At 39.3% G+C, this 42,073-nt stretch carries 34 protein-coding genes; 7 read left to right on the forward strand and 27 right to left on the reverse strand.

The genetic code is table 11. The annotated features are described in order from the left end of the window. The coding region (gene pepT / locus VK179_21105) for a peptidase T (GenBank protein HLO61263.1) at positions 1-711 on the reverse strand (711 nt) is incomplete at its 3' end. Positions 712-776: 65 nt separating this feature from the next. Here pepT and VK179_21110 point away from each other — a divergent pair. Further along, complete coding sequence (locus tag VK179_21110) at positions 777-1,745, forward strand: hypothetical protein (protein HLO61264.1); 969 nt, start codon at positions 777-779, stop codon at positions 1,743-1,745. Between the two features lie 5 nt (positions 1,746-1,750). Here the strand turns inward: VK179_21110 and VK179_21115 are convergent, their stop codons facing one another. Then, the gene (locus tag VK179_21115; GenBank protein HLO61265.1) at positions 1,751-2,359 is read right to left on the reverse strand and encodes a hypothetical protein; all 609 of its coding nucleotides are present in this window, start codon (positions 2,357-2,359) and stop codon (positions 1,751-1,753) included. 236 nt (positions 2,360-2,595) lie between these two features. Between VK179_21115 and VK179_21120 the strand changes: the two genes are divergently transcribed. After that, positions 2,596-3,348: a lysophospholipid acyltransferase family protein gene (locus VK179_21120; GenBank protein ID HLO61266.1), complete on the forward strand. Its 753-nt coding sequence runs from the start codon at positions 2,596-2,598 to the stop codon at positions 3,346-3,348. A gap of 120 nt (positions 3,349-3,468) precedes the next feature. Then, positions 3,469-3,987 (forward strand): nitroreductase family protein, encoded by a 519-nt coding sequence (locus VK179_21125; protein HLO61267.1) that lies wholly within the window; start codon positions 3,469-3,471, stop codon positions 3,985-3,987. A 104-nt stretch (positions 3,988-4,091) separates the two neighbouring features. On the opposite strand, the gene VK179_21130 is transcribed toward VK179_21125, so the two are convergent. From VK179_21130 to VK179_21145, 4 genes are read right to left on the reverse strand one after another with little or no spacing between them, the layout of a single operon-like run. Beyond that, a complete protein-coding gene (locus VK179_21130) occupies positions 4,092-4,952 on the reverse strand; it encodes a TraB/GumN family protein (protein ID HLO61268.1) in 861 nt (286 codons plus the stop codon). A gap of 5 nt (positions 4,953-4,957) precedes the next feature. Then, a complete protein-coding gene (locus VK179_21135; protein HLO61269.1) occupies positions 4,958-5,776 on the reverse strand; it encodes a hypothetical protein in 819 nt (272 codons plus the stop codon). Beyond that, positions 5,746-6,810, reverse strand: a complete 1,065-nt coding sequence (locus tag VK179_21140) for a radical SAM protein (protein HLO61270.1) — start codon at positions 6,808-6,810, stop codon at positions 5,746-5,748. The genes VK179_21135 and VK179_21140 overlap by 31 nt, the downstream gene beginning before the upstream one ends. Continuing rightward, complete coding sequence (locus VK179_21145; GenBank protein ID HLO61271.1) at positions 6,807-7,286, reverse strand: hypothetical protein; 480 nt, start codon at positions 7,284-7,286, stop codon at positions 6,807-6,809. The genes VK179_21140 and VK179_21145 overlap by 4 nt, the downstream gene beginning before the upstream one ends. 74 nt (positions 7,287-7,360) lie before the next feature. On the opposite strand from VK179_21145, the gene VK179_21150 reads away from it, so the two are divergent. Beyond that, positions 7,361-9,106: an endo-1,4-beta-xylanase gene (locus tag VK179_21150; GenBank protein ID HLO61272.1), complete on the forward strand. Its 1,746-nt coding sequence runs from the start codon at positions 7,361-7,363 to the stop codon at positions 9,104-9,106. Here VK179_21150 and VK179_21155 read toward each other — a convergent pair. Together VK179_21155 and VK179_21160 are read right to left on the reverse strand one after the other, a co-directional pair. Continuing rightward, a complete protein-coding gene (locus tag VK179_21155; GenBank protein ID HLO61273.1) occupies positions 9,062-10,177 on the reverse strand; it encodes a DUF4105 domain-containing protein in 1,116 nt (371 codons plus the stop codon). The two genes, VK179_21150 and VK179_21155, sit on opposite strands and share 45 nt — an antisense overlap. Before the next feature lie 108 nt (positions 10,178-10,285). Further along, complete coding sequence (locus tag VK179_21160; GenBank protein ID HLO61274.1) at positions 10,286-11,089, reverse strand: hypothetical protein; 804 nt, start codon at positions 11,087-11,089, stop codon at positions 10,286-10,288. 218 nt (positions 11,090-11,307) lie between these two features. Here VK179_21160 and VK179_21165 point away from each other — a divergent pair, with 218 nt between their 5' ends. Both VK179_21165 and VK179_21170 read left to right on the forward strand, forming a co-directional pair. Next, the gene (locus VK179_21165; GenBank protein ID HLO61275.1) at positions 11,308-13,629 is read left to right on the forward strand and encodes a right-handed parallel beta-helix repeat-containing protein; all 2,322 of its coding nucleotides are present in this window, start codon (positions 11,308-11,310) and stop codon (positions 13,627-13,629) included. 76 nt (positions 13,630-13,705) lie between these two features. Further along, positions 13,706-15,256, forward strand: coding sequence for a carboxylesterase family protein (locus tag VK179_21170; protein HLO61276.1), 1,551 nt, complete (start codon positions 13,706-13,708; stop codon positions 15,254-15,256). Positions 15,257-15,272: 16 nt separating this feature from the next. Here the strand turns inward: VK179_21170 and VK179_21175 are convergent, their stop codons facing one another. Both VK179_21175 and VK179_21180 read right to left on the reverse strand, forming a co-directional pair. Beyond that, complete coding sequence (locus VK179_21175; GenBank protein ID HLO61277.1) at positions 15,273-16,073, reverse strand: hypothetical protein; 801 nt, start codon at positions 16,071-16,073, stop codon at positions 15,273-15,275. A gap of 2 nt (positions 16,074-16,075) precedes the next feature. Then, positions 16,076-16,921, reverse strand: coding sequence for an outer membrane beta-barrel protein (locus VK179_21180; protein ID HLO61278.1), 846 nt, complete (start codon positions 16,919-16,921; stop codon positions 16,076-16,078). Between the two features lie 187 nt (positions 16,922-17,108). Between VK179_21180 and VK179_21185 the strand changes: the two genes are divergently transcribed. Continuing rightward, a complete protein-coding gene (locus VK179_21185; protein HLO61279.1) occupies positions 17,109-20,636 on the forward strand; it encodes a CotH kinase family protein in 3,528 nt (1,175 codons plus the stop codon). A 248-nt stretch (positions 20,637-20,884) separates the two neighbouring features. Here the strand turns inward: VK179_21185 and VK179_21190 are convergent, their stop codons facing one another. The 17 genes from VK179_21190 to VK179_21270 form a co-directional block, all read right to left on the reverse strand. Continuing rightward, positions 20,885-22,246 (reverse strand): hypothetical protein, encoded by a 1,362-nt coding sequence (locus VK179_21190; protein ID HLO61280.1) that lies wholly within the window; start codon positions 22,244-22,246, stop codon positions 20,885-20,887. A 101-nt stretch (positions 22,247-22,347) separates the two neighbouring features. Continuing rightward, positions 22,348-24,759 (reverse strand): ABC transporter permease, encoded by a 2,412-nt coding sequence (locus VK179_21195; protein ID HLO61281.1) that lies wholly within the window; start codon positions 24,757-24,759, stop codon positions 22,348-22,350. A 291-nt stretch (positions 24,760-25,050) separates the two neighbouring features. After that, positions 25,051-25,794 carry an NAD(+)--rifampin ADP-ribosyltransferase gene (arr, locus tag VK179_21200; protein HLO61282.1) on the reverse strand — a complete coding sequence of 248 codons (744 nt, stop codon included), beginning with the start codon at positions 25,792-25,794 and terminating at the stop codon, positions 25,051-25,053. A gap of 94 nt (positions 25,795-25,888) precedes the next feature. After that, positions 25,889-26,362 (reverse strand): hypothetical protein, encoded by a 474-nt coding sequence (locus VK179_21205; GenBank protein HLO61283.1) that lies wholly within the window; start codon positions 26,360-26,362, stop codon positions 25,889-25,891. Positions 26,363-27,192: 830 nt separating this feature from the next. After that, complete coding sequence (locus VK179_21210; GenBank protein HLO61284.1) at positions 27,193-27,939, reverse strand: MBL fold metallo-hydrolase; 747 nt, start codon at positions 27,937-27,939, stop codon at positions 27,193-27,195. 39 nt (positions 27,940-27,978) lie between these two features. Next, positions 27,979-28,527 carry a cupin domain-containing protein gene (locus VK179_21215; GenBank protein ID HLO61285.1) on the reverse strand — a complete coding sequence of 183 codons (549 nt, stop codon included), beginning with the start codon at positions 28,525-28,527 and terminating at the stop codon, positions 27,979-27,981. 124 nt (positions 28,528-28,651) lie between these two features. Next, on the reverse strand, positions 28,652-28,945 hold the full coding sequence (locus tag VK179_21220) for a DUF1330 domain-containing protein (GenBank protein ID HLO61286.1): 294 nt from the start codon (positions 28,943-28,945) through the stop codon (positions 28,652-28,654). Between the two features lie 95 nt (positions 28,946-29,040). Further along, on the reverse strand, positions 29,041-29,367 hold the full coding sequence (locus tag VK179_21225) for a hypothetical protein (protein HLO61287.1): 327 nt from the start codon (positions 29,365-29,367) through the stop codon (positions 29,041-29,043). A gap of 157 nt (positions 29,368-29,524) precedes the next feature. Next, positions 29,525-29,905, reverse strand: a complete 381-nt coding sequence (locus VK179_21230) for a hypothetical protein (GenBank protein HLO61288.1) — start codon at positions 29,903-29,905, stop codon at positions 29,525-29,527. Positions 29,906-30,023: 118 nt separating this feature from the next. Next, positions 30,024-30,677 carry an outer membrane beta-barrel protein gene (locus tag VK179_21235; protein ID HLO61289.1) on the reverse strand — a complete coding sequence of 218 codons (654 nt, stop codon included), beginning with the start codon at positions 30,675-30,677 and terminating at the stop codon, positions 30,024-30,026. A gap of 192 nt (positions 30,678-30,869) precedes the next feature. After that, positions 30,870-32,279, reverse strand: a complete 1,410-nt coding sequence (locus tag VK179_21240; GenBank protein HLO61290.1) for a redoxin family protein — start codon at positions 32,277-32,279, stop codon at positions 30,870-30,872. A 51-nt stretch (positions 32,280-32,330) separates the two neighbouring features. Next, positions 32,331-34,580: an excinuclease ABC subunit UvrA gene (locus VK179_21245; protein ID HLO61291.1), complete on the reverse strand. Its 2,250-nt coding sequence runs from the start codon at positions 34,578-34,580 to the stop codon at positions 32,331-32,333. Between the two features lie 40 nt (positions 34,581-34,620). Beyond that, positions 34,621-34,896, reverse strand: a complete 276-nt coding sequence (locus VK179_21250) for a hypothetical protein (protein HLO61292.1) — start codon at positions 34,894-34,896, stop codon at positions 34,621-34,623. A gap of 79 nt (positions 34,897-34,975) precedes the next feature. Beyond that, a complete protein-coding gene (locus tag VK179_21255; protein ID HLO61293.1) occupies positions 34,976-35,197 on the reverse strand; it encodes an SMEK domain-containing protein in 222 nt (73 codons plus the stop codon). Between the two features lie 123 nt (positions 35,198-35,320). Further along, a complete protein-coding gene (locus VK179_21260) occupies positions 35,321-36,685 on the reverse strand; it encodes a hypothetical protein (protein ID HLO61294.1) in 1,365 nt (454 codons plus the stop codon). 172 nt (positions 36,686-36,857) lie between these two features. Then, entirely contained in the window at positions 36,858-40,214 is a 3,357-nt protein-coding gene (locus VK179_21265; protein ID HLO61295.1) for a hypothetical protein, read from the reverse strand. Between the two features lie 25 nt (positions 40,215-40,239). Then, positions 40,240-41,352 (reverse strand): TlpA disulfide reductase family protein, encoded by a 1,113-nt coding sequence (locus VK179_21270; protein HLO61296.1) that lies wholly within the window; start codon positions 41,350-41,352, stop codon positions 40,240-40,242. Positions 41,353-42,073 lie beyond the last annotated feature (721 nt).

Here is a 42,073-nt window from a genome sequence, read left to right on the forward strand (position 1 = left end):
CAGCATCGCATTCTTCATTTTATTTTTTGCATATCCGGGATGCACGTTTAAACCCTGGATTGAAATTTTAGCCCGTGCCGCGTTGAAATTTTCATATTCAATTTCACCTATTCCGCCTCCATCCATTGTATAAGCAAAAGCAGCGTTGAATTTTATCACATTGAATTTATCAGCGCCGCGACCGATCTCTTCATCGGGTGTAAACCCTACCCGTACTTCTCCGTGTTTAATTTCAGGGTGTTGTATAAGGAATTCTACAGCGGTAAGGATTTCTGCTATTCCTGCCTTATCATCGGCACCCAGCAAGGTAGTGCCGTCGGTAACAATGATTTTCTGGCCGATGTAATTATTTATGATTGGAAATTCAAGGGGTGACAGCTGGATGTTTTCTTTCGGATTCAGCACAATGGCTTTGCCTGAATGCTCAATAATACGGGGTTCCACGTGATCAGATTTGAAATCGGGCGAAGTATCCATATGAGCCAGGAAACCGATAACAGGAATGCTTTTTTCGATATTCGAAGGCAATGTACCCATCACATATCCGTTTTCATCAACCGACACATCTTTCAGGCCAATGCTCTTCATCTCATCCGCCAGTAATCCGGCCAGAACCAGCTGACCCTTTGTAGAGGGGCACGACTTTGAATTTTCATCGGATTGAGTGTCAATCTTTGCATAACGGATGAACCGGTCAATCAATTTATCCATAGCTTCTGTCGTTAATTTGTCGGGTTAATATACAAAAAAAACATTGCGAACACTACCTTTATAGCATGTTTTGTATTTATTCGGATAATACCGATCCTTATTTTAACCTTGCTGCCGAAGAGTATTACCTGAGGAACAGCAGCGACGAATATTTTATTCTGTGGAAAAGCGTACCATCGGTGATTTGCGGAAAACATCAGAATGTACTTTCTGAAATCAATTACCCGTTTTTAAGGCAAAAGGGTATTCGCGTGGCCCGCCGACTTACTGGTGGCGGGACGGTTTATCATGATGAGGGAAATATCAATTTCACTTTTATAAAGAACGGTGAACCCGGAAAGCTCGTTGATTTTACCTCTTTCATTTCACCTGTCATCAGGTTTCTTCAAACCTTGAATTTGCAAGCCGTTCAGGGTCCGAAGCATGAAATCATGGTGAATGGGTTAAAGGTTTCCGGAAATGCAGAACATGTATTCCGTAACCGCGTTCTGCATCACGGCACCCTTCTGTTTGAGTCGGACCTTGATGTTCTGAACAGGGCTATTACCCGTGAGAACGGCACGTATTCCGATAAGGCGGTTCAATCTAACCGCAGTACGGTAACGAACCTTTCAACCTGTTTAAATGGTAGGTTAGATATTGATCTGTTTTGCGGCTTGTTCTTCAATTTCATAAAATCAGAATGCGGAGGTTCAGATTACAATCCGCTAAAAGAAGTCATAACCATCAGCGAACTGGCAGATACAAAATACAGGAGTGCTGACTGGATTTTCGGTTGGTCGCCGGATTATGTTTTCCGGAATACGGTACCCGAATTCGGATTGACTATTGAATTAACAGTTCACAGGGGATTTATAGCAAGCTGTGCAGTCATTTCGCCGGTGTTGCCAGGTGTTTTTGTTAAAATGGTGAATGAAAATCTCAACGGAGTTCAGCATACTGAACTGCCTGTCAGAAGGGTTCTTGAATTGGCAGGATTAAATGAATTTTTACCCGACGGTCAAAAAGAAGAATTTGTATTGTTCTTCTTTTAACGGGCTTACATGCCGGCATCTTTAACCGATGCGGATTTCTGATTTCCGTTTGCCGGAGTGAGTCCTTGTTCGGGAGGTTCGGGTCCATATGCGATTCCTTTTATATAGTAACCCGGGTATTCGCCGTAACCGCCAGTTGCCTGTTTTTTGGTAACAAGCACAACAGTGCTTTTCATATTGGCGGCTTTCTTTTTCAGCTTGATAATGGCTCCCTTTTTGGCAGAGGCTGCACTGCGTGAACTCGACGGTGATTTGGCGTCTATTTCTCCCAGCATATAAAGATTACCTACATCGTTCTTTTCTTCGGTTATCCATACGGCTTCCCAGCTGCTTTCATCGAGCATAACAAATGCAGCTTTGTTTAAAATGTCGATTTTACCGTTCTTGTAAACAATTTTATGAACTTCTTTTCTTTCAATGGTAAATTCATCCGGTTTTCCGGGAAGTACGAAACTTATATAAGTGGGCGTCACCGTTGTAACATCAACAGGGAGTTGCTGTCCGTTGATTTTAAAAATGGTATCATGAGGGGTTTCGGCCGGGGGAGCAGTCTGGCAATAAGCCAATATGCCCATAAGAGCAAACAAACCGGATATGAGAAGTTTTTTTATCATTTCTGATCATTTAATCATGTAATGGCAGGGAACAAACTTTATGCCATTGACAGCGGGAAAATCAACCGGTAATTTCAGGACTTTGATTATCAAAACTTTAAATATAAAACAGGCTGATTTATTCCATTCAAATATACGAAAAAATACTTTTTTGATAGCGGGAATAGAGTTTGCTTAAAATTGATGTTATTTTTGTTTAGTGCTTTTTGCGGGCAGCCAATTTCACTTTCACTTTCATGCGAACCGATTTCAAAACTTTCCTGATTTCTCTGTATATCTGGACGTTCATTTTAGCTACGCTGACTCCGCTTTTCGCACTATATGTGATCATTTGGCTGGTTGTTTATCCGTTTGACCGTAAACACGCGGTTACACAGTTTTACACAATGCTATGGACAAGGCTTTACCTTACCTGTAATCCGGGCTGGCATTTGAAAGTTGAAGGCCGGAAGAATATAGGTCATGGAAGGAATTACATCTTTGTAGCCAATCACCAGAGCGTAATTGATATAGCGCTGCTGAATCAACTGAATGTTAACTTCAGGTGGGTATCGAAGATCGAATTGTCGCGTGTTCCTTTCGTAGGATGGGTTATCCGTATGAACGGGCATATCCTGGTGAAAAGGGGAGATAAACTTAGTGTCGTAATGATGGCCGAATCATGCATTGATGTTCTGAAAAAGGGTATCTCTGTTTTTATGTTTCCGGAGGGCACCCGGTCGAGCGATGGCAACATTCAACCATTTAAGGAAGGTGCATTCATCCTGGCAAAATCGGTTGATGTGCCCATTATTCCGGTTGTTATTGACGGGGCAGGAGAGGCTTTGCCCCGGCACGGCTTCTGGTTTCAGCCCAGGCAAACTTTCACCGTCAGAATTCTTGAAGAAATACCCGTTGAAACCGTTCAATGTCTTGAATTAAATGAACTTATAAATCTCACATCTGATAGGATGATCCGGGAACTCAAGAAGATAAGAATGAAAGAATGAACCAATGTGCTAATGTGATAATGTGCCAATATGCTAATTAAAGATTCTCCATAGTTACATCATTTTAGCACATTAGCACATTATCACATTATCACATTATCACATTAACTAATTAAATCTATGGAATTCTCCGAACTAATCCGTGTGCGTGAAAGTGTGCGCGACTACGATCCGCAAAAGCCTGTTTCCCGTGAGGTAATCATGAAAATACTTGGAAATGCCGGACTGGCGCCATCTGCCTGCAATTATCAGCCATGGGAGATCCTGGTTGTACAGTCGCCTCCCATGCTTGAGAAAGTAAGGGCCTGCTATCACCGGCCCTGGTTCAAGGAAGCGCCGGTTTTGCTTGTTCCGGTGGGCTACAGGGATAAGTCCTGGGTAAGGTCTTTCGATAAATACAATTCTCTTGAAACCGACATGGCCATATTAATGACACATATCCTGCTGTCAGCTGAAAATGAAGGACTGGGAGGGTGTTACATAGAAGCTTATGATCCGGCTATTCTACGGAAAGCGCTGGGTTTAAGTGAAAACCAGGAAGTGTTTGGGATTACTCCCCTCGGATACCCTCATGACGGCGTGCAGAAGAGGGGGAATAAAACAAGAAAAAAACCTGAAGAGATTGTAAGGTATATTTAATGTGCTAATATGATAATATGCCAATATGCCAATGTGCTAATTGAAGATTCTCCATAGTTACATCATTAGAAATTAACACATTAGCACATTAGCACATTAGCACATTACCTCATTGGCACATTAGCGGGTTCCACACGGTATCCCTGCTTCCTCAGAAGCGCCAGCACTCCTTCTTCTCCGGGTAAATGACCGCATCCTATGGCTATGAATGTTGCCTGTTCCCTGATGATCGGCACAATGCGTTCTGCCATCCTGTAATTTCGGAGCCGGATGAGTTCATCATTCAGCAGGGAGCCGGATTCTTCATCCTCAATAAGGATGAGCAGGCTGTCAAGATCCGCTCTCCTGTAACACCTTACGAGTTTGTCATATTCCCGGTCCTGCTCGTCAAGGTGCTGAAAATATTCAAGCACATAATGGTCAGGTATTTTATCAAAAAGTGAAATCTGCTCTTCTACCGTCTCAATGCCATACGTGGGCATACCTGCTGATTTGGCCCGTGCATACAGCAATTCATCCACTGTGGATTCAAGTCCCCCGTTCTGGTTTCCAATAAAGCAAAGAGAGATTAAGGCGGGGGGCTTTATTTTATCAAAATCTGAGAGATCTCTTCCTGAACAGGATTTCACCGCTTCTTTTATGAAATCATATTCTTCCTGGCTGAAATGATTATGCAGAGTTTCACCTTCGGGTAACTTCATCATACCGACAATCCTGATCATATTCTCCATGCTCAGGTCGAGTTCCGAAGCAAAGGCGTCACAGGTAAGAAGCTTTTCAAAAACGGTGTCTTTCCATTCAAAAACCCTTGAGTCGGTTATATGAATAGTGCCATACAGGTATGAGGTGTCGGCAAGGTTATTTCCTGTGATCGTCCAGAGAAGCGACTGTCCGCTGGTTCGGGGAACCCCGATGAGCAGAACCAACAGCAGGAAATACAGCCGGAATTTGAAATGACTTTTCATACAGGTTATTCAAGTTCAAGTGCAATCACTTCCGAGCGGGTAACAAAGCCGGGATTGTATTCCGCGAGCGGATCAAAATCCCATTGCCAGGTAGCAGATCTTTTCCCTACAGGTAAAGAACATTTAATTAACTGTTTGGTTTTGCAGGGTTTGTCGTCCCTGTCATACCATACTTCCCTTACATCGGTGATCAGGCATGAAGGTTGCTGCATCATCAGTTTCAGATGCGATTCCTGCAAGGTTGCAGCCAAATCGTCGGCTTCCGGTTCGCTTAAGGAAACATGATGTGAAAGGTAACCGGTGACAAGGTCGCCGATCTGGCTTAACAGGTTGAGCGAAATGGCAAAATCAGGAGGGACTGTCACTCCAAAAGGAGTCGAAGGGTATTCGGGACGAAATATGTTTCGACTCCGCTCAGCATGACTCCGGTGGCTCCTCACAAATTCATACACATCCTTCAATACCCCTGATACGTCGGCGGTAACAGATGTCACATTTTTAAACTTCTTTATCTTATGCAGAATTTGCCTGGGATGCACAAGGTCATACAACCATACATGGTTGCATAACCTGGATAGTTGCTCAAGCGGAAGATCGAGATGCCATCCGCTGCCATAAACCGCTACGTCTTTGTAATTGCGATCCCTTACACAATCAAGAATAAAATTCCTGCTGTTTTCCAAATGCGGGTCCCAGGCGCCATCCACTTTTATATACCGGTTGATGATCCCCCGGCTGTCGTCGGTGAATCCCATTTTTTTCAATATCACGCCCAGATCTTTATCCACGGCTATCAGTTTAAACCGGTTTCGGTAAAATGACATTTACGGCAGAATTCAGGTGTTTTCCCGGCATACCATAATTCCCTGAATTTTCTGTACGCCTTGCTATTCAGTACTTCCATTATGCCTGATTCAAATGAGTTCCCGAAATTCAGTTCTTTAGGAAACGGTTTGGCACAACAAGGAACCATGAATCCATTCCAGCAAACATAAAAATGAGTCCATGGGAAGGGGCACTTCCGGAAGCTTTTTTCAGTACGGAAGTATCTTGTAACCTCAACAGTCTTGTTTTCTTCAATCCTTTTATCCAGTTCGGCACAGGCAGCAAGAAATTCAGGCGACTCATAGAACCTATAATACGATGGATCAAAATTCGTGACTGCTGCCAGGTTAAACAGTGTGAAATCAACGTAGCGGATGTTTCTTTGCGCTGCAAAATCAACAATTAAAGACATCTGCCTGTAGTTTTCACGGGTTACCACCATGTTCAGCATAATATCGGTTTTTGTATTCCTGCAGAGCATAGAAAGTTGCTTCAGGTTTTCATCCAGTGTGCTGAAATCCGCTTTCTTCCTTATCAATTCATACACATCGCCCAACCCGTCAACCGACACCTGGATGGTATCGATTTTTCCGGCCAGATTTTCAATTTTCTCAATGAATCCGGGCAACTGTGCATTGGTTGAAACCGAGATTACGATACCCTTATTTTTACTTTTTATATAACCGGCAACTTCTTCGATTTCCCTGTACATAAAGGTTTCGCCCATCCCGGTTAGTCCGATGGAATCAAGGTAAGGCCATAACTCATCAATTATGCTGAAGGCCGCTGATTTATCCATGGAACCTTTGTCCATTGCCTTTCCGGAATCATATTCCCTTGGACAGGTTGTGCAGGCCAGATTGCAATGATTGGTAAGCTCAAGCATGATGGTTGAAGGCCTGGCAACCCGGGTTGAGTGCGAATACTTAAAATAAAAATGCTTCGCCTTGTTCAGCAAATACAGGACCAGGTAATGATTGATAGGAAGTGCCCTGATCCTTGAGATAGCTTTCCTAAGCCTTCGTTTGTTCATGGATTCATAATCAGTTCTTCAATCTCATCAAGGTGAAGCCTTAAGTGCCGGGGATAATCAAGAATCATGGTTTCAAGTGTTATTTCCTGCTTTAAGGCGGATATCCATACTGCTGTCAGTTTCTCTTCATTCACATGTTCAATAACATGAATCAGATGAAAATTCAGGTACTTCCAAAGTTGAATGATGTTTTCCCAGTTTTCATCCTGGTAACTCTGGATGGCAATCCAACGGTCATTATTGCCCAGGTTGGCATAATCGGGAAAGACGACCGGACTTTCGTTATATTGCAAATGAATAATCCGATGCAGATTATTCGAAGCTGAATCGCACAAGTGTCCAAGTACCATCCGGATGGTGCGGTTCTGACTGTTTCTTCTTTCACCAATCACTGCTTCAGGAAGTAATTGCAACCGGGGTTCCCAGTCACGTAAAAGTGCTGCAATCTCAATGTTATTGTCAGTAAAGGATTTCATGCTTTATAAGTTTAGAAGGAATCAATTAAAGGTATTCTTACTACATTTGAAAGCAAAGATAATGGTGTTGTGATATGATGCAAGTAAAGAAAATTACAGCGTTCGTTTTTGGGTTGATGACTTGTTTTGGTTTATCAGCACAGCCTCTGGCCGACGGGCAGTCGAAATTCCTTGGATGTGCTTACAGCAGCAATCAAAGTACAAACTTTTCAAAATACTGGAACCAGGTTACTCCCGAAAACGGGGGTAAGTGGGGCTCCGCCGAACCCCGACGCGATGCAATGAACTGGTCCGAAATGGATGTTGCTTATAACCTGGCTGAAAGTAAAGGTTTTGCTTTCAAGGAACATACCCTTATATGGGGAAATCAGCAGCCGGGGTGGATGGAATCGCTTGACTCCGCTTCACAGCGTGAGGAAATTGAGGAATGGTTTTCACTTGTGGCGGCACGGTATCCGGGCATCGATTATATCGATGTGGTAAATGAGCCGCTGCATGCACCGCCAACAGGTGCCAATCATGGTAATTATATAAAAGCACTCGGAGGCAACGGATCCACGGGGTGGGATTGGGTGTTAACATCATTCAGGCTTGCCCGCCAATATTTTCCATGGGCCAAACTCCTCATTAACGAATACAGTGTCACAAATAATCTGTCCAGTGCACAGCAATACAAACAGCTCATCAGTCTTCTCCAGGCCGACAGCCTGATTGATGGCATCGGTATCCAGGGCCACGCATTCAGCACGTATGGAGTTTCTCCCGATCTGACGCGGTCCTGCCTTGATTTACTTGCTTCAACCGGTTTGCCGATATATATTTCAGAACTGGATATTGACGGAACCTCTGATCTGGTTCAGCTAAGGGAATACATGCGTGTTTTCCCCGTATTCTGGCAACATCCTGCAGTCCAGGGTATCACAATGTGGGGTTTCCGTTATGGCCTGTGGAGAACAAATGAAGGCGCATACCTTGTAAACCAGGCGGGTACTGAGCGGGCTGCATTCACCTGGCTAAAAGCATACATAAACGATACACTGACACTTTCATCCTCAATAACTCTTTCTGCAAAGGATGACACAGATACCCTTTACCTTGATGAAACTCTTCAGTACACGGCAACTGTATTGCCGTTAAATACCACTATTAAAACGGTTTCTTTTACTGTGAGCCCGACCAGCGCAGCATCCATCAGTGCCACGGGGTTGTTGACTCCTGTTACGACCGGCATTGTAACTGTCAGGGCCACTACATGGGATAAAGGCAGAACTACATACAAGAATCTGGTAATCCTTAAAAGGCCTGTGGACAGCATTTCGATATCCATTCCCAATGGGAAGGACACCATTACCCTGGCCGAAACCCTACAACTGCATGCCGGGGTATGGCCAGCAAACGCGGCAGACACACTCATTACATGGAAAGTTATTCAGCCTGAACTTGCCACAATTAGTGCTGAAGGCTTGCTGACACCTGTTACAACAGGCACGGTTACTGTGGTTGCCAGGGCACATGATGGTTCGGGTGCCACCGATACGGTGTATATTACATTGGTTGATCCTACAGTTGCAGAAAAGATACAGGCGGAAGCAATATCCGTATATCCAAACCCGGTTAATAACGGACGTTTTATCTTAACCGGAATTGCCGGCGCAAAGGAAATATTAATTTCCGATTTAAACGGAAGGAATATCGCTCATATCGAAAGCAATGGAGATGATAACAGGGTAATAGAAACAAGGTCCGACTGGCATGGACTTTATGTAATCACTGTTTCAGGAAACCATTTTTCGGTTCACCGCAAAATAGTGATTCCATAATTCGAAAGGTTCCTTTGCCAGAACCAGCATGATGCCCAGTATCCAGGGGAGCAATGTGGTTGAAAATTCCTGGGGTAAATGATTGATGAAAATCAGGAACATCATCAAAAGAACCAGGTAGCCCAGGCGCAGGTATTTTCCAACCCGGTGTCTTTCTGTGACTAGTACAGGCAGAGCGGGCAGCAGCCATAGTAAATTCCAGTTAGCTTTCAGCGCCTGATTTACAGTAAGTATGTTTACCGTGAGCAGAATTAACCCTGTAATGGAAACACCGCCAAACAGGATATAAAAAAGGATTCGCCGGCTTAAGCGGGTTAACATCATAGCCAGGATAATACCGGTGATTATCCAGGGCCAGAGAGATGCCATTTTCCGGTTTTCATTATGGGGTATTACGGTCAGCATGACTTTCTCATCCCTTACACTTCTTGATTGTTGGAGGCTTTTATAAATGTAATCGGGCAAAAACATGTAATCTGCCGGAGAAGCCTGTTTATCGGCATTTTTACCAAGGGCCAGGTTAATCCCCAGGTTTAGCCAGTACTTTTCTTTTATGTAGGGGATCAGTAAATCTCTTAACGAGGAACAGCAGAAACCGGTTGAATCGGAAACCAGGCTGAATTTTTCAAGATAATCCCTTACCCGGGTTGCACAGTTGTCATAAAAGAAATCATAGCGGTAATATCGCTCATCCGACTGGTAGCAATGTTCAAGTTGCTGTTTTAAAAGGGTGGCCTCCTGATCGGAAAGGTTAAGCACCTGCTCCCGGGCTGTGCGTTGTTCAGTTTCGACCGAGTAAATAAAATCGTTATAGGGCACTACAGAAAGAAAATAATTGAGGTTACCCCTGATAAACTTCAGATAGAAAAAAGGATCATCAAAGTCAAATGTTCCGAAATTATAAACCCTGTCGGTTGCGGTAAAATTGTTTATTATCCGTATGGCGGTGTGACCGAAAACAGAATAGACATCCTTTCCCGGATCAACGGTTATAACTGAAACGGTAAGATTGCCGGCACGTACAGGAATCAGGAATACCAGGAACAACAGTCCCGGCAGTAATTTTTTCATTAATTCGTTAATTACGGAAATGCCAGGCGAAGTTTTCAACTTCGTCTGTACGGAACTTCACAGACTTCGCCTGGCATTTTCGATGAGTTTAATTCTACTGTTGTAAAATTAACTCTTCTTTGCCGGAATATAAAAGTCGTCAGCCGTTAGTCCGCATTTTTTTGCAACCGTTTTACTGTAGGCCAGTCTTCCGGCATTTGGACTCCGTGAATCGGATCCGAAAGTAAATTTCAATCCTTTCGCCCTGGCTTTGAGTATGAAATCCTCATGCGGGGTATGAGCCATATCATTGATCTCAATAGCAATATTCCTGGCTTTGGCAGCGTCAATGATACTGTTCATGCGCTCTTCGGTCCACAGGGTATAATAATCCCTCGCAATGCAAACCGGGAGGAATAGCGGCCAACCGAAAATATGGATGGGTTCGTTGTGAAGGATATTGAGGCAATGTTCCATATACCGTTTCATGAAATCCTCAGTATCCTCAACATAGGTATCAAACTCCCATATCCTCATGTAATCCCCGTTTGGCATCGGAATGGTTTGCGGGTCCATCAGCACATAATCAAGTTTTGCCAGTACTTCAGGCGAAAATCGTTTCTGCCATCCCGTAATCATAGGCTGTAAGCCTTTATAAACGGGGTATTTTTCCAGTTTTTCGATATATGCCACCATGTCGGCATCATTTTTAAGCGCCCAGTCAGCAGGATGATCCACGATTCCAAATTTTACATTCCTTTCCTTAGCGATTTTCATAATCGCGTCTAATGTAAACTCGTTGGTAGTATGCACGTGCAGGTCAACAAGCGGGAAAGGATATTCCTCAGTTGTAGTACATTTTGTAAGCAAGGGAGCAGCAGCAATCAAACCGGCGGCAACACCGGCCTCTTTAATAAAGGTTCTTCTTTTCATGGAAAATGGGTTTAAATAAGTTCTGATTAACCTCTAAATTATAAAAAATTAAGGCTTGTTAACGCTGAATCATGAGGAGTTATTTGATAATCGATAGATTCATTTATGTCATTGATGGGATTGTGTTTGTCAATAATAATTTGACATTCACCGTAATCCTTCATAAATTATAAGAGATATAATCTGACAGAAATTTCTGAACCCATTAACCCTAAATCATGACACCCATTTATAAAAAATGCAGGATACTTTTCCAATTCCTCGCTATTTGCCTGATCAGTTCAGGCATTTGGAATTCATGCCTGGCGCAGGGGACTATTTATGTGAGCGGTACCTATACCGGCAAAACCATATGGAATGCCGATACTGTAAAAGTAACAGGTTGGGTTTTAGCTGACACCCTGATTATTGAATCGGGAACGGTTGTTGAATTCCAGACAGAATATGGGTTATATGCACAAAAATATCTTTTTGCCAATGGGGCTGTTGGTGATACAATTTTTTTTACTAAAAAGGATACAACAGGTTTTTCAGATCCGAATTTGTCTACAGGAGGTTGGGGCGGAATAGGTGGGAGAACTGCTAAACTAAATTATTGCAGGATACAATATGTGAAAAAATTTAATATAAATGGATCAGCGGTTAATGCTTCTTACTTACTTGATATGCAGAATAGTTGTATAACAAATAATTTCACAAATGGTATCTATCTGGAAAATAGCAAAATAAATATTAGTAACAGTTTAATAGCTAATAATCGCGGTTTGGGAATATATGGTTATCTCGGCCGTATATATTTATTTGGATGTAAAATCAGAAATAATACGGATGGAGGCGTTTTATCCCGAGAATCAGGTTGGTTATATGTTGATAATTCAACCATTGAATTAAATGGTCACTACGGGATCAGGTCTTCTGAAAATTACAGGCTCCGCATTAATAATTGCAGAATTCAAAACAATAATGGCAATGGAATAGAAGTCAATGATTTAGAAGCCATTTGGCGGGGTATGGTTTCTAATAACATAATTCAATTCAATAATGGGTGTGGATTTACGGGAAGTATATGCGGTATTCACTTTGTCAATAATTTAATTTTGGGTAATAGCAAAGTCGGTATAAACCAAGGGAGTGGATTTGGAGCGGGAACGGTTTATATTAACAATACTATAATTAAAAATTCGATTGGAATTCAGCTGAATCAGAATCATTTGAATATGTACAATTGCATTTGCCGGGATAATGGTCCGCAAAACATTCGTAGGGTCTTGCCGGAATACGGCGCTCTGTCTGGCAATATTTTTAATAGCAATATTGAAGGAATTAACTCTGATGAGTTTAGCGGAGATTTCATAAATAATATTAATACCGATCCCCTGTTTGGGGATACATCAATCTATAATTTTCATTTGAAAGATAATTCACCTTGCATCAATGCTGGCAGGCTTGATACAACCGGCTTGTATATTTCAAGCACCGACCTGGACGGCAATCCGAGAATATTTGACGGAAAAATTGATATTGGGGCTTATGAGTACCAACAGGACAATTTCCATATATTGAAACAACCGGTCGGCGAATCGATATGCCAGAAAGCATCAGCTCTCTTTGAAACAATAGCCATTGGCGGCATACTGGGTTATCAGTGGCAGAAAAACGGGTCAGATATTCCTTCAGCCAACCAGGATACTTTTGCCATTGATACGGTAACTCTGACTGACTCCGGTTATTATAACTGTATTATCATTGCCGATGACAAAACGGTAAGTACCGATACAGTCATTCTTTCCGTTCCGAATCCTGAACCACCCTCTTCAAACGATACAGCAATCTGTGAAGGGCAGGAAGTACCTGAATTGACAGCTCCAGGCGATGAGGTTACCTGGTACAGCGACGCTGAATTAACAAACGCTGTACATTCCGGAAATACATTTAACACCGGGCAATCACATCCGGGTCTTTATGTTTATTATGCCACTCAGGCGATTTCAGGATGTGAAAGTGCTGCGGGTATCATTACATTAAAAATACGCGAACTGCCGTTGATCAGCCTGGGAGAAGACTCGATTATAACCACTGATCAAAGTTTCGTTCTTGGTCCCTACCCGGATAATTATTCCTACTTGTGGAATGATGGTTCTCAAAATTCAGGTTTTGAAATTTCAGGAAACGGTCTCGGAACCGGAAGTCATACCATAACGGTTGTTGTAACTGATACGAACACCTGCAGGAATTCGGATACATTGATGGTTCATGTTGTTCCGATAACCGGCTTAGATGCATATCAGGATAACCGGTTGGATGTATTTCCGAATCCTACTCACGGGCTATTATATATTCAATTTATAGATATGGATGAAGAAGATTTAATAGTAAAGCTATATAATCAACAGGGCATTGAAGTTTTAAGCAATAAAGTACGAGTAGATCAAGGAGATAAAAAAGCGGAATTAAATCTGACATTATTTCCGCGGGGTATCTATTATTTGCAGATCATCACAAATCATAGTAAATACCTTGGTAAGGCTGTGGTGCAATAGACAAAGAAAAAAGATACTCCCGGAGAAAAGGGTACTATGAAGTTTATATCTTTGAAAAAAACACAACCCTATTCTCATGAAAGCACATATTTACATCACTGCTTTTTTTTTGGCCGCCTTTTTTTGTTTTACCGGATGTGACTCTGGTAAAGCAAAAGATCAAAAGCCGGTTGTAAAAACAACTTTTGGCGAAATTTCAGGAATTATTGACGATAGTGTCTATACTTTCAAAGGAATTCCTTATGCAAAAGCCGAAAGGTTTATGCCTCCGCAGGATCCGGATGCCTGGAAAGGCATTCTCGAATGCAGTGATTTTGGTCCGGCGGCCAGACAAATAGTTCCCTGGATTGCTGATTCCATGCAGGATGAGAAGAAACTCTTCAGCGTAAATGTTTGGACTCCCGGAATTATCGATGGCAAAAAGCGTCCTGTTATGGTATGGTTGCATGGAGGCGGATTTCACGTTGGAAGCAGCAACGATCCGATGACTTACGGAAAAGCCATGGCAAAAAAAGGTGATATTGTATTCGTATCTGTAAATCACCGGTTGAATATTCTTGGATTCCTTGATTTATCGGCTTGCGGACCCAGGTATGCGCAATCGGCAAATGTTGGAATGCTCGACCTAGTAAAAGCCCTTGAATGGGTAAAGGCAAACATTGAGAATTTCGGCGGCAATCCTTCGGATGTTACCATTGTGGGCGAATCAGGTGGTGGCGGAAAAGTGGGTACACTGATGTGCATGCCGTCGGCAAAGGGCTTGTTTCAAAAAGCGATCATTCAGAGCGGAACCCTGCGAAATGTAATGACTAAAGAAAAATCACAGGCTCTGGGGCTGGCAGTGCTTGAAAATCTGGGCCTAACACCAAATGATGCCGGCAAACTGGATACCATTTCATATGCGGTTCTTGTTAAAGCAGGAAATGACGCAATAACTAAAATTAACGGTCCCAGAAAACCCGGCTCACCAACCATGTTTGGCTTCTCGCCTTCGGCCGACAGTGTTGTTTTGATGCAGCAACCGTTCAGTCCCGGTTTTGCTGATATTTCCAAGGATATTCCGCTGATGATGGGCACCACATTCAATGAGCTCATGCCTGTTGTTTATGGGGAAAAGGACCTGACCATGGAAAAGGCAAAAGTTCGGCTGGCAAAAGAATATGGCAACAAAACAAACCGGTATATTGAATTATTCTCCAAAGCCTATCCTGATTTTACCCCTCAGGATCTTCTTTCTATTGATAAGGTTTTCAGACCATTTACAATTCAAACTGCAGATGCCCGGGCTATGCAGCAAGGAGCTCCCTTATATGTATATATGCTTGCATGGAAAAGTCCCGTTGACAGTGCATCAAAAGGATCTTTTCATGGCCTTGACATATCACTGGCATTTAATAATGTTGACCTGAGACCGGATTGGACAGGCAACTCAAAGGAGGCATGGATACTGTCTGATAAGATGAGTTCGGCCTGGCTCAATTTTATAAAAACGGGTAATCCCAATGTGGCAGGCGTATTACCTGAGTGGAAACCTTACACGGTTGAAAACGGTGAAACTATGTATTTCGACAATGAATGCAAAATTGTCAATAATCACGACAGGGAACTGATGAATTTCATTTGGTAATCACGAACCGGTCAGGTCATTTTATTATCCACCTTATTCCTGCATTAACGCCGATATGGCTGTAATCCACAGTGCCGTCATCTCCCCTTAAAATGTGGGGGTTGTCAGTTAAAGTTGAAAGCTTATCCACGCCATCCACATCGAATTTTACGGTTTTCGATTCCTTATACCGGTATGATGTGTTAACCGCCATGAATTCGGCTGTAAATAAAACATGATCTTTTATGGGGTACATGATTCCGATAGCGCCCCGGAACCCTGCATTCCAGTTTCCTGTATAAATTCTTTTCAACGACGTATTCTCAAGATACTCTTCAAGATTCTCGTTGGTGTATTTGTATGTATAAAAGTTTGTATAAATGGTTTTCACAAAAAGTAAATTGACGCCGGCTTTTATATAGGGTGTCCATTTTCCGGCTTTGATACTATATACAAACATGGGGCTCAGTTGTACCGAAGCATTCCGCATGCGGGCGTCACCGTTAAGGCCGGTAAGATGAAGTCTGCTGTATTCCTGCTCAAAAAATTGTTTCCAGTTATGATCGGAATGCGATGTGGTGAAAAGGGCTGTTGAAGCCAGGAATTCGGCTGAGAGATGTTCATCGAGCCTGTACCCGGCTGAAAGATTTAAGTAAAGGCCCTTTCCATATGAAAACCTGATCCTATACATGCTTATGAGGTTGTCAGTTACTTCACGGTTTTGTTGGACTGAAGGATTGGTCGAAAAAGAATAACCCGAAGTAAATTGAGCATAGAATTGGCCCTTTGCACCGGCAGTTGCCATAAAAAAAAGCACTATGTTCAAAAACCTCTTCATGATCAGAACGAATAGTTGATGTTAATTCCGCCATACATGCTGTTCAGCTTCAGGGTTTCTTTCAGACGCATCAGTGGTTTGTAGTAATTGGTATAGTAAGTATCATTCATATTATCATAATAGACTTGTTCATTGTCGATTTTTCGTTTATACACAATACTTTTAAGGTAACGGGGTAATTCATCCATATCCCAGTATGAAAAATTATCTTCTTTAAGGATGGCTTTCCGCGGTTTATAGAAAATATTTTCCACACCTGCCTCAATGGAGACGCCTACATGATTCAACAGCCTGTATTCGATTTCGGCACCAAAAGTATAGCCAAAATCAAGGCTTTTGTTAAACATGAATGTGCGTCGTTTTTCTTCGAATATAATCGACTTACCCAGGGAGGTAACTCCTGCAACAAAACCGGCTTTTGCAGAAAACGCGAAGTTTTTTCCAATTGGCTGCGACAGAACCAATGCAGGTATTGCATTTAAGACACGCAGTTGCCAGGCTGTGCTTCCGAGCGGGTAATTGGGTGAAACGCTGTCCGATTTTAACTGGTGGTTATTCCTGAAATAATCAAATCCTAATTCTATCGCAATATGTTCGTTAATCCTGAATCCGATATCTGCTCCATAAGACGTTCCCTTTGCCAGGGAGAATTTCTTGTTTTCCGTTATGACACTGGTATAGTAAACATCCGATCCAGTTAATATAAACATGTTGGCGGTAAAGAACTCCGGGGCTTTCTGATATGTAAGAGGTGTATGATACCTCAGATGAGGTTTCAGGTAGAAATGCTGGGAATAACTTAATCCGGATGATAAAATAAGAGATACTATGAGACAAATTCGGACCATAATCAGGTGTGTATTATCAAAGTTACTTCAAATCTCACAGAATATGACCATTACGAATGAATTTAACCCTTTTTTTAATAGCCCCGGCCTTAAGGCCGGGGGCTATTCACCAACCCTCGCCCCAAAAATCCGTATACAGTATCGCGCATTCAGAATTTTACTAATATTAGATTTTTAAAACCTGTTCATGCATCGATTATATCTTTTACTCTGCCTTCTTTTCCTATGTCCTGTTGCCGCCCTTCCCCAGGTTCTTATTAATGAATACCTCACATCCAATACTTCGGGATTGCTGGACGAGGACCAGGAATATTCCGATTGGATAGAATTTTATAACAGCAGCGACAACCCGGTGAATATGACCGGTTACAGCCTGACTGATGATCTTGCGGTACCGGCAAGATGGACTTTCCCGGCCATGACTCTTCCTGCGCATCAGTATGTCAAAGTTTTTGCTTCCGGAAAAGACAGGAAAGCGCTCTGGATGAATTTCGAAACGGTTATTGATATCGGTACGCCCTGGCATTATATTGTGCCTCAATCTGATATGGGTACCGCCTGGCTGAATAACGGTTTTGATGACAGTTCATGGTCAGTCGGGAACAGTAGTTTCGGATATGCCGATGGGGATGACACTACACTGATATCGTCATCCAGCTTCAGCATTTTTATCCGCAAGGAGTTTACAATTTCAAGCATGGCGGATATCGGAAGAGTTATCCTGAGTATCGATTACGATGATGGTTTTGTTGCCTACATTAACGGCCATGAAATAGCAAGGTCAAACCTGGGTACACCGCTACAGAATGTTCCTTTTGACATGCCGGCCACCAATTCCCGCGAGGCCGCCATGTACTTGAGCGGAACTCCCGAGTATTATGATGTGGAGGATATCGCCGGAGTGCTGCAGGTTGGCACCAACGTTATTGCCATCCAGGTGCACAACAACACTGTAGGTTCATCTGACCTGTCGGCCATACCCTTTCTTACAATCGGCCGGTTTAACGGCGAAGCGGGTTATGTGTCACCTTTCCTCAGCTTTGCGGGTGGATTGCTACACACAAATTTCAAAATCGATGCAGGTTCCGAAAGTATATTCTTATTCAATAAGTCAGGAGCCCTTGTTGATTCTGCAGCACACATTGCTATGCCATCCGATGTTTCAAGAGGCCGTATGCCGGATGGGAGCCCTTCGTGGTGTTTCTTCGGATATCCGACTCCGGGCAGAGCCAATACACCTGCGGGTTCAGGACTGGAGCCTTCGTCGGCAGTTACCCTGAGCCCGTCTGGCGGAAAATTCCGAACCTCGGCAGTAATCACTATGTCTTCCGCTGATCCTGCGGATTCGGTATATTATACTATGGACGGCACAATACCTGATAAAAGCGATTATTTATATAAGGGTCAACTAACTATTGCTACTGACAGGATCATAAGAGCAAGAACGATCAGGACAGGAAAACTTCCGGGGCCGGTAAAATCATCTACTTATGTAGGTTCCCGGACTCACGATATACCCTTTGTATGTCTTTCAACCAACCCTGAAAACCTGTGGAATGAGAACTACGGAATTTATGCTTTTGGCACTGCTCCACGGGGCGACTATCCCTATTTCAATGCAAATTTCTGGAAAGACTGGGAACGCCCTGTTCACATGGAGTTATATGATGTGCAGGGAGTAAAAAAAGTGGACCAGGATGCGGGTATGAAAATTTTCGGGGCCTGGTCAAGAGCTGCGGATCAGAAATCACTGGCTCTTTATGCCCGGAAAACTTACGGCAAAGGTTCATTCGAATATAAGTTCTTTGAAGATAAACCAATCGACAAATTTGAATCGCTTATACTGCGGAATTCAGGAAATGATAATATGGGTCTTCAGTTCCATGATTGCTTTATGACCGGTTTGACAAGAAAAATGGACGTGGACAGGCAGGCTTTTCAACCGGCGGCTGTTTATATCAATGGCCAATACTGGGGACTTTTGAATATCCGGGAGAAAGTTTCAAATAACTATATTGCAGAAAACCATCAGGTGAACGCCGACTCTGTTAACCTGCTACAGTTTGGCGGGGATGTGCTGGACGGAACCAACGAGGGTTACCAGGAGCTTATTAATTATCTCAACCAGAAAACGACATTGCAGAATGATGCCGACTATGAAAAAGCCAGGAATTCAATCGATATTGATAATTTCATACAGTATGAGCTTACCCAGATCTACCTGAACAATCGGGACTGGCCGGGAAATAATATAAAATTCTGGAATACTAATTCGCCTGGAAGCAAATGGCGGTGGATTCTTTTTGATACCGATTTCGGTTTCGGGATATGGGATGTAAATGATTATAAACTCAACAGCCTCGACTTTGCTCTTGAAGCGTATGGTCCCGATTGGCCTAATCCGCCATGGGCAACGCTCATTCTGCGACGAATGGTCACCAACCTGAATTTCAGAAACAATTTCATAAACCAGTTTTGCGACAGGTTGAATCTCGATTTCAGCTCTTCCAGGGTTAATTCCGATCTCGATTCGCTACAGAACCTTTACGATCATGAGATCGTGTATAACTTCGGTCGCTGGTGGGGAAACTATGATGAATGGCTGGGCCGGATCAGTAATCGCAAAACGTTTGGCCAATACAGGCCAACCTATTGCAGGGATTTTCTGAGAACACGGTTTAGCCTGGGATCAGGACTGTCCATAACAGTGAATGTTTCAGGCAGTGATGAGGGAGTTGTTAAAATAAATACAATTTGCCCGTCCGTTTATCCTTTTACAGGTATTTATTTCAAGAACCTTCCCATACAGATGACGGCAGTGCCGCGGCCGGGTTACCGTTTCGTGAAATGGGAAGGAACCATTAACAGCACAGAACCTTCTGTGACTTATAATATGGCCGCAGCAGGAACTTTTAATGCCGTGTTTGAAGAAGACACGGAGGAAGAGAAGCTGATAGTGATTAATGAAATTAACTACACCTCATCGCCGGCAACCGATGCGAAGGACTGGGTTGAAATTTATAATAACGGCGCCTCTTCGGTTGATTTGGGGGAATGGATTTTAACCGACAATGAAATTGATTCAGGGTATGTGTTTACGACCGGTACCATACTTACACCGGGCAGTTACCTGGTGATTTGCAGGAATCTTGAAGATTTCAAAACTTTTTATCCCAACGTATCCAATGCAACAGGAAATTTAAGCTTTAAACTGAGTGGTGAAGGGGAGATTGTGAGACTCTTTGATAATGAATTCAACCTGGTTGACAAAGTTAATTATGGTGTGACAGCTCCCTGGCCTGTAGATGCAAATGGAACGGGCAAAACAATTGAATTGTTAAATCCTTCACTTGATAATGAACTGGCCGGCAGCTGGCTGTCAGGCCTTATCGGAGGCACGCCGGGTACTGAAAATTCGGTGTCCATACCGACAGGAAAGGGAGATATTCAGGAACTGCAGGTTCAGATGGACTGTTTCCCGAATCCGTTCCGGGATTACACTACAATTAGCTTTAGTGTTGCTGCCGCCGGAAGTTACAGGCTGGAGGTAATGGATATGCAGGGAAGGATTGTCAAGGTTCTGACAGAAGAAACACTTTCACCGGGTTCATATTGGATTGACTGGACAGGAGACAACGTGAGCGAAGGAGTGTACACATTGCGTTTATCCGGCAATGGAGTAGCGCAAACAAAAAAGATGGTGAAGATCAAATAATTTTTGAATTTGAGTATGGAATTTTATATTTCAAAGCATCTATTCGTAAAACCCTGAAATGAAAATCCTACTCGCAATCGACCGCCTGTTGATTGTGATTTTGCTCATCATTTTGCTATCCTCTGCGAGGGAAGAGGAGGAAAAAACTTATACCGTCAATGGTTCAGTAACAATATGTTTAGGTGGGACCGATTCTATTGAGGTGTACATTCCGGAATAGATCCTATACCCTATCGGTGCAGAGGTTTTTACAGACTGCAATCGGTAGAAAAATAAAGGTTTGGACTTCCTGTAATATCTAATGCTTGTTCAGAAGCCGCAGATGGCATCGTAAAGACACAGACCTTGTAAAGCAATGGCATATCATTGAGAGACAAAGTGATGTAATTTGGGGTCGGATTGGTTAAACTTACCAGGCTGGTATTATGGCTAAGGTCGAGACTGGTTAAAGGATTCGATCCGCAATAAAGAACTCCTAATTTGGTATTTTGCGAAAGATCCAGGGTATTTAACTGGCAGTTACTGCAGGCAAGCATAGTTAATTCTGTGTTTTTTGAAAGATCCAGGCTGGTCAGATTGCTATAATCGCATCGGAATGCTAATAATTCCGTATTCCAGGTAAGATCAAGTGCCTGCATTTGAAGTCCGTTGCAAATCAGGTATTGTAAATGGGGGCAGTTTGTTACATCCAGGTTGGTTATTTTCTGTGAATTGCAGTCCAGATATAGTATTGATGTGTCACCTTCAAGATATATTTTTTCAATTGAACTAGAGTTGGAGCATTGCAAATCCGTTAAAAGATAATGGTTTGAAACATCCAGGGTGGTCAGCCCTTGTTCACTACAATATAATGTTTCAAGCATAAGATTCTTTGCAACATCGAGGGCATTCAGACTCCAGTTCCACGAGGTAATCAGCGTCTTAAGTAAAGGACAGTCTGAAAGGTCAAGTTCAGAAAGCTGATTGCTCCAGCAATTCAAATATAACAATGCGCCGTCACCTGAAATATTAAGTGTAGCCACCTGGTTATTTCCGATATCAAGCGTATCCAGGTATGATTTGCCGGACGCATTAAGATCAGTTATCAGGTTATAATTACAATTCAGGGTGATAAGGGCTGTGTTTGCAGAAATATCAAGGGAGGTTAATTTGTTCTGACCGCAAATAATTCGTTTAAGAGAGGTATTTGTTGAAACATCGAGATGATCTAAATTATTTGTAGAACAATACAAGGTTTCCAATGAGGTGAGACCTGAAATATCGAGGGATCCCAGGTTATTTTGCCCGCAATTCAGATAGACCAGGCCTTTATTTTCCGTTAAAACAAGAGAGGTCAGACTGTTGAAAAAGCAATTAAGGGATTCAAGGTTGACAAAGGATTCAATTCCTGATAAATTTGAAATGGCTTTGCCGCTGATATCAAGCACTTTAACAGTTTCAGCTTCATCCGGGCTTATGACACCATTACCATCGGTGTCAACTCCTTTTTGGATCAGTGCATTCAGAAAATTATTGTCCCTGATATTTATGGAATTCAGATCGTCTTTTTTGCACTGGCTTATTAAGAGAATGACCAGCAAACCGGATAAAATTTTCTGAATCGTATGCATTGAATGAACTAGATTCAATTAAAGTTAAGAAATATTTTAATTTGATTTTCAAGTTCATAATAAAATCTGCAATTTGTTTGGTTCTCTCTGATCAATTTTTTTTACTCATATCTGAGAGCCTCAACAGGGTTTTTAGTGGCGACCTTCAGGCTTTGTAAACTCACGGTAAGTAATGAAACGATCATGGCCACTGCACCGGATACAAGAAAAATCCACCAGCTTAACGGAGTTTTATAAGCAAATGTCTGAAGCCACAGATGCATACTGTACCAGGCAACAGGGCACGCAACAATAATTGCCAAAACGATCCACTTTATGAAGTCTTTATTGAGGATTATGAGAATGTGAATCACTTTTGCGCCATTTACCTTACGAATCCCGATCTCTTTAATTTTTTCACTCAAATTAATAAAGGTAATCCCGATTAGCCCGATTATTGAGATTATGAATGCGATAACCATGAATATGGGAATTATCTTTTTAATCAACATTTCTTTCTCGTATAAAGCAGTGATTTCGTCATCCAGAAATGAATAATCAAAATAACAATCAGGATAAACAGAGTTCCATTTCAATTTGATATCATTTATTAACTGCTTTTCGCGCCTTGCAAACTTAATTAGAATAGTACTTGCATCCATCGAATTGGAATGATCAATGCCTGTATAAATGCAAAGAGGTTCGACAGGCCTGTGTAACGACCGGAAATTGAAATCTTTAATGGTACCTATAACGGTGTAAAAATCTGTATCTGAAGAGTGAGTGAAAATCTTTCCAATCGGGTTTTCTTTAATACCAAATGTTTTTAGAGCCGTTTCATTGAGTAGGATTGAATTTTGGGGACTGTTTTTTGAGAAAAATTCTCCTTTAATTATTTTGAACTGAAGAACCTTCATCATTTCAATATCACAGCAAAAATACTGGGGAGAGTAGGAAGTAATTCCCGAGGAATCTTTCAGTTGAAGATATTTGGTAGGAAGTCCCCCTCCCGGGTAAGTATTGGACACTGAAACTGCTTTAATATTTTGCAGCTTTCTTATCTCATCGGCTAATATTGTCGCTTTACTTCTATCCCGGTTATTCAGGTGAATAATTACCACATTTTCTTTATCAAAGCCAAGATGGCGGGTAGTTATCAGGTTTACCTGGTTGACAATAACCAAAAAGAATATAAAAATAATGGTTGCAATCAGAAACTGAAGACTAAAAAGCAACTGACTCACCGTCATCATCTTTTTTGAATACCGTAAATTGCTTTTTATCAGGAAAGAAGGCGTTCTTTTCATGGTTTTAATTAAAGGCAGACATCCGCATATAAAACTGATTAAAACCGCCAGAATGACAACATGGGGAATTGTACCGGTGATACTATTTGCAGATAATATTGAGGGTTTAAAGAAATCAAAAATAACAGGATGAAGCGTAAAAAATACAAAGTAAGCAAGCATCGATGAAAGGATAAATATTATAAATGCTTCAATAAACGACTGAAATATTATCGGAAATTTACCGGAACCGCAAATTTTCTTTATGCCTGTGGTCTTACAGCTGTTCCGGAACAGGCATATATTAAAATTTACAAAATTGAAGCAGGCAATGAATAGGATCAAAAAAACAGCAACAAATATTACGATCACATCACTGATGCTGTTTTGATTTTCAAATCCGGCTATATTATTAGCATAAAGGTGAATTTTAGATATCGGAATTAATTTCAGATCAATTCTATTCCCTCTGCCGAACCATTCCTTCAGATCAAGATTAAAGTGTTCTGCCGCAAACGGTCCGAGGCGGTTCATTATTAAAGAAGGCAGTTTTTTTTCAAATTCTGCGGAATGGACATTTTTGTGAAGTTTAATATAAGTACTATACATATATCCATCCCAGTAATGCGCATCATAGTCTTTAGTAAATGTCACCAGGGAGCCAATCAGATCGAAAGTAAGGTGTGAATTTGAGGGATAATTACTAAAAACTCCCTGCACCTCATATTTTTTATCATTTATAACCAGGGTTTTACCAACCGGGTTCCTGTCTGAAAAGTATTTCTTTGCACACATCGTACTTATGCAAACCTGGTTGGGTGCAGTCAGCATTTTTGAGATATCCCCTGTTATCAGATCTACGTTGAACATTCTCAGAAAGGATGAATCGGCAGAAATCACATTATCCATGAATTCAATACCCTGATCGTTTTTAATAATGCTTTTGGGCATGTATTGAGTCCTTGTCATGGCTTCAACTTCCGGGTAATCTTCAAGTAAACTGTTGCCAAGTGCAACAGGTGCCTGAACATACCGATCCCTCACACCCTCTACATACTCATCAAAATAAACATTATAAATTGTGCGATAATCTTTTTCAAACCGGTCAAATGATAATTCATTTTCCAGGTAGAGAAATAAAAACAGAATGGAGGATATGGCCAGTGTTAATCCCGCAATATTAAAAACAGAAATGACTCTGTTTTTAATTAAATTGCGTAAGGCGTACCTGATAATATCGTATAGCATCTGGTGGGATTAAATAGGTTTTTTCTTAGAAAAGGATTGCCTTTGAGAAACTGCTTAATAACCTTTCAATTTAGATGCCATAAACGCTACCGCCATAAAATCAAATATATACGAGTTAAATAGGTTTTAAGAGAGTACAATTATTTTACAAATTGTACAATCATTTGACAAAATCAGATGATATAATATTTAAACCATGCATGAGTGTAACGTATGCTTCATGACTGAAATTCGTTTTCAAGTGTTAATTAGTCCTATCAGTCGAATCAGTGGTTCGGGGTATAACTAATATCAATTTATTATCTCTCCCTTTGAATTGGCGAGTTTTACTTTCCATTTTTCAATGTCATCGGGAGTTAATTTATTCCAATCCGCTATTTCTCCGATAATCTTTAAAGGCGACTTTGTCCGGTAGGAGCGTGTAGGATTCCCCGGGAACCTTTTATTGGTGACATTCGGATCATTTTCAAAATCGCCTGTGGGTTCAACTACGTAAACCCTTTCAGGTCCGTCCCCCTGGGCTAAGGATGCGGCTAGTCCCGCACCATTAACCATTGCAGTGAAGTAGATGTGATTCATGATCAAATCGGACTGGTAGTTTGATCTTCCTCCCGGAGTCAGCAAATCCCCATTATGCAAATCCGCTTTGGTACCATGAAAAAAGGGCCCTTTATCTGAAGGCTTTTCAGGAAATAAATGAGCTTGCGAGTAATTCTTTTTTCCATTATCCATATCTCCAATTTCTTCATAGCATTTGGCGATGGTTGAATATAGAACAGGAAATGCCGGGATGACGGCATCATTATTAATTTTCAGTGCAAGCTGCAAATCGGTTAGCAGCCATTTTAATTTATCCTGAATATCTTTTTGATTTCTGGCAACAAAATATGCCGCCAGGAATTTTTCAAAATCATCAATCGCATCGTTCCAGGCCTGGAGGAAGATTTCAGAAGCTTTTTCAGGATTACCTTTTTCTTCAAGTACCATCCCCTGGATGCAGAGTTTCACTATGTGGTTATCCGGGCTGAATTCCATTGTAATGGTTTTTAATCTTTTCCGCCTTAAACATTGAAAAGCATCACAAGGTTCAATTTTCTTTCGCTCTTACAGGGGTGAAAAGGCGAAATAGTCATACAGGGTTTGATAAACCTCTTTCAGCGGCGATGCCGTACATAACTTTCTTCATCTCTTTTACTAAATCATAATTTAATCTTGAAAGATCGATGAATTGAGATTCATAATCATTATCAATTAAAAGATTTTGATCCGAATCGAATTGGATAGATTTTACATCATTCCATTTCACTTTGGTTTCTTTGCCAAAAACGGTAGTTTTAATAACTATCTTTTCTTTATCTATTATTACGAATGCCTTTCCAAATAATTTTAAGAAAGACCAACCGAAACCTGCATAGGTGAAAAATACTCCGGTTAATATCAAAATGGTATATTGCATATCATCAAATACCGGTGCGTAATGGTTGGTACGTACATAATGGCTGTATATAAGGATAAAAGCCAGAAAGCCAAAGGCGGCCAGTCCCAGTATGATCATGGGTATCGATTTCGCGCCATTTTTCAATAAGTCAACGTGTAATTCCATTGGTTTCAATTTAGATTGTGAGTACCTCGTTTATTATTGGATGCAAAATCATATGAAAATCCACATCCTAAACCAATAACTTCTATTGCAGACTTATGTGAATTGGTATTACAATTTTAACATTCACCGGATGCCCATTACATTTTCCAGGCTTCCAATCAGGCATCATTTTCAAGACCCTGATTACTTCATTTTGAACCTGAATCTGGTCAGGATGGATAATTTTAATGTCCTTCATTTTGCCGTTTGAATCAATAATGAATTCAATTGTAATGCGACCAAAAATTTCAATCCGATTGTTGCCAGCCGGCAGGGTTATGCAGGATAAAACAAAGCGTAATTAGTACAAAAAGGATCCTCATTTACTAAATGTTTGTTACAAATAAGCACGAATGCATGAATTTAATACGAATTTTCTTTCGCCCTTTCAGGGCAGATTAAAAACAATGATCATTATACACAGGGTTGTGCACCCTGTGCTGGGTTAGGTCGCCCTTTCAGGGCTATTTGTAATTTAAAATCAGAACAATTGATTCAACTCTAAAAGGGTTATTGTGAAACACGAATTACCCTTAAAAATCCTTTTCCCGAATCAGATTAAAGTGAGGCTGTTTTTGTGTATCAAATTACAGTCAGAGGCTGTTTTCGCATATCAAATTACAGTCAGTGGCAGTTTTCGCGAATCACCCTGAAAGGGTGAAAAATACCAGCACAGGGTTTCAACCCTGTGTTTTAAGTGTTGATTTGACATTCAGCCCTGAAAGGGCGAAATAGTATGCACAATCAGTTGAAAATCCAAAAATATGACCGTGAAATTCGTTCTAATTAATTTAATAGTCTTTAATTCGTGCATTCGTGGTTATTTTCGCCGTATATTTTATCCTGCGTTTTTCGAGATCTTTTTGAAGAAGATCCCTTTTTATCGCCATTCCGTGTGAGGGAATAAACAGCCTGCAGGATGTGGTATTGAGAAGTTTTTCCCAGCTTGAAATCAGTTCGCCCGTATCAGCTGCAAAGGGAGGGAATGCTGTCCATGGAAATATACCGAAAACCGTATCACCTGCAAGAGTTATTTCATTATCGATAATAACGGATACCGATCCTGTTGTGTGCCCCGAAGTATGCATGATATAGGCGCTGAACCCGTATGAAGAAAGGTCAAAGAATTCATTTGCGGTCAGATCGGGTTTGCAGGGTTGATATAAAGCAATTGATCTGAATTTAGCGGCAAACGTTTTTACAAGAAATTTACTGAAACGGTTGGTGCCTGTAGGAAGGATATTGTCGCCGGCTGCCAGGTAATCTTTTTCAGAGTGATGAATGATCACCTTTGCACCGTAATTGGCCTTAATCCTTGCCGCATTGGCAGCATGATCAAAATGGGAATGGGTGAGAATCAGCAAGTCGATTTTTTCGATGCCCAGTCTGCCGAGTCTGTTTACAAGTGTCGGCCACAGGAATCCCGGACTGGTGTCCACCAGGATGGTTGACTTATCGTTTTTAAGCAAAAAAACATTACTCCTTCCGCCGATCAGGCGAATGATTTGATTACCCTGAGATGTAAACCAGGATTTCATTATTCAATGACTGCTGTTTTATAAGTGCAAGTTGGTGATTTATTTTTTTGAATAGTAATTAGCCCTGTAACCCATTAAAAAACTAATTGGGGCAAGTATCCAATATGTCAAAAGTTGTACAGCCCAGGGGGGACTAATTACCCTTATTTCGTTCTTATGTTTTAATCCCATCAGAGGTAGTTGCAAAAATGGAGGCATTCCTTTTTCATTCAGTTTATCATCTTTGGCCATTTCGAAATAGGATTCAAAAAACTCGTCAATGTGAAGCGCAGGAGAAAACTGTTGAACAGAATGTGCCTCTATGTCGTCTTCATTCCAAAAACAATGTGCGACACCGGAAGGAATGGTAATTTCTTCACCGGGACCTATGATTTGTTCCTTACCATTAACCAGGAAATGAAGTTTTCCGGAAATAACTTTTGCAGAGCTTACCTGGTATGGATGAATATGAATGGGTTCTCTCATCTCCGATTTAGGATTGAAAGACTCAATTTCGAGAAGTCGACCATTTGTCTCCTTTCCTGTTTGAAGGAAAATCATTTTTTGCCCTGTCCGTATGTTTGTAATTTTATCACCCAGCTTTGCCATATAGCTCGTTTTCAGTCCTTAATCAAGAGTCGTTCAGCCCTGTTTCAAGACCGGCAATTGCAAAAAGCCGAACTAATGGTATAAGCAATTAAAAGACGGAATAGTTTTGAATTTTTATCTTTTTTTATCTCACAAATCCTTTAGCCAGGATGGTGTCACAGTGTGAAGCGTGTAACCGGTGCTGCAATATCTCCTGGTATTCCAAAGAATTGTACCACGCTTCAAAATCGCGTTTTGATTTAAATTCGATAATAATGGTTCGTGTGTACCCCCATGTGCCTTCTAAGATTTCAGGGTGATCATCCGCCACTAAATATTCTCCGTTGTAGTTACCAAATACCTCATCCGCTTTTTCGAGGTATTTGTCATATTCCTCTCTGTCATGAATTCGAATGTTGGCAATAAAATAGTAGCTCATTTGGGACCAATGATAAATTTTTATGTTATGAAAGATCTAAAGTAAGCTTTAATTAATGTCTTTAAATCGTTTGCTTACTTCTTTTTACATAAAAACTAATATCCCTGGAAGTAAAAATCAATATAATCTTCCCTGATAAAAAAGAACAACAGCTTTTCCAAATTAAAATAGCTTCCACCCATGACAAGGAATTGCCCTTCAAATTTAAATGGTTGTTTTTTTGATAACACAAAACTTTCAGTACTTGAACTTTCTCCATTTGAACTTATACGATGAAAATGAACGATTCCAAGATCCATTTTTTTCACACTTGAAATAGAATCGATCAGGGAGATCATTTTTCTAATGTCCTGATTCTGTCCCTGGCAGGGTAACGATGCACTGACCAGGACAATCGCGATAATAAAAAATATAGCTTTCATTATGTAAACAATTGGTTTAATTTTTTGGGGTGATTTAAGAATGAGAATTTCACCAGGGATCTTCATAGAAACATGGTCATTTCATTTAGTGTTAGCTACTATTAACTCTGGTTCTTAGCGTACTTGAAGTGGCAGAATTTCTGTTTTTAACGACCTTTTACTTAAATCGTATCAGCGCAGTATTTGTACCCTCTATATTGCCGATTGCTCTTAACAATTCGCGTTGACAGACGTATTTACTGTGATCACAAGGTGTTCCGGTTTGCAATGATTTTAATGTACTTAATGCTCTGTCATCGCCGACATATTCGAGAGTCCATATAACATGATTTTTCTCTTCGAGGCTGGAGTTTTGTGATTTCAATTCAGCGATGAGAGCCTCTACGTTGTCTCCGGGATAATGGCTTTTTGCATAGTCGCAATATTTATTCACATCAGATCTTATCCAAAAGTATATTCCGACAAAACACACTACAATAAAGAAAATACCAGAAACAAAAAGGATAAAAAGGATTTTTATAACTCTTGCCGTTTTCATGGTTATGAGGTTTAAGAGGTTGGTTTAAGGAGTTCAAAGTGTAGAAAACATGATGATAAAGTTATATAAAAACAATTTCAGATCTGCTTCGTTTCGAACCTAAACGGGTAGGTTACATCTATAAAATAAAATAAACTCCAAATCGGCAACCATACGATAATTGTCCGGTTTTCATCGATTTATAATCCAATACACTTAAACCTTTACCAATGAAAGGAGTGACGCGTATTATACATCTTTCACTTAATTGATAACCTGTTCCAAGATCCAATTGAGCTATAACCTGGGATTGATGCAGGTTCTGAATGAGAAATTTTGATTTATGTTCGGAATTGTCCTCAAAGACTGTATTTTCTTCACATTTTGTTTGAATAGTAAGATCCAGACCAACTGAAGGATAAAACATCAATCTGTTTTTGTGAATTAATTGTATACCAAATCTTACCGGTATACTTATATAAGAAACCTTTAAATCACTTTGCCTGGGTATAGCCGGATCTCCCGGATCCTCAATCAGGTAATTGTATTTTAATTGATACCCCTGAGTCCCATATCCTAATCCACTACCTAAAAATAAGTGGTTAAACTGATAGTGAAAGTCAATCCCCAGGGAAGTTGTCAGCCTGGTTTTATATTCATAATCAAAACCAGTTTCTTTAAAATATTTATTTCCTCCTAGAGAACCATTTATTCCTATTGAAATTTTATGATCCTGTGCATACAAATTTAAGAAGACAAGGAATAGTGCGGAGGTTAAGGTAACTCTTTTCATAGGAAGGGAATTTAAGAACTAACTGTGAATAATTAAATAAGATATTGCAAAAAATAACCACGAATGCACGAATTAAAGACGAAAATTTAAATTAAAAGCGAATGAACACGAATGAGCTGAAAGCGATGCTTTCAGGAGAATTATAATGATTAAACAATTTATAATCTTAAATCCTCCACTCAAACGACCTCATTATTCTTTCACCTCCAATATCGAATAGAATTGACCATTCTCTTCTTTCATATTTGGATTGGCCGGGTCAATTTCTTTTTTACCATCAAAATAGTAATAGTATAAATATTCTCCGTTTGGTAAGTCCAATGAATATTGCCACTCATTATTATATTTCAACAGTATATAGCTCTTCTTTTTTCCATTTACAGGTTTTATAACCAGTAATGAATATTTTGAATCAAGGTATCCATTGTAATTAAACTTGGTCTTTTTCAATAGTAATTTATTGACCAAATAATTGTCAGGTAAATATTCATTTAATATATATGGTAAAGTTGCTAATCCTCCAAAATCATTTTCAATAACAATACCATTCGGATCAATTAAAAAATAGGTCGGAAAAGCGAAAACATTGTACTTTGCAACATAATCCCCATCAAGGGATGCTAACATTTGCGACCATGAGTAATTTTTCTTTTTTATAAAATCAGAAACTTCCTTGCCATTGTCTTTAACATTCACGCCAAGAATATCAAATTTCTCACCACCATATAAATCATATATGTCTTTCATTGTATATTCCATCTCTGATAAACAGGCACCACAACCAAGATACCAGAAGTCCAATAAAACAAACTTGCCAATGTAGTCTTTCAGATTTATTCGGTCCCCATCAATTCTTTCACCCACAAGCTCGGGAGCCTTATATCCTATCTGGGTGCTTGTTAATGGGATATTATCCGGAACTTGTTCCAGTACTATTGTATCCCCTGTAACATTCGAGCCTTTGATCAGATATCTGCTATTCCTTATACACAGATATTCATTTATATTTAATCTATTTCTATTTAAAGTATCTTCGAGAGTAAAATAGGGATTTGAATAGTCAATTCCTGTCCTGGATTCAATTCTTATAGTATAGATTTGTTGATTCTGAGTGATCTTTGCTATCCGGTACTCGCAAATTTTAAAATCAATATCAATTAAATTTTTGTCTTTATCGGTATTGGCAGATAGTAATTGGATGCAAGTTGTGCCACCATCATACTTGCATGTAATATAGTTGGGTTTTGCATTTTCTTTATTTATTGGGATAATTGCAATTTCATCATTACTGAAAATCCTATCATTATTTGAATCTAGAAAAAACAAGCACATTGAATCTTTTACTGTACCCAATCCATAAATATATATATCTTTTTTTGATACAGTCAACAACTCAAGCCTGAACAAGGATGGATCAGAGTATATTTCTTTATTAAATGAAAAGGAATCGAGTGCCTCATTATTTTTTTCGAATGAAGTGACAAATCGATTAGGTATGATTTTATCGCCGCATATTTTATCAGTTGTCAATATGATATCATTCTGGGCAGTGGCAGTCAAACCCATAGTCAGGAAAATTAGCTCCCATACGTGATTTTTCATTCTTCTATTATTTAAGCGTATGTAAGAATGACCATATGAAGGCTGGGAAGCTTATATTACCTCCTTTAAACATCTGCCGGTATATGACTTTTCACAATTAACCAAATCTTCCGGCACGCCTGCAAATATTATTTCTCCCCCCTTTTTTCCTCCTTCGGGTCCCATATCGATTACCCAGTCGGCGTATTTAATAATGTCAAGATTATGCTCAATGATCACAACTGTATTATTGTTATCTGCCAATGACTTAATGATTCTGTAAAAATTATCAATATCCGACAAATGCAGGCCGGTTGTCGGTTCGTCCATCACATAGATATTGCTTTCCTTATGCAGTTCCGAGGCTATCTTTAACCTCTGCGATTCACCACCCGATAAAGTACTTGTCGATTGTCCCAGTTTTAAATAGCCAAGCCCTACATCGTCAAGAGTTTTCAACATCTTCAGTATCTTATTATCCTCAAAGAAATTCATGGCCTCCTGTACGGTCATATCCAACACATCCGCTATGCTTTTCTCATTGTATTTCAATTCCAGTATTTCAGAATGATACCTTTTTCCTTCGCATTCATCGCAAATTGTCTTAACCGAATCGAGAAAAAACATTTCAAACGACAGAGTACCCTGGCCGTTGCATTTGGGGCAGGCTCCCTTTGAGTTAAAGCTGAACAACGATGCATCGGAACGGGTATGTTTCGCAAACTCTTTCCGGATAAGGTCGAAAGCCCCGATATAGGTCATGGAGTTTGCCCTCGATGACCGGCCTATCGATGATTGATCAATAACAATTGCTTCAGGATGCTCTTTGGCAAAGCAATCGTAAATCAGACTACTCTTGCCGCTTCCTGCAACGCCTGTAATACAGGTTAATATTCCTTTGGGGATTTTTACGGTTACATTTTTAAGGTTATTGACACTGGCATTATGAATCGTATAAAAGTCATGTGCCTTTTTTCTCGCATATCGGGGTTTTGGCGAATTGAAAAGGTATTTACTGGTGATGCTTGGTGAGTTTTTGAAATTCTCAAACACACCATTGTAGATGACCTCACCACCCATCGCTCCTGCTTTCGGTCCGATATCAACAATCCATTCTGCCGCTTTGATGATATCGGGGTCGTGTTCAACTACAAAAACACTGTTCCCCATATCCCTGAGCTTGTGGAGTATGCCGAGCAATTTCCGGGTATCGCGGGGATGCAGTCCGATTGAAGGCTCGTCAAGCACATACAACAAATCAACGAGGTTACAGTCCAGTTGCCTGGCCATTTTGACCCTTTGCGACTCACCTCCCGAAAGCGTTGAAACGGGGCGGTCCAATGATAAGTAACCCACACCTATTTCAATTAGCTGATGCAATATGTTTTTGGCTTTCCGGATTATGGGCACGGCAAGTTCATCATGGATATCTTCAATGAAAGCCAGCACTTCCGGAAGTTCCATCTGGCATAGCTGCCCGATAGAAGTATTTTTGATTTTGACAGATTCCGCTCTTTTGTTTAACCGGGTAGCATTGCATTCAGTACAATTCGAATATATAAAGTACCGTGAATAGGCATTCTTATCATCTTCTTCCGCTTCATCTTCAGCCCTGCCGGATACGGCATTCTCAAGCTTTCTTGCCAATCCCTCGAATTTACGGTTGTACGACAACTTTTGCTTTGCATCTTTTATCGGGAAAGGCTCAGAATACAACAGCCTGGTTAATTCTTCCTCTGTAAAGTCAGCCAGTTTTTTATGATTATCAAAAATGTCGGAAGCAATAAGTTCTTTCCATAAAAACCCACCGGGTTTATAATGGGGATGGGTTATTGCACCTTCAGCCAGCGATTTCGTTTTATCAATAAAAAGATTTAAGTCAATTTTAATTTGTTTTCCCAGTCCTTTGCAATGTGGACATATCCCTTCGGGGTGGTTAAAAGAAAAATAAAATGAGGGACCAATAAAAGGTTTCCCAACCCGGGAATACAGCAATCGCAGATAAGTGTTCACTTCTGTGGCGGTTCCCACGGTGCTGCGCAAATTACTTCCCATCCTTTTCTGGTCTATGACCATTGCTGTGGAAAGGTTAAATATATCGTCCACATCGGGGCGGGAAAGCTTAGGCATACGGGTGCGGGCGAAGGTGGAGAAGGTTTCGATCAATTGCCGTTGTGCCTCTGTATAAATGGTATCAAAAAGCAGAGACGATTTTCCTGAACCTGAAATACCAGTAAACACAACCAATTTGTTCTTCGGAATCTCAACTGAGATATTTTTTAAATTGTTTGTATGTGCGTTCTGAATTACTATGGAACTCATTTCCAATTCAAGTTAGATGGATGTGATAAAGTGATCATTATTAGTTGCAGTTAGGATAAATATAATGCTCTCCATTCCTCGCATTTTCTCCATATAATGCCATTGAATTTTTATCTTTCAGAACCGTTACCTGAACTATGTTTTTATATTCAACATAGGTTCGTGGTGTACAGCCTGCAATATTTACAATTAATATGGGCTTTTCAGAGAGATCTTTAATATTTGATTGTTTTCCTGTAATTGTTTTGAATTCAGGGTTAGGAGCAATCATTCCAATTTGTGTTCCTGCCAGGTTTTCCAAATGTTTTTCTTTCACCAGTATAAATCACTTTATCCTTTTCCATCAGCCCTGCCAGCCGCAAATATTAAAACTCTCATCAGGGGCGATACATGGATCATTGATGATCCTTACTTCCAAGGTCCATTGCAGGGTAGTTTTGTTTAATAAACTCTAGTCTTTCAAAACTCTTTTTATAAATTTCGTTAAGAATTGGAATAAGAAAGCCTTCCGCATATTTGTTTATATCAAAATTACCATTCTTATTTTCTATTCTTACTTGCGATGTAGACCATGCTAAATATCTGGTAATTTCCCATAAATAAATTTGACCATTCATAAAGCACATGTTTTAAGAGTTAAAAAAAGTTGCACTCTTATGCAAATTTTGGTTTGTGCACTAGTAAACATGGGTCTGAAAAATCAGACATTTGAAGCGGTCATTATTATCCTGAATACTTTATTAGATATCTTTTAGTTCATTATACTCATCCTGATATCCTTTAATTATTTCTTTTATTTTTTTAATCTCAATTTCACAACGACGTCTCTCAGATGGATTCTCTGCTAAATCTCTTTTTTCCTCCCAGTCTTTTAGTAAATCTTCATTCTCACTGATTTTTATCTCAAGTTGTCCCATTCTCGCTACAGCAGTAACATTATTATGTAGTATTTTATTTTTATTTTGGAGAATTCGCTCGTTACTTTGTTTATCATTATTTAGGTATGTTTCCGGAATATCAGAGGCTGTGACGTTCTCCTCACTCTTATTAATATTAGGCTGCAATGTTCTTTCATACTCATCAATCCTCTCGCCCAATTTTTGTGGGTTTTGTGCAATTTTTAACATATCAATTTGAGTCTTTATTAGTTGCCTAATAAACTGCGACTTAGCTGGATCATTATCACTTAGCTGCTTAATGTTTGAACAGATTGAGAACTGCAGAAAATCCAACTCTTTCAGTTTTTCTGTTGCTTCGACAAATTGAGGTTTTATTGAAACCTCTCCGATACCGAAATCGAATTGATTCATTCGCTCAGGGCCCAAGGTAGCCTTGAGTCCTTTTATATCGAGCATCCGTGTTTCATATGTAAAAAACTTTTTACATTCGGGCTTTCCAGAGAATATTGACATTTTTGGTGCTTTTTTTATGAATAGAATTAAAATAATTAGTGCTATAATGGCAAGCCAATAAAATACAGGATTTAAGAAAAATGATAGAAGCAGAACAAATTTATGTTCAAGGATGGTATTATCAACTTGTAACCGGACTTTGCAGGGATATGTCTTGGTGTTGGATCTTATTGCCTTAAAAGGTATTTCAAATATGTTGGCTTTGATAGTCTGATATATAAGCTTATGATAGGAGAACTCGAGATTTTTACCTTCAGAAATGAATGTTATGGACACGTTATTTGCGCTGTCTAACACAGCATTCTTTTCTATTGAAACTAATAGAGATCCATCCTTTACAATTTTAGGTGTGTATAAAAAATGTATGCTAAAATTACTCATACCTTTGATGTTTAACACCTTATCCTCAGACTGGTTGTTATAGTTTAAATAGTATAAAACCAATTGAATACTTGAGTAGAATATTATTATAAAGAAAGAAAAGATCATCACCTTTTTCAGAAATAACCAATTGGAATGTGGTTTAGGTGGCCGAGGAACTATACGGATAGGTGATTTTTCAACAATTCTTTTTAAATCCAAAAGATCATTGAAGAATAGAATTCCTTCACTTTTACTTTCTAAATACTCCTTTAACGACAGATCAGGTCTTTTTATTTTTTGATTTATAATATTTAATAATACTTTATCCAACTCTTTAATGAATTTGAAATAAGGTAATCCAATACTGGGTATGATATTGTTTAAATTCCTTCTAGTACTAACTAACTGATTACTTATCTGAACAAAACGTTTGTAATCATTTATAATAATTGAGGATTCCAGGCTTTGCAACTGACTTAATATCTTTAATCGAATGTCCATTTTAATCATCTATAAAAAAATATGGATTTTCAATTTCATCTAAATCTTGAATTTGTTCAAAAGAAAGCCTCTCCACAATAATCACAAATTTCGCCTGATAATACTCCGTTTTATTTTTTATTTTAACCATTCTATCATTTGCATTTATTTTCTCATTATCGTCAAATGGCGTTCGTACACAATCCTCAACCTGGATTGTTGCATTAATCGGGAAAAACTCACATTTATAACCGTATGAACGAACTTCACTTTTAAAAGCGTCAAATTCATCGAGCAATGAACTCACTGCGTTGCGATAACTAGCAGTTTCTTCGATTTTTTTACCCAATAGTATATTTCTGTCTTCATAAAGTTCCAAGTAACTTGCTGTTTTAATCTGAGGATAGTTATCACAGAAATAAATATACACAAAGTCATCCGTATGTTTGTTATTCCATTTCATTGCCACGATCTTTTCAACAGACGCTGGTAAATATGCATATTCGGAATAAACAATAGTAAAGTAGTTATAAAGTGAAATGGAGTAAGGTTTTGTATAACTGATTTGCATATAATAATCAGAAGTTAACTGATCGTATATTCTTTGCAGAGACCAATAAAAAAGTTGCAATGATTTCGACCAGATTTTTTCAGAAAGCTGCAGGTATTTGTTGTTTTTTAATAAAATCTCCTTTTTGAGCTTTGTTTCCCAAATTATTATTAATTTAAAATCTTTGATTGGCGCCAATCCAATGTCTTCTAAATTTACATCCTTGTCAAATATTGACGGATTGTTTATGTTCTTTTTGTAATCGAATATTTTCTTAGAATAATTGTTAAATCTTATTTGAATAACTTCAGTCTTATCCGAATTCATGATCGATTCCATTGGAACTACGCCATGATTTTTAAACTCAATATCATTTGTATCATAAGTGTCCATAAGGTATTTATGTTCAAGAAGTCGAATTTCGATATTCTCTCTTATATCAGGTTCAATTCTATTACACAGTTTATTGATGTATTTCGCAAAGAATTCAAGATGTTTGAAAAGCAATTTGACACGTTCAGCCTCATTGATATTTACATATAGTTTTGGGTGAACAAATCCATATAGTTTTTTAAACTTTCTGTAAATCAATATAAAGAAAACAAACATAACGCAAATACCAATAGCCCCAGCCCAATAGAATATCGAATTTGCCTTATCATGAAAATCACTCAAGGCAATTAATTGATTTTTGCTAATTAAAATAAACGCTTTTACTAATCCATTTAACGAGATAATATCTGTATTAAAATTGATTGTGTTAACAAATGAAGTAAGATTAATGAATAATATAAAGAGAGTGTATAGAAAAATATACAAGTTATGTTCAAATGCTAGAAATGACCTATGTCTCTTTTGTTGGAAATTTAATATCCTATTTTCTTGTCTGGCAATAATGAAATAATAGGAACCTAATAAAAGCAATTCAATAAAAATAACATGAATATTTATGTAATGCCTTGTAAGAAACCATTTTATCATCAGGAAGATAGTAATAAACAATATGAAAGAAAAGAAGTAAACAAAGGATCTGACATTGTCTTGCACGAACATACTGATCATGTCAAATGTATCGGCCTTTTTTGATATTTTTCTGCTATTAATCAAGATGATCAGAATAAACAAACAAAAAACTATCCTATTAATAGTACTTATTTTATTAATATCACTAAGTAATCCGGACCAGTTGTTAAAAAGATTAGGGAGGTTTCTAAATATATTAATTGAAAATGTAATTACAATAACTACCAAACTACCTTTGAATTCAGTTGTTATGAAATTTTCATAATATGATTTATGTTCCTGGCCATAACTCAGAAACTTATAAATGCCATAGCCTAAAACAAATATTGTAAAAAAGTCAATGAAGGATATAAAGAATTTGGTATTGTACATCGCGTTATTCGGAACCAGAAGGATCAATAAATAGGAAATAATAACTAGTGCCGAAAATTTATCCAGTGAAACAAAATAATATCGCTCGAATTTATAGAACTTACTAAGACTCTTGATATTTAGGTCCTTTAATATAAAAGGTAATAGAGCTATTATTAGGCATAATAAATAAGTAGATTGGCAATATATTTTAAGAAACCTGAAATCAAAAGGAAATTGATCTGCAAAGAAGTGATAGGAAACAGCAAGTATTGTTATGGTTAAAAATATACAATAAAGCAATGATGTTAACAAATCAAAAACAAAAATCCACGTAAGTTCTCCCTTCTGGTTAAAGCCGCAAACCTTACAATTATTATACTCATCTAAGGCTATCCCGCAAATTGCACAAGTATGGACAGGGACCAGTATTTCTTGGTGACTTGGACAAACATAGAAATCTTTATGACCATGCTGACCGGAGATTTTATCTGCATGGTTTATGCCAATACCGCAAATAGGACAGGCAAGATCAGTTTCCTTCGAAGCATATAACTTTTGATATAATTGCTCTCTTTTTTTAAGATCTGGATATTTATAGAAATAAAATATTTTGAAATAGCTAAAAATCTCTGATATCCTGAAAGCAAGTATTAGGAATAGGATGATAAGTAGTATAAATATTGAAATCTTTTTGGCACCAGAAAGGTCAGGACTTTGATAGGTGGAATTGGCCTGTATCAGATTGTCTATCTTTTTATTGTATTCTTCTTTTAAGTCCTTAAGGATCACATCATTTTTTAGAAGTGCCTGTAACTCCGAAAAATGTCCAATTTGCCAAAGTGTGTTTAAATAATGAATCTGATAAAACTCATAATTTAACCAGAATTGCGAATATTGGTGATTAAGTTCATACACCTCAGTATAATCACCAATATTATAATAATACCAGCTCTTATTGATTTCTAAAGGTTCAACCAAAAAAAATAGGTCATTATTGGTACAATAGTCAATAAATCCATTCATGAAATCAATATAGGAATTACTGGGTAGAAAACTTTTGAATTTATTCGTAAAGGAATTAAGAAAGATGTAATTATCAACTTTGCAATCTTCGGTAGTAACATTTAAAAATGGTATCAAAACAGCAGCCATATTCTTGAGTATCCTCTCGTCGACGTCCATGCTATCGATTGCTTCACACAGTATATTGATGTTGTATTTCTTACTTTCCAAAACGATTAATATCTCATTTCCTTCAACACGTAATTTAAATAAAGCACTATCCTGTGAGACTTGTATATTGCTATTTTCAATGAACTTATAAAAATCTATTTTTGACTTTTTTGGAAACCACGATGTTGGAATAATTTCTATAATTCCTGGTAGGAAAAAGCCTATAATAACTAATATTACAAATATATAAAGTACGTATGATTTGAGTTTCTCAAACATATTCTACTTTTTTAATAGATTTTCATCATATAACGATATTTGTAATCTCCAATTTACTCTCCAATGACCCTTTCCCATACCCCACCCATTTATCTATTATTTTCCCTTTCGGATCTATGAGAAAAAATGTGGGAATGCCATTAATTCCGTATTTGATGTAAGTTTCGCTGAAGGTTCCTTTGCCATCCCAGAGGCTGGTCCAGGTGACGGTGTCGCGGGTTAGGGAGTTTAACCATATTTCTTTTTTCGGATCAGCGGAAAAGCTGACAATTACTAACGAATCGCTGTATGTGTTGTGGATTTTTCGGAGTTCTCCGGCGGACTGAACACAGGGACCGCAATTGGCACTGGTAAAATCAAGTAAAATATACTTGCCTGTAAAAGAGGATAGTTTTACAAGTTTGCCATCCTTATCGAAAGCTTCAAAATCATGGTACGGATCTCCTATTTCCGATATCTTTTCAGTGAGAAATATCTCTATTTTTTTGGCATAACGGCTTGCTTTGATTTCAGGATTTAATTTATTGTATAAAGCCTGGATAGTATCTTTTGGTAAGTATTGCAAATAGTAGGTAAGATCGAGAACTGCCGTGTATGTATTTGTATGGGATTTAATAAAAGTAATCCTTGCATCCCGGGTTAATGAATCCAGTTTGTCAATCCTGGCCCAGGCTTCTTTGCCTTGTTTTTCCTGCAACTCGGGTGATAAATTGAAAAATGCCTGCGCCAGGGAATCGCGCAGCCTTGCAATTGGATTAATTATTTTTTCAAGATCCTTTTGTTCTTCCTGTATTTTACTGCCACTGATTTTAATACTCCAAGGGAGATCCTTTATGTCGCCATTTATGTTGACCACATCATTTTCTAACCAGAAGAAACAGTAATGCAATTCTTTATTCACTACTGCGGTCATCCATATAAAATCGGGGGGATCCTCTAATTTACCCTGGAACACAACTTTGTCATGAACCATGATGGCACTGTCAAAGTTTTCTTCGGTTGTGGAACTGTTCAGGTAAAATTGGGTACTGTCCGGGAAGCCGGTTAGCTCGGCTGTGACTTTATATCCTTCAGGACGATTACAGGAAATAAATAACAGGGAAGAAACAGTCAGAATGAAAAGGGAAGGCCATTTCATGAGAATATATAGGGTTTTGGTTTGCGGTGTTTAGTTCACCTCAGGGTGCGCACGGCGACCGTCAGTCACATCGGTTACCTCTATCTCTTATGCCCTATCACCCGCACAGAATTGACTGGCAGTTTGTTGCGTGGTTTTCCGAAATATAGAAAAGATTTGGGATATGGCCAAAAATTAAACTCGATTTTTTTAACCACTAAGGCACGAAGACACGAAGAATATTTTTGACGCCTGACGGCGTCTTTTATTTAAAACACGAAGAACACGAAGGCTTCACAAAGAACACTAAGAAGAACGGCCACGAAGGCACGAAGGCATGAAAACACAAAGCGCTTGGGTTTTAACACGAAGAACACCAAGAGCACGAAGAACACGAAGAAAAAATAACCACGAATGCACGAATTGAAGACGAATAAAAAATTAAAACGAATGTCATGAATGACTGCCTGCGGCAGTCCAAAAGCTTCTACCAGGGTTCTTATAACACGAAGAACACTAGGAATTGATGGCCGAGTTAAGCTTAGTGATCTTCGTGACGATTTCACTTAGTGTGCTTCGTGGTTAAAATTTTGGGCGCCGACGGCGCTTGAGTTTTAACACTAAGAACACCAAGAGCACGAAGAACACGAAGAAAAATTAACTCTGAATGCACGAATTGAAGACGAATAAAAAATTAAAACGAATGTCATGAATGACTGCCTGCGGCAGTCCAAAAGCTTCT

It is taken from the genome of Bacteroidales bacterium, assembly GCA_035299085.1.
Taxonomy (GTDB): Bacteria; Bacteroidota; Bacteroidia; order Bacteroidales; family UBA10428; genus UBA5072.

Coding starts and splice junctions, on each gene's coding strand:
- VK179_21270 (HLO61296.1), bottom strand. CDS start 41,352: ATGAAATGGCCTTCCCTTTTCATTCTGACTGTTTCTTCCCTGTTATTT.
- VK179_21120 (HLO61266.1), top strand. CDS start 2,596: ATGCGAACCGATTTCAAAACTTTCCTGATTTCTCTGTATATCTGGACG.
- VK179_21130 (HLO61268.1), bottom strand. CDS start 4,952: ATGAAAAGTCATTTCAAATTCCGGCTGTATTTCCTGCTGTTGGTTCTG.
- VK179_21125 (HLO61267.1), top strand. CDS start 3,469: ATGGAATTCTCCGAACTAATCCGTGTGCGTGAAAGTGTGCGCGACTAC.
- VK179_21265 (HLO61295.1), bottom strand. CDS start 40,214: ATGTTTGAGAAACTCAAATCATACGTACTTTATATATTTGTAATATTA.
- VK179_21150 (HLO61272.1), top strand. CDS start 7,361: ATGATGCAAGTAAAGAAAATTACAGCGTTCGTTTTTGGGTTGATGACT.
- VK179_21235 (HLO61289.1), bottom strand. CDS start 30,677: ATGAAAAGAGTTACCTTAACCTCCGCACTATTCCTTGTCTTCTTAAAT.
- arr (HLO61282.1), bottom strand. CDS start 25,794: ATGGAATTCAGCCCGGATAACCACATAGTGAAACTCTGCATCCAGGGG.
- VK179_21180 (HLO61278.1), bottom strand. CDS start 16,921: ATGGTCCGAATTTGTCTCATAGTATCTCTTATTTTATCATCCGGATTA.
- VK179_21110 (HLO61264.1), top strand. CDS start 777: ATGTTTTGTATTTATTCGGATAATACCGATCCTTATTTTAACCTTGCT.
- VK179_21185 (HLO61279.1), top strand. CDS start 17,109: ATGCATCGATTATATCTTTTACTCTGCCTTCTTTTCCTATGTCCTGTT.
- VK179_21215 (HLO61285.1), bottom strand. CDS start 28,527: ATGGCAAAGCTGGGTGATAAAATTACAAACATACGGACAGGGCAAAAA.
- VK179_21175 (HLO61277.1), bottom strand. CDS start 16,073: ATGAAGAGGTTTTTGAACATAGTGCTTTTTTTTATGGCAACTGCCGGT.
- VK179_21140 (HLO61270.1), bottom strand. CDS start 6,810: ATGAACAAACGAAGGCTTAGGAAAGCTATCTCAAGGATCAGGGCACTT.
- VK179_21240 (HLO61290.1), bottom strand. CDS start 32,279: ATGAAAAATCACGTATGGGAGCTAATTTTCCTGACTATGGGTTTGACT.
- VK179_21135 (HLO61269.1), bottom strand. CDS start 5,776: ATGTCATTTTACCGAAACCGGTTTAAACTGATAGCCGTGGATAAAGAT.
- VK179_21160 (HLO61274.1), bottom strand. CDS start 11,089: ATGAAAAGAAGAACCTTTATTAAAGAGGCCGGTGTTGCCGCCGGTTTG.
- VK179_21170 (HLO61276.1), top strand. CDS start 13,706: ATGAAAGCACATATTTACATCACTGCTTTTTTTTTGGCCGCCTTTTTT.
- VK179_21145 (HLO61271.1), bottom strand. CDS start 7,286: ATGAAATCCTTTACTGACAATAACATTGAGATTGCAGCACTTTTACGT.
- VK179_21225 (HLO61287.1), bottom strand. CDS start 29,367: ATGAAAGCTATATTTTTTATTATCGCGATTGTCCTGGTCAGTGCATCG.
- VK179_21255 (HLO61293.1), bottom strand. CDS start 35,197: ATGAATGGTCAAATTTATTTATGGGAAATTACCAGATATTTAGCATGG.
- VK179_21220 (HLO61286.1), bottom strand. CDS start 28,945: ATGAGCTACTATTTTATTGCCAACATTCGAATTCATGACAGAGAGGAA.
- VK179_21155 (HLO61273.1), bottom strand. CDS start 10,177: ATGAAAAAATTACTGCCGGGACTGTTGTTCCTGGTATTCCTGATTCCT.
- VK179_21245 (HLO61291.1), bottom strand. CDS start 34,580: ATGAGTTCCATAGTAATTCAGAACGCACATACAAACAATTTAAAAAAT.
- VK179_21195 (HLO61281.1), bottom strand. CDS start 24,759: ATGCTATACGATATTATCAGGTACGCCTTACGCAATTTAATTAAAAAC.
- VK179_21210 (HLO61284.1), bottom strand. CDS start 27,939: ATGAAATCCTGGTTTACATCTCAGGGTAATCAAATCATTCGCCTGATC.
- VK179_21190 (HLO61280.1), bottom strand. CDS start 22,246: ATGCATACGATTCAGAAAATTTTATCCGGTTTGCTGGTCATTCTCTTA.
- VK179_21230 (HLO61288.1), bottom strand. CDS start 29,905: ATGAAAACGGCAAGAGTTATAAAAATCCTTTTTATCCTTTTTGTTTCT.
- VK179_21165 (HLO61275.1), top strand. CDS start 11,308: ATGACACCCATTTATAAAAAATGCAGGATACTTTTCCAATTCCTCGCT.
- VK179_21115 (HLO61265.1), bottom strand. CDS start 2,359: ATGATAAAAAAACTTCTCATATCCGGTTTGTTTGCTCTTATGGGCATA.
- VK179_21205 (HLO61283.1), bottom strand. CDS start 26,362: ATGGAATTACACGTTGACTTATTGAAAAATGGCGCGAAATCGATACCC.